Source organism: Streptomyces sp. CBMA291 (assembly GCF_014596525.1).
Lineage (GTDB): Bacteria > Actinomycetota > Actinomycetes > Streptomycetales > Streptomycetaceae > Streptomyces.
This window is the reverse complement of record NZ_MSJP01000089.1, coordinates 1-57,671: the sequence shown is the minus strand read 5'-3', so window position 1 is coordinate 57,671 and position 57,671 is coordinate 1. Positions and strand designations below refer to the sequence as shown.

The 57,671-nt window shown below is 73.2% G+C and carries 43 protein-coding genes, 1 pseudogene and 1 riboswitch (1 of these 45 running past the window's edge); of the genes and pseudogenes, 25 read left to right on the top strand and 19 right to left on the bottom strand.

What is annotated here, in order from left to right:
• The 9 genes from BU197_RS21540 to BU197_RS21500 all read left to right on the top strand — a co-directional run.
• Positions 1–1,080, top strand: the end of a protein-coding gene (locus tag BU197_RS21540; RefSeq protein WP_223184113.1) for a prenyltransferase/squalene oxidase repeat-containing protein. It extends 1,773 nt beyond the left edge of the window; only the last 1,080 of its 2,853 coding nucleotides appear in the window; the start codon falls outside the window, past its left edge; the stop codon is at positions 1,078–1,080.
• Positions 1,077–2,048: a hypothetical protein gene (locus tag BU197_RS21535; RefSeq protein WP_188269943.1), complete on the top strand. Its 972-nt coding sequence runs from the start codon at positions 1,077–1,079 to the stop codon at positions 2,046–2,048. Before BU197_RS21540 ends, BU197_RS21535 begins: the two co-directional genes overlap by 4 nt.
• 4 nt (positions 2,049–2,052) lie before the next feature.
• Positions 2,053–3,261, top strand: coding sequence for an energy-coupling factor transporter transmembrane component T (locus BU197_RS21530; RefSeq protein WP_411158515.1), 1,209 nt, complete (start codon positions 2,053–2,055; stop codon positions 3,259–3,261).
• Positions 3,258–4,991, top strand: a complete 1,734-nt coding sequence (locus tag BU197_RS21525; RefSeq protein WP_188269942.1) for an ABC transporter ATP-binding protein — start codon at positions 3,258–3,260, stop codon at positions 4,989–4,991. The genes BU197_RS21530 and BU197_RS21525 overlap by 4 nt, the downstream gene beginning before the upstream one ends.
• A gap of 125 nt (positions 4,992–5,116) precedes the next feature.
• Entirely contained in the window at positions 5,117–5,863 is a 747-nt protein-coding gene (locus BU197_RS21520) for an ECF transporter S component (protein ID WP_223182692.1), read from the top strand.
• Between the two features lie 31 nt (positions 5,864–5,894).
• Positions 5,895–6,386 carry a DUF4430 domain-containing protein gene (locus BU197_RS21515; RefSeq protein WP_188269941.1) on the top strand — a complete coding sequence of 164 codons (492 nt, stop codon included), beginning with the start codon at positions 5,895–5,897 and terminating at the stop codon, positions 6,384–6,386.
• 91 nt (positions 6,387–6,477) lie between these two features.
• Positions 6,478–6,602, top strand: a riboswitch (cobalamin riboswitch).
• A 90-nt stretch (positions 6,603–6,692) separates the two neighbouring features.
• Positions 6,693–7,739 carry an ABC transporter substrate-binding protein gene (locus tag BU197_RS21510; protein WP_188269940.1) on the top strand — a complete coding sequence of 349 codons (1,047 nt, stop codon included), beginning with the start codon at positions 6,693–6,695 and terminating at the stop codon, positions 7,737–7,739.
• Between the two features lie 281 nt (positions 7,740–8,020).
• Positions 8,021–8,998 carry a FecCD family ABC transporter permease gene (locus tag BU197_RS21505; protein ID WP_317452063.1) on the top strand — a complete coding sequence of 326 codons (978 nt, stop codon included), beginning with the start codon at positions 8,021–8,023 and terminating at the stop codon, positions 8,996–8,998.
• The gene (locus BU197_RS21500) at positions 8,995–9,786 is read left to right on the top strand and encodes an ABC transporter ATP-binding protein (RefSeq protein ID WP_188269938.1); all 792 of its coding nucleotides are present in this window, start codon (positions 8,995–8,997) and stop codon (positions 9,784–9,786) included. The genes BU197_RS21505 and BU197_RS21500 overlap by 4 nt, the downstream gene beginning before the upstream one ends.
• Positions 9,787–9,865: 79 nt before the next feature.
• Here BU197_RS21500 and BU197_RS21495 read toward each other — a convergent pair whose 3' ends face one another.
• Complete coding sequence (locus BU197_RS21495) at positions 9,866–10,690, bottom strand: SDR family oxidoreductase (protein ID WP_411158514.1); 825 nt, start codon at positions 10,688–10,690, stop codon at positions 9,866–9,868.
• A 757-nt stretch (positions 10,691–11,447) separates the two neighbouring features.
• Here BU197_RS21495 and BU197_RS21490 point away from each other — a divergent pair.
• Positions 11,448–12,848: an APC family permease gene (locus tag BU197_RS21490; protein ID WP_188269937.1), complete on the top strand. Its 1,401-nt coding sequence runs from the start codon at positions 11,448–11,450 to the stop codon at positions 12,846–12,848.
• 111 nt (positions 12,849–12,959) lie between these two features.
• Here BU197_RS21490 and BU197_RS21485 read toward each other — a convergent pair whose 3' ends face one another.
• A complete protein-coding gene (locus BU197_RS21485; RefSeq protein ID WP_188269936.1) occupies positions 12,960–14,480 on the bottom strand; it encodes a catalase in 1,521 nt (506 codons plus the stop codon).
• Between the two features lie 203 nt (positions 14,481–14,683).
• Here BU197_RS21485 and BU197_RS21480 point away from each other — a divergent pair, with 203 nt between their 5' ends.
• Both BU197_RS21480 and BU197_RS21475 read left to right on the top strand, forming a co-directional pair.
• A complete protein-coding gene (locus BU197_RS21480) occupies positions 14,684–15,811 on the top strand; it encodes a helix-turn-helix domain-containing protein (RefSeq protein WP_188269935.1) in 1,128 nt (375 codons plus the stop codon).
• 41 nt (positions 15,812–15,852) lie between these two features.
• On the top strand, positions 15,853–16,023 hold the full coding sequence (locus tag BU197_RS21475) for a hypothetical protein (RefSeq protein WP_188269934.1): 171 nt from the start codon (positions 15,853–15,855) through the stop codon (positions 16,021–16,023).
• 123 nt (positions 16,024–16,146) lie between these two features.
• On the opposite strand, the gene BU197_RS21470 is transcribed toward BU197_RS21475, so the two are convergent.
• The 7 genes from BU197_RS21470 to BU197_RS21440 all read right to left on the bottom strand — a co-directional run bounded on the left by BU197_RS21470 (position 16,147) and on the right by BU197_RS21440 (position 26,379).
• Positions 16,147–16,962, bottom strand: a complete 816-nt coding sequence (locus BU197_RS21470; protein ID WP_188269933.1) for an ABC transporter ATP-binding protein — start codon at positions 16,960–16,962, stop codon at positions 16,147–16,149.
• Complete coding sequence (locus BU197_RS21465) at positions 16,949–17,989, bottom strand: glycine betaine ABC transporter substrate-binding protein (RefSeq protein WP_188269932.1); 1,041 nt, start codon at positions 17,987–17,989, stop codon at positions 16,949–16,951. Before BU197_RS21465 ends, BU197_RS21470 begins: the two co-directional genes overlap by 14 nt.
• 115 nt (positions 17,990–18,104) lie before the next feature.
• Positions 18,105–18,986: an ABC transporter permease gene (locus BU197_RS21460; RefSeq protein WP_188269931.1), complete on the bottom strand. Its 882-nt coding sequence runs from the start codon at positions 18,984–18,986 to the stop codon at positions 18,105–18,107.
• Positions 18,983–20,161, bottom strand: a complete 1,179-nt coding sequence (locus BU197_RS21455) for an LLM class flavin-dependent oxidoreductase (protein WP_188269930.1) — start codon at positions 20,159–20,161, stop codon at positions 18,983–18,985. The genes BU197_RS21460 and BU197_RS21455 overlap by 4 nt, the downstream gene beginning before the upstream one ends.
• Positions 20,162–20,636: 475 nt before the next feature.
• Entirely contained in the window at positions 20,637–21,170 is a 534-nt protein-coding gene (locus tag BU197_RS31090) for a hypothetical protein (protein WP_188269929.1), read from the bottom strand.
• A 375-nt stretch (positions 21,171–21,545) separates the two neighbouring features.
• The gene (locus tag BU197_RS21445) at positions 21,546–24,743 is read right to left on the bottom strand and encodes a M20/M25/M40 family metallo-hydrolase (protein WP_188269928.1); all 3,198 of its coding nucleotides are present in this window, start codon (positions 24,741–24,743) and stop codon (positions 21,546–21,548) included.
• Positions 24,744–24,900: 157 nt separating this feature from the next.
• Positions 24,901–26,379 carry a helix-turn-helix domain-containing protein gene (locus BU197_RS21440; RefSeq protein ID WP_188269927.1) on the bottom strand — a complete coding sequence of 493 codons (1,479 nt, stop codon included), beginning with the start codon at positions 26,377–26,379 and terminating at the stop codon, positions 24,901–24,903.
• Positions 26,380–26,829: 450 nt separating this feature from the next.
• Here BU197_RS21440 and BU197_RS21435 point away from each other — a divergent pair, with 450 nt between their 5' ends.
• Together BU197_RS21435 and BU197_RS21430 are read left to right on the top strand one after the other, a co-directional pair.
• Complete coding sequence (locus tag BU197_RS21435; protein WP_188269926.1) at positions 26,830–27,714, top strand: lytic polysaccharide monooxygenase; 885 nt, start codon at positions 26,830–26,832, stop codon at positions 27,712–27,714.
• A gap of 181 nt (positions 27,715–27,895) precedes the next feature.
• A complete protein-coding gene (locus BU197_RS21430) occupies positions 27,896–28,225 on the top strand; it encodes a hypothetical protein (protein WP_188269925.1) in 330 nt (109 codons plus the stop codon).
• 139 nt (positions 28,226–28,364) lie between these two features.
• Here BU197_RS21430 and BU197_RS21425 read toward each other — a convergent pair whose 3' ends face one another.
• The 7 genes from BU197_RS21425 to BU197_RS21395 all read right to left on the bottom strand — a co-directional run bounded on the left by BU197_RS21425 (position 28,365) and on the right by BU197_RS21395 (position 37,453).
• Complete coding sequence (locus BU197_RS21425) at positions 28,365–28,949, bottom strand: GTP-binding protein (protein WP_188269924.1); 585 nt, start codon at positions 28,947–28,949, stop codon at positions 28,365–28,367.
• Entirely contained in the window at positions 28,930–29,301 is a 372-nt protein-coding gene (locus BU197_RS21420) for a DUF742 domain-containing protein (protein ID WP_188269923.1), read from the bottom strand. The genes BU197_RS21425 and BU197_RS21420 overlap by 20 nt, the downstream gene beginning before the upstream one ends.
• On the bottom strand, positions 29,294–29,722 hold the full coding sequence (locus BU197_RS21415) for a roadblock/LC7 domain-containing protein (RefSeq protein ID WP_188269922.1): 429 nt from the start codon (positions 29,720–29,722) through the stop codon (positions 29,294–29,296). Before BU197_RS21415 ends, BU197_RS21420 begins: the two co-directional genes overlap by 8 nt.
• A gap of 37 nt (positions 29,723–29,759) precedes the next feature.
• A complete protein-coding gene (locus tag BU197_RS31085; protein WP_188269921.1) occupies positions 29,760–32,474 on the bottom strand; it encodes a nitrate- and nitrite sensing domain-containing protein in 2,715 nt (904 codons plus the stop codon).
• A gap of 223 nt (positions 32,475–32,697) precedes the next feature.
• On the bottom strand, positions 32,698–33,882 hold the full coding sequence (locus tag BU197_RS21405; protein WP_188269920.1) for an FAD-dependent oxidoreductase: 1,185 nt from the start codon (positions 33,880–33,882) through the stop codon (positions 32,698–32,700).
• Positions 33,883–33,974: 92 nt separating this feature from the next.
• Positions 33,975–35,492, bottom strand: coding sequence for an amino acid adenylation domain-containing protein (locus BU197_RS21400; RefSeq protein WP_188269919.1), 1,518 nt, complete (start codon positions 35,490–35,492; stop codon positions 33,975–33,977).
• Positions 35,489–37,453 (bottom strand): type I polyketide synthase, encoded by a 1,965-nt coding sequence (locus BU197_RS21395; protein WP_188269918.1) that lies wholly within the window; start codon positions 37,451–37,453, stop codon positions 35,489–35,491. The genes BU197_RS21400 and BU197_RS21395 overlap by 4 nt, the downstream gene beginning before the upstream one ends.
• 511 nt (positions 37,454–37,964) lie before the next feature.
• Here BU197_RS21395 and BU197_RS21390 point away from each other — a divergent pair.
• Positions 37,965–38,954: a GAF domain-containing protein gene (locus BU197_RS21390; protein ID WP_188269917.1), complete on the top strand. Its 990-nt coding sequence runs from the start codon at positions 37,965–37,967 to the stop codon at positions 38,952–38,954.
• Between the two features lie 114 nt (positions 38,955–39,068).
• Here BU197_RS21390 and BU197_RS21385 read toward each other — a convergent pair whose 3' ends face one another.
• Positions 39,069–39,455 carry a VOC family virulence protein gene (locus BU197_RS21385; RefSeq protein ID WP_188269916.1) on the bottom strand — a complete coding sequence of 129 codons (387 nt, stop codon included), beginning with the start codon at positions 39,453–39,455 and terminating at the stop codon, positions 39,069–39,071.
• A 109-nt stretch (positions 39,456–39,564) separates the two neighbouring features.
• Between BU197_RS21385 and BU197_RS21380 the strand changes: the two genes are divergently transcribed.
• Positions 39,565–40,101, top strand: a complete 537-nt coding sequence (locus tag BU197_RS21380; protein WP_188269915.1) for an NUDIX hydrolase family protein — start codon at positions 39,565–39,567, stop codon at positions 40,099–40,101.
• A gap of 100 nt (positions 40,102–40,201) precedes the next feature.
• Here BU197_RS21380 and BU197_RS21375 read toward each other — a convergent pair whose 3' ends face one another.
• Together BU197_RS21375 and BU197_RS31080 are read right to left on the bottom strand one after the other, a co-directional pair.
• On the bottom strand, positions 40,202–40,855 hold the full coding sequence (locus BU197_RS21375; RefSeq protein WP_188269979.1) for a DNA alkylation repair protein: 654 nt from the start codon (positions 40,853–40,855) through the stop codon (positions 40,202–40,204).
• A 184-nt stretch (positions 40,856–41,039) separates the two neighbouring features.
• Positions 41,040–42,209 (bottom strand): acyl-CoA dehydrogenase family protein, encoded by a 1,170-nt coding sequence (locus tag BU197_RS31080; RefSeq protein ID WP_188269914.1) that lies wholly within the window; start codon positions 42,207–42,209, stop codon positions 41,040–41,042.
• A gap of 262 nt (positions 42,210–42,471) precedes the next feature.
• Here BU197_RS31080 and BU197_RS21365 point away from each other — a divergent pair, with 262 nt between their 5' ends.
• The 9 genes and pseudogenes from BU197_RS21365 to BU197_RS30635 form a co-directional block, all read left to right on the top strand.
• A complete protein-coding gene (locus BU197_RS21365) occupies positions 42,472–43,842 on the top strand; it encodes a lamin tail domain-containing protein (RefSeq protein ID WP_223183893.1) in 1,371 nt (456 codons plus the stop codon).
• A gap of 179 nt (positions 43,843–44,021) precedes the next feature.
• The gene (locus BU197_RS21360) at positions 44,022–44,909 is read left to right on the top strand and encodes an endonuclease/exonuclease/phosphatase family protein (protein WP_188269912.1); all 888 of its coding nucleotides are present in this window, start codon (positions 44,022–44,024) and stop codon (positions 44,907–44,909) included.
• A gap of 111 nt (positions 44,910–45,020) precedes the next feature.
• Entirely contained in the window at positions 45,021–45,773 is a 753-nt protein-coding gene (locus BU197_RS21355) for a D-Ala-D-Ala carboxypeptidase family metallohydrolase (RefSeq protein WP_188269911.1), read from the top strand.
• Positions 45,774–45,905: 132 nt separating this feature from the next.
• Positions 45,906–46,763 (top strand): DUF4132 domain-containing protein, encoded by an 858-nt coding sequence (locus BU197_RS21350; protein ID WP_188269910.1) that lies wholly within the window; start codon positions 45,906–45,908, stop codon positions 46,761–46,763.
• Positions 46,760–51,703, top strand: coding sequence for a DNA-binding protein (locus tag BU197_RS21345; protein WP_317452312.1), 4,944 nt, complete (start codon positions 46,760–46,762; stop codon positions 51,701–51,703). The genes BU197_RS21350 and BU197_RS21345 overlap by 4 nt, the downstream gene beginning before the upstream one ends.
• A gap of 345 nt (positions 51,704–52,048) precedes the next feature.
• The gene (locus tag BU197_RS21340) at positions 52,049–53,203 is read left to right on the top strand and encodes an ATP-binding protein (RefSeq protein ID WP_188269909.1); all 1,155 of its coding nucleotides are present in this window, start codon (positions 52,049–52,051) and stop codon (positions 53,201–53,203) included.
• A complete protein-coding gene (locus tag BU197_RS21335) occupies positions 53,200–56,415 on the top strand; it encodes a DUF5682 family protein (RefSeq protein WP_411158513.1) in 3,216 nt (1,071 codons plus the stop codon). Before BU197_RS21340 ends, BU197_RS21335 begins: the two co-directional genes overlap by 4 nt.
• Positions 56,364–57,206, top strand: a complete 843-nt coding sequence (locus BU197_RS31525; protein WP_411158512.1) for a VWA domain-containing protein — start codon at positions 56,364–56,366, stop codon at positions 57,204–57,206. Before BU197_RS21335 ends, BU197_RS31525 begins: the two co-directional genes overlap by 52 nt.
• Positions 57,203–57,671: pseudogene (locus BU197_RS30635) on the top strand (SWIM zinc finger family protein); the annotation flags it as partial. The gene BU197_RS31525 and the pseudogene BU197_RS30635, both read left to right, overlap by 4 nt.

The following is a 57,671-nucleotide window of genomic DNA, read 5'->3' as shown; positions in this document are numbered from 1 at the left end:
GTCGTCGACTTCCTGGACGGCCGGGGCGAGGACGCCGCCGGGCGGACGATCGGCGACTACACCGGGGCGGGCACCACGCACCCGGTGGGCGGCGCCCTCGGCAAGACGGCGCTGGCCGCGCAGTCCGTCGGACGCGACGCCCGCGACTTCGGCGGCCAGGACCTGATCCGGGCCCTCGCCGAGGAGACCTGCGCCGCCAGGACCCCGGAGTCGGGCCGCCCCTGCGCCGCCAAGGGCGCCTACACCAACGCGAGTTCCGTCTTCGACCAGTCCCTGGGCGTCATCGCCCAGCTCCGGGCGGGCGAGACGGACGCCGCGAGCGTTCCCACCGCCTATCTGAAGAGCCTCCAGCGCCCCTCGGGAGCCTGGGGAAGCCTGCTCGCCGTCCGGAGCGGCGACGAGGTGGACTCCACCGCGATGGCCGCGATGGCCGTCGACCTGCTGCCGGACGCCGCCTCCCAGGCGGCCGTGGACAAGGCACTCGTCTGGCTGGCCGGACGGCAGTACGCGGACGGCGGCTTCCCCGGCGCCTCCGGCAACTCGGTGAACTCCACCGCCCTCGCCCTCCAGGGGCTGGCCCTGGACGCCCCCCGGTACCAGGCGCAGATCGCGAAGGCCCGTGCCTTCCTGCGCGCGCGGCAGAACGCCGACGGCGGCTTCGACACCGTCGCGGGCGACACCCAGGGCTCGGACGTCCGGGCGTCCGTGCAGGCGCTGGGCGGCACCGACGGAGTCTCCTTCGCCGTCCTCGACCGCGACCTCGACGGCGCCGCCCCCCGGCCCACGCCGACCGGCACCCCGCACCCGTCCTCCTCCGCGACCGCCCCGGTGATCATCACCCCGGGCGAGGACGGCGGCACGGGCGGCGGGACCGGCGGCACGGCGGCCGGTGGGACCGGCACCGTCGACGGCACGGCCACCGGCCGGTCCGGCGGCGGCCAGGGCGAGGGCGGACACCTCGCCGCGACCGGTCTGCGCACCCTGTGGCTCGGCGCGGCGGCGGCGCTGCTCGCCCTCGGCGGCTACGCCGTGACCCGTGCCTCCCGGCGCCACCGGACCGCGCCCGGGGGCACCCGATGACCCTCTCCCGTACGGTGGCCGCGCTCGTGCGGACCGCGGCCGCCCTCGGGCTCGTGGTGGCGGCGGGCGCCGCCACCACGAGCCCGGCCTCGGCCGCCCCCCAGCCCATGGGCCGGTGCACGACCGGTTCCGGCGTGGTCCTGGCCGTGGACTTCAGTCACTGGGGCGGCCCCGTCTACCGCTCCTGCGGGACCACCCCCACCACCGGCTACGAACTCCTCAACCAGGGCGGCTGGCGCACCACCGGGACCGGCCACGACGGTCCGGCCTTCATCTGCCGCATCGGCTACAGCGGCCACCAGGGCGGGAAGCAGTACCCCACCCCGGCCCAGGAGGACTGCGTCCTCACTCCCCCGGCGTCCGCCTACTGGTCGTACTGGCACGCCGACCCGGGCGCGAACGACTGGGAGTACAGCCGGCTCGGCGCGATGCTCTACAAGCCGAAGCCCGGCAGCGTCGACCTGTGGATCTTCGGCGGCACCGACATCGGGGGCACTCAGGGCCGTCCGGCGCTCACCCCGGACCAGCTCCGCGCGCACAACTCCACGCCCACCGGGGGCGGTTCGCCCGCACCGAAGGACACCCGGACCGCCGCTCCGCCGCCGGGCACGGACACCGGCCCGGCACCCGACCGGCCCGCGCCGACCACGCCCCGGACCGCCCCGCCGGTACCGACCACCGCCCCGCCGCCCGCGAGCCCGACGCCCACCCCGGCCACCCCGACACCGACCACGCCGACGCCGACCCCGCCGCCGAGTGCCACGTCGTCCGCGCCCGTCCCGACCGCCCCTACCGCCCCTACCGTCACGGCGACGGATTCCGGGGCGCCCCGGGTCGTCGACGCGGCGCCCGCCGCCGACGCCCCGCACGACGCGGGCTCGTTCACGCCGGTCGTCGCGACCGGCGGTCTCGTCCTGCTGATCGGCGGCGGGGCCTGGTACGCGGCCAAGCGCCGCCGCACGGAGTAGCCGGGTGGCCAGGACCGACACCGGCACGCCGCCCGCGGGCCCGTCCCCGTCCCCCGTCCGGGCGGACGCGGGCGGCCGGAGGCTGCCCCGCACCCTGCACCCGGTCGCCTGGTGGATCTGGGCCCTCGCCCTGGCCACCGCGGTCAGCAGGACCGACAACCCGCTGCTGCTCTTCCTGGTCCTCGCGGTCCTCGGATACGTCATCACCATGCGCCGCACCGAGGCCCCCTGGGCCCGGGGCTTCGCGTACTACCTGTATCTGGCGCTGACGGTGGTGGCGATCCGCGTGGTCTTCCGGGCGGTCTTCGCCACCGGCATCACCCCGCACGACCACTTCCTCTTCGCCCTGCCCACCCTCCCCACCCCCGACTGGTACGCGGGCATCCGGATCGGCGGCCCCGTCTCCCTGGAAGCCCTGCTCTCCGCCGCGACGGACGGGCTCCGCCTCGCCTGCATGCTCTGCTGCGTCGGCGCCGCCAACACGCTCGCCAACCCCAAGCGGGCCCTTCGGGTACTCCCCGGCGCCCTGTACGAACTCGGCGTCGCCGTCACCGTGTCGATCAGCGTCGCGCCCCAACTGGTCCAGAGCGTCCAGCGGGTGCACCGCGCGCGGAAGCTGCGCTCGGGCCGCGCCAAGGGCCTGCGCGCGCTGCGGGGCATCGTCGTCCCCGTACTGGAGGACGCCCTGGAGCGTTCCCTGCGGCTCGCCGCCGCCATGGACTCGCGCGGTTACGGCCGGGCCGGGACGGCCACCCGTGCCTCGCGCCGCGCCACCGGCGCCCTGATGCTGCTCGGCATGTGCGGTCTGTGCACGGGGGCGTACGGCCTGCTCGACGCGACCGCGCCGAAGGCGCTCGGGCTGCCCGCCATGGGAGTGGGCGCGCTGTTGTGCGGGGCTGGGCTGCGGCTGGGCGGCAGGCGGGTGACCCGTACCGCCTACCGGCCCGATCCCTGGCGGTTCGCGGAGTGGGCGGTCGCGGGGTGCGGGGTGCTGTCGGCCGTGCTGCTGTTCGCGAACGCGGGCTTCGACGCGGCCGAACTCAACCCGTCGATCCATCCGCTGAGCTGGCCGACGCTGCCGCTCGTCCCGGCCGCGGCGATCCTCCTGGCGGGGGCCGCCGGGTTCCTCGCCCCGCCGCCGGGGCAGCCGCCGCGCGCGACCGCCGCCCCGGCGTCCCGTACTCCCGCACCACGCCCCGAGGAAGCCCCGTGATCACCTTCGAGCAGGTCTCCGTCCGGTACGAGGACGCCGCCGCACCCGTGCTGAGGGACGTCGACCTCACCGTCGAGGAGGGGGAACTGTGCCTGGTCGTCGGCCATACGGGCGTGGGGAAGTCCACGCTGCTCGGCGCGGTCAACGGCCTGGTGCCGCACTTCACCGGCGGCACGCTCCACGGCCGGGTCGTGGTCGACGGGCGGGACACCGCCACGCATCCGCCGCGTGAACTCGCGGACGTCGTCGGCGTCGTGGGGCAGGACCCGATCGACGGGTTCGTCACCGACACCGTCGAGGAGGAACTGGCCTACGGCATGGAGCAGTTGGCCGTTCCCCCGGCCACCATGCGCAAGCGGGTGGAGGAGACCCTCGATCTGCTCGGTCTGGCCGACTTGCGTCACCGGGCCCTGCACGAGCTGTCCGGCGGGCAGCAGCAGCGCGTCGCGATCGGCTCGGTGCTGACCGCCCACCCCCGGGTCCTCGTCCTCGACGAGCCCACCTCCGCGCTGGATCCGACCGCCGCAGAGGAGGTCCTGTCGGCGGTGACCCGGCTCGTCCACGATCTCGGGGTCACCGTGCTCCTCGCCGAGCACCGCCTTGAGCGGGTGGTGCAGTACGCGGACCGGGTGCTGTATCTGCCCGGGGACGGGCGCGTGGTGGACGGCCCGCCCGCCGAGGTGTTCCGTACGACGTCGGTCGCCCCGCCGATCGTCGAACTCGGCCGGGCGGCCGGATGGGCGCCGCTGCCCCTGTCCGTACGGGACGCGCGCCGGGCCGCCGCGCCGCTGCGGTCCCGGCTGGCCGGGACGACACCCGTACCGGCCCGGCCCGTACCGCCCGCCGAACGCCCCGAGCTGCTCACGGCGCGCGGGGTCACCGTCTCCTACCGGGGCGTGCCCGCCGTGCGCGAGGTCGATCTGCGGCTGGCCGGGGACGAGATCACGGCCCTGATGGGGCGCAACGGTTCCGGCAAGTCGTCCTTGCTGTGGGCGCTCCAGGGGGCGGGGGCGCGCTCGGCGGGCTCGGTGCGGGTCCTGCGGCCGGGGGCGGCGGGCGCGGCCGATCCGCGTGACCTGTCCGCGTCGGAGGCCCGGGGGCTGGTGGGTCTGGTGCCGCAGACGCCCACCGATCTGCTCTATCTGGAGTCGGTGCGGCAGGAACTGGACCAGGCGGACAGCGAGTCCGGTACGGCGGCGACGGGGACGACCGCGCGGACCCTGCTGGACCGGCTCGCGCCGGGGATCGCCGACGACCTGCATCCCCGTGATCTGTCGGAAGGGCAGAAGCTCGCCCTCGTGCTGGCCATCCAGCTGGCCGCCGCGCCGGTGGTGATGTTCCTCGACGAGCCGACCCGGGGGCTCGACTACCGGGCCAAGGAGCAGCTCGAACGGATCGTGGGCGAACTGGCGGCCGAGGGGCGGTCCGTGGTGATCGCCACCCACGACGTCGAGTTCGTGGCCCGAGCCGCCGACCGGGTCGTCGTCATGGCGGAGGGGGACATCGTCGCGGACGGGCCGACGGCGGAGGTCATCGTCGCCTCGCCGGTGTTCGCCCCGCAGACGGCCAAGATCCTCGCGCCGCTTCCGTATCTCACCGTCGCCCAGGCGACGGCGGGTCTCACGGCCGCCTCCGGAGCGACCACCGCCGGTACGCCCACTACCGGGACGCGCACTACCGGTACGTCCGCCGCCGGTACGTCCGCCGCCGGGCGGGAAGGGACGGCATGAGCGGGCACGCCTCGGACGACGGCGTCCTGCCCGTGACGCCCTCCAAGAGGAAGGGCTCTTCCGGGGAGGGACGCCGAAGCGATCCGGCCATCCGGATCGGTCCCCGGGCGCGGATCGTGATCGCGATGGCCGCCCTCCTCGGCCTCGTCGCGTTCTTCTGGCCGTTCGTGGTGGCGCCGGGGACCTTCGGTTCGAACTACGCGCCGCCGCTGATCTTCGGCGTCCTGCTCGCGGTCGTGCTGTGCGTGGTGATCTCCGAGATCGCCGAGGGCGGGATCGACTCCAAGGCGCTCGCGATGCTCGGGGTCCTGTCGGCGGTCAACGCCGCGATCCGTCCGCTGGGCGCGGGCACGGCGGGCATCGAGTCGGTCTTCTTCCTGCTGGTGCTCGCCGGGCGGGTGTACGGGCCAGGGTTCGGCTTCAGTCTCGGCTGCACCTCCCTCTTCGCCTCCGCACTGATCACGGGCGGGGTCGGGCCGTGGATGCCGTACCAGATGTTCGGCTGCGCATTCGTCGGCATGCTCGCGGGGTTCCTGCCGAAGGCGACCGGGCGCCGCGAGGTCCTGCTGCTCGCGGTCTACGGTTCCCTCTCCGGCTATCTCTTCGGCTTCCTGCTGAACCTCTCCTTCTGGCCCTTCTCCCTCGATCCGAACAGCTCGATCGCGTATCTGCCGGGGCTGCCGTTCACCGAGCAGTTCCAGCGCTATCTCGCCTTCGACCTGGCGACCTCGCTCGGCTGGGACACCGGCCGCGCCGTCACCAATCTCGTCGCCCTCACCCTGGCCGGCCCCGCCGTGCTCACCGTCTTCCGCCGCGCCGCCCGCCGGGCCCGTTTCCAGGCTCCGGTCCGCTTCACGCGCCGCGACGGCTGAACCCCACCACCCGCACCCGAGAGGAACGCCCATGTCCCGCGCCCTGCTGCGCCGTGCCACCGTCTCCGCCGCCGTCCTCGGCACGCTCTTCGCCACCGCCGCCCCGGTCACGGCCCAGAGCGACGCCGTCGCGTTCACCAACGCCCCGGTCCGGGTCACCGTCACCGTCCAGGGTCCCGACGGGCTGCTGTTCCGGAAGAAGATCCTCACCTGGGGCCATGACGTGACCGCCGCCACGGGCGGCACCCACAAGTGCGACGGCACCAACGGCGGCGCCCACGCCTCCAAGGTCCCGACCCCGACCGCCGCCCTCGACCACGCGGCCAAGCGCAACGGCTTCACGTGGGACGGCGCCTGGTACGCCTCCTTCGACGACTACTTCGTGAACACGGTCAAGGGGGTCGACGGCGGTGCCTCGGCCTACTGGAACATCGCGGTGAACGGTACGTCGACCCCGGTCGGCGGCTGCCAGTTCGCGATAGGGAACGGCGACGAGGTGGCTTTCACCTGGACTTCCTTCTGACGGGCGGCCACCCGGGCACGGAATCCGCCTGTGGTAGCTTGCCCAGGCCAGTCGCACCTGTGTACGTATCGACACGGTATGTGCACGGGTCAGGGAATCCGGTGGGAATCCGGAGCTGACGCGCAGCGGTGAGGGTGACGGGCGGAGCATCGGCCACTGGGCCCCGAGGGGGCCTGGGAAGGCGCTCCGTCCGAACGACCCCGAGTCCGAAGACCTTGCTGGCGGCCCGGGTGACGTACGCCGTCGCCCGGGGAGCACCGTACGACAGGCTCCGCGCATGGGCCATGACGCCAGAGGACTTCTTCCGTGCCGTTCGTCCGTTCCCTCCGTTCCGCCGTACTGCTCGTGGCCGGTGCCGTACTCGTGGCCGGCTGCGGCTCCGGCAGCACGCCCGCCGCGCCCGAGGCGAAGGGGACGGCCTCCGCCGGTTTCCCCGTCCGGCTCGACGCCAACTGCGGACAGCGGGTCGAGGTCGCGCACCCGCCCCGGCGTGCCGTCGCCCTCGACCAGGGATCGGCCGAGATCCTGCTCTCGCTCGGTCTCGCCGACCGCATGGTGGGCACCGGCACCTGGACCGACCCGGTCCTCAAGGGCCTTGAGAAGGCGAACGCCGCGGTCCCCCGGCTCTCCGACCAGTACCCGTCGTTCGAGACGGTCCTGGACACCGAACCCGACTTCGTCAGCGCCACCTTCCTCTACACCCTGGGCAAGGGCGGTGTGGCGCCCCGGGACCGGTTCGCCAAGCTCGGCGTGCCCACGTACCTCTCCCCCACCGACTGCGTCGGCAAGGACAACAGCGGCGACGGCGACGGCATCCGGAACCGGCCGCTGACCATGGACGTCGTGTACGGCGAGATCCGCGACCTCTCCCGGATCTTCGACGTGCCCGAGCGCGGCGAGAAGCTCGTCGGCGAACTCCGCGCCCGGGTGGCGAAGGCCAAGGCGGGCGCCGACTTCGCCGACGCGTCCGTCCTCTACTGGTACTCCGACTCCCAGGGCCCCTACATGGCCGGATGCTGTGGCGCGCCCGGCATCGTCAGCGGGGCGCTCGGGGTGCGGAACGTCTTCGACGACACCAAGGAGGAGTGGCCGCAGATCAACTGGGAGACCGTCGTCGACCGCGACCCCGACGTCCTGGTGATCGGCGACCTGACCCGCGAGACCCAGTCGGCCGAGAGCGCCGCGAAGAAGATCGAGTTCCTGGAGTCCCACCCCGTCACCCGGAACATGACGGCGGTGCGGAAGAAGCGGTACGTGATCCTCAGCGGCCAGGCCCTGAACCCCACGATCCGCACCGTCGAGGGCATCGAGAAGGTGGCCGCCGCACTGCGGACGTACGGGCTCGCGAAGTGACCCGCCCCGGCCGGGGGACGCCGGGCACGGACGAAGCACCCGCAAACGGTTCGGGCGGTTCGGGCGGTTCGGGCGGCGACGACCTCACGAAGGTCGCGGGCCGTACGGGCGACGCCCCGGCTCGTGTGGAGGACGCCGTGGACCGTGCAGGGGATGCCGCGGGTCGCGCGGGGGCGGTGGGTGGCGCGGGGGCGGTGGGTCTCTCCCTCCGGAGCGGGGCCGCGAGCCGTTCCGGACGGCGTGTCTCCCGGGCGCTTCCACCCTTCGCCGTCGCGACCGGAATCGTCCTGCTGTGCGCATCCGTCGCCCTCGCCCTCACCATCGGGCCCGCCGACATCCGGGTCGCGGACGTCTGGTCCGCCGTCGCCTCGCATCTCGGCGGCGAACCCTCCGGGCTGAGCGCGATCCGGGACGGCATCGTCTGGGACCTGCGGCTGCCCCGGACCCTCCTCGCGGCGGTCTGCGGGGCCGGACTCGCGGTCTGCGGGGTGGTGATGCAGTCCCTGCTGCGCAATCCGCTCGCCGATCCCTTCGTCCTGGGCGTCTCCTCCGGCGCCTCGACCGGGGCGGTCGCGGTGATCGTGCTCGGGGTGGGCGGCGGGGCGGTGTCCGTCACCGGGGGCGCCTTCCTCGGCGCGCTCTGCTCCTTCGCGCTCGTCCTGCTGCTGAGCCACACGCTGGGCGGTTCGACCGACCGGGTCGTCCTCGCGGGGGTGGCGGCGATGCAGCTCTTCTCCGCCCTCACCTCGTTCGTGGTGATGACCGGTGCCGACGCCGAGACCACCCGGGGCGTGCTCTTCTGGCTGCTCGGCTCGCTCTCGGGGGCGGGGTGGCCGGAGGTCGGGGTGTGCGCCGCCGTCCTGGCGGTGGTGCTCCTCGTCTGCGGTGGGCACGCCCGTACGCTCGACGCCTTCGCCTTCGGCGAGGACGCGGCGGCGGCGCTCGGCGTCTCCGTGGCCCGGACCCGGCTCGTACTCCTCTCGGTCACCGCGCTGCTCACGGCCGTCCTGGTGTCCTCCGCGGGGGCGATCGGCTTCGTCGGTCTGGTCCTGCCGCACGCGGTCCGCGCCCTCACGGGGCCCGGTCACGCCCGGCTGCTGCCGCTGTCCGCGCTGGCCGGGGCGGTCTTCCTGGTGTGGGCCGACACCCTCGCCCGTACGGTCCTCGATCCCCGGGAAGTCCCGGTCGGCGTGGTGACCTCGCTCATCGGCGTCCCCGCGTTCGTCCTCGTGCTCTACCGCACCAGGACCGGCCGGTGACCGGCGGTCAGGGGCTGCGGGCCGACCGCGTCTCCCGTACGGCGGGGGGCGCGCTCGTCCTGGACGGGGTGACGATCGCGCCCCGCCCCGGCACGCTCACCGGGCTGCTCGGCCCGAACGGTTCGGGGAAGTCGACCCTGCTGCGCGTCCTGGCCGGTGTCCTCGCGCCGGACGGCGGGGTGGTGACGCTGGACGGGGACCCGCTGGGCTCCGTTCCGCGACGGGCGCTCGCCCGGCGGGTCGCCGTCGTGGAGCAGCACGCCGACACGCAGGTCGAGCTGACCGTGGCCGACGCGGTACGTCTCGGCCGTATCCCGCACCGGCGGGCGTGGTCGCCCGCGACGGGCGCCGACGAGGAGGCCGTCCGGTCCGCGCTGGCCCGTACGGGTCTCGCCGACCGGGCCGACCGTGGCTGGCGCACGCTCTCGGGAGGGGAGCGGCAGCGGGTGCAGATCGCCCGCGCGCTGGCCCAGGAGCCGCGCGAGCTGCTGCTCGACGAGCCGACGAACCATCTCGACATCCAGCATCAGCTGGACCTCATGGCCCTGGTCTCGGGGCTGCGTCTCACCTGTGTCATGGCCCTGCACGATCTCAATCTCGCGGCGATGCACTGCGACCATCTGGTGGTGCTGCGCGAGGGGCGGGTGGTGGCGGCGGGCCCGGTGACCGACGTCCTCACGGAGCGGCTGGTGGCGGAGGTGTACGGCGTCCGCGCCTCGGTGACCCATCCCGGCCCGGACGGGCGCCCCCACATCCGCTTCCTCGGCGGCTCGCACCGGAGCGGGTGAGCGCGCCTGCCGCCGGGGGCCGGACACGGGCCGCCGCCCGCGCGCCCTCCGGCGGGGCGGGATCGGCCCGGTGGGGCGGTCACGCGCTTCCCGACGAGGAGAATCCGCCGTCGCTCGTCAGCAGTTGTCCGTTGACCCACTGTCCTTGCGGAGAGCAGAGGAATTCCACGAGGTTTCCGGCGTCCTGCGGAGTTCCCGGGCGGTTGAGCGGTGTCCGCCGGAGAATGTGTTCCCGTACTTCCTCGGTCATCCAGCCGGTGTCCACCGGACCCGGGTTGACGACATTGGCGGTGACGCCGAGCGGGGCGAGTTCGTGGGCGGCGGCCAGGGTGATGCGGTCGAGTGCTCCCTTGCTCGCGCCATAGGGGAGATTGCCCACGGTGTGGTCGCTGGTGAGGCTGACGATCCGTCCGTTCCCGGGAATTCCGGTGAAGCGCCGGCCGAACTCGCGGATCAGCAGCCAGGTGGCGCGCGCGTTGACGGCGAAATGCCGGTCGAAGCTCTCGACCGTGGTGTCGAGCAGACCGGAATCCACCGATTCACAGTGACACATCACCAGGGCGGTGACCCCGCCGAGTCGGCGTTCGACCTCGTCGAAGACGCGGGCGGGCGCCTGCGGGTCCATCAGATCGGCCTCGACGGGCAGGGATTTCGCGCCGTGCTCCGCGAGTTCCCGGCCGATCGTCTCTGCCGCCCCTTCCTCGATTCCCCACTCCATGCGCCGGTCATAGGGGGTCCAATAGGTGAAGGCGATGTCCCAGCCCGCCGCCGCGAGTCGACGGGCGATGGCGGCGCCGATGCCGACCGTGCGCCCGACACCGGTCACCAGCGCCAACGGCCGGGGCCCGGCGGGGCTCTGTTCCTCGTTCGTATTCCGGCTCGTATGCGTATGCGTATGCGTCACGGCTGGCGATCGTCCGCGACGGGTGCGGTGGGGGCAAGCGGTTTTCCGCCGCCGGACAGGCCGCCCTCCGATGGGTGTGAACTTGGCGTTCGCGGCGGCGCCGCGACCGGCGGGCGGCCGAATCGGACTCGTTGTCAGAGGCGTCCGGCGGTCGGCCCGGGGTGTTCGGGTCTCTCGGGACGGTGTCGGAGGGCGGCGCCCGCGTCTGTCTCCTGGAGTACGAGGAGACGAACGGGAAGCCGGGCCGCCCGGGACGGGACCGGCCCCGGCGAGGCGTACCACGTCGCGCTCGGGGTCGGGGTCGGGGTCGGGGAGGAGTTCTTCGGGATCTCGCTCCCCCGGGAGCCGATCGTCGACGGGGTCCTGCCGGCCGTACTCCTCGAAGAGGGGTAGCCGCCCCGCCCGCCCACGCTTCCTGCGCCCCGGAGGCCAGGAGGCTCAAGGGGCCCGGGAGGCGTGGGGCCCGGGAAGCGAGGGGTGCGGCAGGGGCGGGAAGGTAAAGCGCAGGAAAAGTCCTCAAGGGGGTGCTGCGGTTCCCACACGGAGCGTTCGCGCCGTCTTATCGCGTTCTTAACCCCCGAAAGAGCCGTCGCCTCGCTCCTCGACGACGGATTTCGCAGTCTGCCGACCATTGACCTGCGGTTCCGTGCGGGCTTCCATTCAGCCGGGAGCAACGGACCCCCTCACATCACCGGCCGCCTCGGAGGCGATACCGCTCCCGCGCAGAATCACCGCACGCATCGATCGGAACCGTCTGATGACCGACACCCTCAGCGCACCACACGCCCTGGCCCCTCAGACCGGGCCCACGCCGCAGAAGCTCAAGCGTTCCATCGGTGTCGTCGGCGGCACCCTCCTGACGCTCTCGTGCGTCACCCCCGCCTCGACCCTCTTCGTGGTCGTCCCCGACCTCTTCGGCAGCGTCGGCACCTTCACCACCCTCACCATCGCCATCGGCTCCCTGCTCTGCATCGGCGTGGCCTTCGTCTACTCCGAGCTGGGCACCCTCATCCCCAGCGCGGGCGGCGAGTACGCGATCGTCTCCACCCTCGCGGGCCGTCTCGCCGGCTGGCTGGTCTTCGTACTCTCCCTGCTCGTCGTGATGATCGTGCCACCGGTGATCTCCATGGGCACCGCCGACTACCTGGAACCGATCGTGCACATCCCGGCTCCGCTCGCGGGCGCCGGGGTCATGCTCCTGGCGACCCTCGCCGGTCTGCTCGACCTGCGCGCCAACGCCTGGATCACCGGCATCTTCCTCGTCCTTGAGGTCGTCGCCGCCGGCATCGTCGCGATCCTGGGCTTCGCCCACACCCAGCGCGGCGCCGGGGCCCTGGTGCACGGACAGGTCGCGGGCGAGGGCGGCACCCACTCGCTCGTCACCGGCGCGCTCGTCGTCTCCGGCCTCGCCATCGCCCTCTTCGTCACCCAGGGCTTCTCGACGGCCGTCTACCTCTCCGAGGAGCTGGAGAACCCGCGCCGCAACGTCGCCCGGACCGTGCTGGCCACGCTCGGCATCTCCAGCGCCGTCATCCTCGTGCCCGTCGTCGCCATCACCCTCGGCGCCGACGACCTGGAAGCCCTCACCGCCGGTGACATCAGCGGCATGATCACCGCCTGGTCCAACTCGGCCGTCGGCACCTTCATCAGTCTCTGCGTCGCGCTCGCCATCATCAACGCCGGCATCGTGATGGTCATCCAGAACTCCCGCGTGCTGTTCGCCTCCGCCCGTGACAAGGCCTGGCCCGAGCCGGTCAACAACGCCCTGTCCCGCCTCGGCCGCTTCGGCTCGCCGTGGGTCGCCACCCTCCTCGTGGGCGTGCCCGGCGCGGCCCTCTGCTTCGTCAACCTGGACACCCTGTACGGCGTCACCGGAGTCTCGGTCACCGGAATGTACCTGCTGGTCGCGATCGCCGCCCTGTTCAGCCGTCGCGGGGTGCACGGCCAGGGCCAGGCCTGGCGCATGCCGCTGTGGCCGGCCGTCCCGGTCCTGCTCATCGGCGTCCTCGCGTACGTCCTGTACATGCAGGAGACCGAGTACCTCCTGTGGACCGGTGGCATCACCGCCGTCGCCACCCTCTACTGGGCGCTCTACCTGCGGCCCCGTCAGGAGACCCGCTGGCTCGTCAGCATCCCGGAGGACGACGAGCAGGACTGACCCGGACGCGACCGAACGGACCCGGACGGACCCGGACGGACCTGCGGCGGAGGCCGGGGCGGCACGATCGCCCCGGCCTCCGCCGTTTGCTCCGTCACGGGCAGGGCAGGTTCACGCCTTGCGCCGCATGGACTCGCGTGCGGGGTTGTCCTGCCGGGCCGCCTTGGGGTCGGTCTCCTCGGCCTTGGTCCGGACTCCCCGGGCGATGCGGTCGCCGAGGGCCTTGTCGATGTTCTTCCAGTACGTGAACGCGCGCTCCAGGACAGGCTCGCCGACCCCGTTGAGGAGATGACCGACCACGTTGTCGACGAGCCGGTCGCGGGCCGCGTCGTCCAGGACCTCGCGCACGAGGGTCCCGGGCTGGCCCCAGTCGTCGTCCTCCGCGTGCGAGACATAGGCCGCCCGGGTGATCTCGCCGTCCGCCGTCCAGCTGGGCGGCTTGCCGTGGTGCTCGGTGTCGGCGGCGGGACCGCCCTTGGAGTTGGGGGCGTAGACCGGGTCGGTCGTCTTCCGGTAGGCCATCGCCCCGTCCTTGGAGTACGTGTGGACGTCGACGACGGGGGCGTTCACGGGGAGCTGCTGGTAGTTGCCGCCGATGCGGTGGCGGTGGGCGTCCGCGTAGGAGAACAGGCGGCCGAGGAGCATGCGGTCCGGGCTCGGGCCGATGCCGGGGACCAGGTTGTTCGGCTGGAAGGCCGCCTGCTCGATCTCGGCGTGGTTGTCGGTGGGGTTGCGGTCGAGGGTCATCCGGCCGACCGGGATCAGCGGGTAGTCGCCGTGCGGCCACACCTTGGTGAGGTCGAACGGGTTGAACCGGTACGTCGCCGCCTCCGCGTACGGCATGACCTGGACGTGCAGGGTCCACGAGGGGAAGTCGCCGTCCCTGATGTGCTCGAAGAGGTCCCGGGTGTGGTAGTCCGTGTCGACGGCCGCCATCTGGTCGGCCTCGTGCTGGGTGAAGAAATCGATGCCCTGGTCCGTCTTGAAGTGGTACTTCACCCAGAACCGTTCACCGGAGGCGTTGATCCACATATACGTGTGGGACGTGTAGCCGTTCATGTGGCGCCAGGTGCGCGGGATGCCCCGGTCCCCCATCAGCCAGGCGACCTGGTGGGCGGATTCCGGCGAGAGGGTCCAGAAGTCCCACTGCATGTCGTGGTCGCGCAGGTTGTTGTCGGCACGGCGCTTCTGGGAGCGGATGAAGTGCTGGAACTTCATCGGGTCCTTGATGAAGAAGACCGGCGTGTTGTTGCCGACCATGTCGTAGTTGCCCTCGCTGGTGTAGAACTTCACCGCGAAGCCGCGCGGGTCGCGCCAGGTGTCCGGGCTGCCGCGCTCCCCCGCGACGGTGGAGAAGCGGATGACCAGATCGGTGCGGGTGCCCGGCTGGAAGAGGGCCGCCTTGGTGAAGCGGCTGACGTCATGGGTGACCTCGAAGTGGCCGAACGCGCCGCTGCCCTTGGCGTGGGGCTGGCGCTCCGGAATCCGTTCACGGTTGAACTGCGCCATCTGTTCGATCAGATAGGAGTCCTGGAGCAGGATCGGTCCGCCGGGACCCACGGTGAGCGAGTGTTCGTCGCTCTCCACCGGAGCGCCGGAGTCGGACGTGGTGGCGGGACGGCTCTCGGTCATCGGTACGTCTGCCTTTCGTCGTGCCCTGCGGTGGCCCCGGCCCCTCGGACGCGCGCCGGAACGGAGCGGCGGTCGGCCCGCCGCACACGCACCTCCCAGCCTGGGCGCACTCGTCCGAAGCCACCACCCGAGAGCCGTTCCGCCTTGGCCGGAAAGAGACTGCCGGTATCCCGGTGCGGTCCCCACGATGGGGCGTGTCCCCCGTGAATCCCGAGGAGCCCGCCGACCCGCGCCCCGCCCCGGGGGGTGCCCGTCGCCACGACGCGCTGCTGACCACCTTGTCGAGCGAGTCCGTGCGGGCCGAGGACCGCTTCGAGTGGTACGCCGATCAGGTCCGCCGGCACATCTTTCCGCTCGCGCTCTCGACCCCGTACACCGAGGACTTCCCGTCCCGGGTCTCCGCGCTCCGCCTGGGGACGGCGCAGCTCGCGCACTTCTCCTTCCCGCCGCTGCACGCGGCGCGGACGGCCCGGCACATCCGGCGTGACGATCCGGAGACCTACCAGCTGGGATGGATACGGCGCAGTTCGATGCGGGTCGGTCAGCTGCGCGGCCACGCCCTGGCCGGTCCGGACGACATGGTGCTCTTCGACACCTCGCATCCCCTGGAAGCCGGGGTGCCGGAGGAGGGGGGCAGGGCCGAGGTGGTGGTGCTGCGGATCGCGAGGAGCGCGCTGCCCCTGCCCGCCACGCACACCGACCGTCTCCTCTCGCTGCGGCTCGCTCCCGGCGGGGTGAGCGGGATGCTGCTGCGGCGGCATCTGGGCGCCCTGCTCGACCACGCGGCCGAGGTGGGGCCCGCCGAGGCCCACCGTCTGGGTACCGTCACCGGCGATCTCGTCGCCTCGTTCCTGGCCGACCGGCTCGACGCGTCGGGGCTGCTGCCCTGGGAGTCGCGCACCACCGTGCTGCGCGCCGAGATCAACGCCTTCATCAACGAGCATCTCGGCGACCCCGCTCTCGGCCCCGCGGCCATCGCCGCCCACCATCACCTGTCCCTGCGCTCCCTCCACTCCTTGTTCCGCCTCGAACCGGCCACCGTGGCGGCGACCATCCGGCGGCGGCGGCTGGAGCGCTGCCGCCTCGATCTCGCGGACCCCCGGCTGCGTCACCGGTCGATCGCCGCGCTCGCGGCCCGCTGGGGGCTGCTCGTCCCCGCCGAGTTCAGCCGCTCCTTCCGTGCCGCGTACGGGATGTCTCCGGGCGAGTACCGCGCCGAGACGGGCGGCTCCCGGACCTCCGCACGGGAGCACAAGCGACCACGCGCCCGTCCACATCCCGGTGCGTCCGCCCGACGGCACGATGCAAGCCCCGGCTTCGAGCGTTCCTGAGCGGCCGGGGTGTGACGCCTGTTCATGCGGTGATACGGGGGATGGCCGTGTACTACGACGACTGGGAGAAGCGACAAGCGTACGAGCGGGGGCGCGAGGAGGAACGGGACCGGATACGGCGCGCGGTCGACGGCGACGAGGGCAGCGGGTGCTTCGGCCTGATCGTCCTCTGCGTCATCGTCTACTTCGTCGTCCAGGCCTGTACGCGCTGACGCGGGACCGGCCGCTCGCGCCCCGTGGCGCCCCCGGAGGAAGCACGGGGGCGCCACGGGCACCGGCCGGGAAACCCAGAAGGCCAGCAGGCCAGGAGGTCGGGAGACCTGGAGGCCGGAAGGTCAGGAGGTCAGGGCCGCCTCGCGGGTCGCGCGGGCCAGTTCCGCTCGCAGGCTCGCGACGGGGGCCGCTCCGCGCAGGGCGGCGACATCCGTGTCCGGGTCCCTGGGCAGGGGGACGGCGACCTCTTCGACGATGCGGCCCGGGGCGGCCGCCATCACCAGGACCCGGGAACCGAGCAGCACCGCTTCTTCCGCCGAATGGGTGACGAAGACGACGGTCGTGCCGGTGGTGGCCGCCAGAGTCCGCACCTCTTCCTGGAGCCGTTCGCGGGTGAGGGCGTCGAGCGCGGCGAACGGCTCGTCCATGAGCAGGATCTGCGGTTCGGCGGCGAGCGCGCGGGCGATCGCCACGCGCTGCCGCTGCCCGCCCGACAGTTCCCAGGTGCGGCGACCGCCCATGCCGGGAAGCCCGACCAGGCGCAGAAGCTCCTCGATGCGTGTGGCCCGCCCCGTACGGGGGACGCCGTGCCGGGCGAGCGCGAAGGCGAGGTTTCCCGCGACGGTCCGCCAGGGGAAGAGCCGCGGCTGCTGGAAGACCACGCCCGTCTTGCGGTGGACGCCGACCGTGCCCGCCGCCGGGCGTTCGAAACCCGCCATCAGACGCAGCAGGGTGGTCTTGCCGCAGCCCGAGGGGCCGACGAGGACGACGAACTCGCCGGGCGCGACCGTGAGCGAGACGTCTCCCACCGCCGTGACGGGGTTCCGGGCGGGACCGTAACGGACGCTGACACCGTCGAGTGCGATGTCCGGCCCGGCAGGCGCGGGGCGGGGGCCGGAGGGTCCGGTGTCACCCGGGCGGCGGTCAGCGGGTGCCACGGGACAGCTCCTCCACCGCGAGGGCCTTCTCGAAGACCGCGCGTTCGGGGACGGTGTCGATCGCCTTCTGTCCGTGCAGGAAGACGGCGGCGTCCCGCAGGTGCCCCGCGAGCGCGCCGGGCTTGCCGGGCGTCCCCAGGTAGGCGGGGGCCCGCTGTTCCGCCGCGGTGAGCAGGACGAGTTCCGCGAGTTGGGCGCGGGCCTGGTCGGGGGTCAGGTTCAGCTCGGTCCCGATCGCGGCCGCCGCCTTCGCCGGGTCGCTCTTGGCGAGCTTGACGGCCTGGTCCTCGGCGGACAGCCAGGCGTCGACGATCTCGGGGTGTGCGGCGGCGAACGCGTCGGTGACGACGCCGAGGTCGGCGGTCGGCTTCCCGGCGGCCCCGATCTGCCGGCTGGTGACGAGGACCTTCCCGGTCTCGCGGAGTTCGGTGAGGCTCGGGGTCCAGACGTAGGCGGCGTCGATGTCGCCGCGCTGCCAGGCGGCGAGTGCGTCCTGCGGCTGGAGGTCGACGAGCGACACGTCGGAGGCGGTGAGCCCGGCCGACTCCAGGGCGGCGAGCAGCGAGTAGTGGGCGGTGGACCCGAACGGGGCGGCCACCTTGCGCCCCTTCAGGGCGGCCACGGAGGCGATCTCCTTCTTGGCGACGAGGGCCTCGTTGTCGCCGATGAGGTCATGGATCCACAGCACCTTGTACGGGATGTCCAGCGGCGCCGACAGTCCCTTGGTGACGGGGCTGGAGCCGATCAGGCCCAGGTCGACGGCTCCGGCGATCACGGCCGTGTTGACGTCGCCGCCCGAGTCGAACTTCACCCAGCGGACGTCGGCGTCGGGCAGGGCTTTCTCCAGGAGCCGCTGGTTCTTGACGACCAGATCGGCGTTGGGTATCGCCTGGTAGGCGATGCGCACCCGGGTCCTGCCCGATTCCTCTCCGTCGTTCGTGGCGGCTCCGCCGCAGGCGGTCGCGGCCAGGGCGAGCAGCGCGGCGGCGCCGGCGGTGAGGACGGTGCGGCGGGGGTACGGAGACATGGGGCTTCCTTGGCTGGGGGCCGCGCGCTGCGGGCCGGGGGGGTACGGGGCGAGGAGAAGGGGCGTACGGGAGACGGAAGCGCTGTACGGGGGGGGGACGGGAGCGGCGGCCCGGTCAGGCTCGGCCGCGCCAGGGCACGGCGGCCTTCTCCACTCCCCTGAACAGGGCGTCGAGGAGGATGCCGGAGAGGCCGATGGCCAGGAGTCCGGCGATGACGAGATCGGTCTGGTTGTAGCGCTGGGCGTCGCGGATCATGCCGCCGATGCCGGGGACCCCGTTGATGGTCTCGGCGGCGACGACCGAGGTGTAGGCGATGCCGACGGCGATCCGTACGCCGGTGAGGATCTCGGGCAGCGCGGCCGGAAGCCGTACCGACAGCAGGACGGAGAGGGGTCCGGCACCGAGCGCGCGGGCCGCCTCGACCAGATCGCCCGGGACGCCCCGGACCGCCGCCGCGGTGGCGGCGGTGATCGGCGGGAGGGCGGCGATGACGAGCAGCCAGATCTTGGGCGACTCGTCGATGCCGAACCAGATGACGAGCAGGGAGAGGTAGGCGAGCGGGGGCAGGGTGCGCAGGAAGGTGACGGCCGGTTCGAGGACGACGGCGAGCGGGCGGACCACCCCGATCAGCAGCCCGAGGGGGACTCCGACGAGCGTCGCGTACCCGGTGCCGAGGGCGATGCGGCGCAGGGAGACCGCGAGGTGTTCGACGAGCAGGTGCCCACTGACGCCTCGGGTTCCGTCGTGGACGGTGGAGGCGCGGACGAGGGCCCGCCAGACGTCGGCGGGGGCGGGGACGAGGACGCGGGGCCAGACGCCCGCCGCGACCACGGTCTGCCAGACGGCGACCAGGACCGCGAGGGCGAGGAGCCGTAGCGCGGTCCACTGGAGGAACCGCGCCCAGGGGCGGGCCCCTGCGGCGGTCCGCGCGGGCGCGCCGCCGGATCCGTGCCCGGCGGGGGCGGCCGTCCCGGGTGCGCCGTCGAGGAGCGTCACACCGTCACCCCCTCGGCGGCGGACGCGGTGGCGGTCTCGGGCGCGGCGGCGCTCTCGGTCGTGGGCCCTGCGGCGCTCTCGACGAGCGCCCGCAGCCGGGGTGCGACCTCCTCGCCGACCCGGTAGGCCTCCTCCAGGTGCGGGTAGCCGGAGAGGACGAACTCGTCGATGCCCAGCAGGTGGTACTCCCGGAGGCGGGCGGCGACCTCGTCGTGCGAGCCGACCAGGGCGGTCCCGGCTCCTTCGCGGACGAGTCCGATGCCGGCCCAGAGGTTGGGGGCGACGGTGAGGCGGGCGGCTGAGCCGCCGTGCAGGGCGGTCATGCGGGCCTGGCCGGTGGAGTCCATCCGGGAGAAGCGTTCCTGCGAGGCGCGTACGGCCTCGGGGTCGAGTCCGGCCAGAATGCGGTCGGCCTCGCGCCAGGCCTCGTCGGCGGTGTCGCGGCTGATGACGTGGAGGCGCAGTCCGAAGCGCGGGTCCCGGCCGTGCGCGGCGGCCTTGGCGCGCAGTCGGGCGACGCGTTCGGCGACGGCCGCCGGGGGCTCGCCCCAGAGCAGTTGGACGTCGGCGTGGCGGGCGGCGACGGTCTCGGCGGCGGGTGAGGCGCCGCCGAAGTAGAGGGGGACGGGCGCGGCGAGGGTCGGTTCGTGGAGGCGCGCGTCCTCGACCCGGATGTGCGGGCCCTCGGTGTCGACCCGGTGTCCGGCGAGCAGTTCCCGTACGACGTGCATGAGTTCGCCGCTGCGTGCGTAGCGCTCGTCCTTCGGGAGGTGGTCGCCGTAGGCGCGCTGTTCGGCGGGGTCGCCGCCGGTGACGACGTTGAGCGCGATCCGGTCGCCGAAGAGGCGCCGGAAGGTGTCGGCCTGCTGGGCGACGAGGGTGGGCTGGGCGAGTCCGGCGCGGAAGGCGACGAGGAAGCCGACGCGTTCGGTGCGGGCCGCCACGGCGGGGGTGAGGACCCAGGGGTCGACGCAGCCGAGTCCGACGGGGGTGAGCAGCTTGGCGAAGCCGGCCCGGTCGGCGGCCCGTGCGACCTGGACGAGGTAGTCGAGGTCGGCCGGGCGCCGGGTGGCGGCGGCGGTGCGGCCCTGGACGGCGGTGACGCCGCCCGGGTCGCGGCCGTCGCCGCCGGTGGGCAGGAACCAGTGCAGGACGGGAAGGTCGGTCGGTGACATGCGGAGGACACCTCGGGGGTACGGGGGCGCGGTGGGACACCGGCACGGCGGGCCACGGGGCCGGACGGGCGGGTCCGGGAACGGGGCGCCGGGAGGTCGGCGTACGGCCGCGACGGAGCGGCGGAGGGGAGGGCGGTGCCGGTGGCCGACGCGTCGGGAGGCGTCGGGGCCGCTCGTGGCAGAGCCGTCGGGGCCCCTTCCGCGCGGGCGGGTCAGGGTCCGGGACGGACGGGTTCAGTGACGGGCGGCGGCACGGGTGCGGGGCCGACACAGCATCCCGGCGACACGCATGAGGTCCACGTGTCGGCGGCGGATGAGGTCGGGGCGCATGCCCGCATCCTGGCGGCGATGTCCGCCCACCGACAACCATGTCCCATGATGTGGACAGGCGTGTCCCGGATGCCGGTCATCGGGGCACGACGGGGCCGCCCCCGGCCCCTGAGCGGGGGCGGGGGCGGCGCGGGGAAGGAGGCTCTCAACAGGGGCGGATGTGGTACACCGGCGTCCAGTTGGCGGTGCCGACGGCCTTGGCCACGCTCGACCAGCGCTCGCTGCCGTTCTGGTTGTAGAAGCGGGCGCGGGTGCCCGAGGTCTGGTTGTTGTTGAAGGTGCCGTCGCCGATGCCGTCGAAGTCGTAGTAGCCGCAGCGGTAGTAGTCGTACCTGACGTTGCGTCCGTCGAGGATGCACAGGTGACCGTCGGCGCAGGACGGGTAGGCCTCGGGGTCGGCCTGCGCGCGGGCCTCGGCGCTGCCGGGGAGGGCGACGGTGGCGGTTCCGCCGGGGATGTCGACGGTGTTCGCCGAGGTCTGGCGGGCCTGCGGAGACCGCGCGAGGACGGCGTCGACCTGGCGCTGGAGTTCACCGGCCTGCTGCTCGGAGAGTCCGGCGGCGCGCGCCTGCTCGGCGTAGGTCGCGGTCGGGGTGGTCGAGGCGTGGGCCGACAGGACGGGCCCCGCGATGAGGGCCGCTGCGGCGGTCAGGATCGCCAGGGTCTTACGCGCTGACATGGTGGTTCCCCTCTGTGTTGCTGCGACCGGAGGGCGGCCCGGTTCACGATGGGCGGTCCGGTTTCGGGCCTCACTCTTCCATCGCCGCAGAGCGCTCAAGAAGGGGTTAACTCGCCTCTGACCTGCTGTTTCTTCCTCTCCCTCGGGACCCGGGCGACGTGCGGGGCCCCGCTTGTCTCGCACGCCCGTGCGTGCACGTCCATGCATGGGGCAACGATTCTTCGGGCCGTGGCGTGCGCATTCCTCCGGCGTATGCCCTTGGCACCGGATGGTCCCGCCGTGTGGCGGAAAAGCGATGGGAACCGGACCGGCCGGCTCCCCGTCGTCACGGGGGCCGGCCGGAGGTGGGGTCGCGCGGGGCGACCGGTCAGTTGGTCAGAGGCGCTGCCAGAGGGCGGGGACGTTCGGGGGCTCCCAGCCCTGGTAGGCGGTGTGGCCCTGGAGGCAGCGGTAGCGGACGCCGCTGTAGGTCACGATGTCACCGGCGGCGTAGGTGGCGCCCAGCTGCCAGGTGGTCTCGCCGCCGCCACCGCCGGAGACGGTGAGGGTGTACGTGGTCTGGTGGCTGACCTCGCCCGCACCCGAGAGACCGAGGGTGTACGTACCCGCAGCGGTGCCCGCGGCGACCGACACCGTGGCCGTCGAGGACTGGCCCGAGGTGACCGAGGCGGGGCTGAACGACACGGTCACACCGGTCGGCAGGCCCGAGGCCGAGAGCTGCACGCTCTGGGCGTTGCCGCTGGTGGTGGCCGTCGTCACGGTGACCGAGGCGGACGAGCCGGGGGCGACCGTACCGGCGGCGGGCGAAGCACCGATCGAGAAGTCGTTGGCCGGGGTCGTGGACTCCCCGACGGCGGTCTTCCAGAGGGTGTACACGATGCCGTCGGCGCTGCGGTTCAGCGCGGTGGCGCTGATGTTGGCGGTGGTGTCGCAGGCGGAGTGGTAGCAGGGGTCGTAGCCCCGGCCGGCCGTGCCGCCCCACTTGGCCGCCTCGGTGGCGGACTTGATCGCCGACGCGCCGGTCGCGTAGCCGGAGGTCGGGATGCCGATCTGCTGGAAGGAGTAGTCGTCCGAGCGGCCCTGCCCCTCGATGTTCTCCTGGGGGGCGAGACCGAGCGAGTCCCAGTACGCCTTCATCGGCGCGGAGGCGGCCGAGTTCAGGTTGTTGATGAAGTAGCCGCCGTTGACCGAGGCGATCATGTCGAAGTTGTAGTACGCCTTGATCCGGCTCCGCTCGGTGGTGGCGAGCGTGCGGGCGTAGAAGGAGGAGCCGTTGAGGCCCTGCTCCTCGTCGGTCCACCAGGCGAAGCGGACCCGGTTCTTCATGGTCGGGTTGGACTTGGCCAGGGTGAGCGCGGCCTCCAGGAGGGCGGCGGAACCGGAGCCGTTGTCGTTGATGCCGGGCCCGGCGGACACGCCGTCGAGGTGGGCGCCGAACATGTAGACGCTGTTCGCGTCGCCCTTGGGCCACTCGGCGATCAGGTTGTTGCCCGCCCCCGCCGTGCAGCCGGAGGTGCAGGTCTGCTCGGTCACCGTGTATCCGGCGGTCTGGAGCAGGCCCTTGACGTAGGCGAGGGAAGAGCGGTAACCGGCGGTGGTGGAGCGGCGGTTGCCGCCGTTCTGCGAGGCGATGGTGGACAGCTGCGACAGGTGGGCCTGGACGGCCGCCACGTCGACGTCCGGCGGAGTGGTCGGGGTGCCTCCGCCGCCGACCTTCAGGGTGTACTGCGCGGTGTGGGTGTTGACACCGGCGCGACCCGTGACGGTGATCGGGTAGGTGCCCGCGGCGGTGCCCGAGGTGGTCGCGACGCTCATGGTCGCGGAGCCGCCGGAGGTGACCGTGGACGGGTTGAAGGTGACGGTCGCCCCGGCGGGCGCGCCGCTGGCGCTCAGGGACACCTGCTGGGCGCTGCCGACCGTGGTCGTGGTGGCGACCGTGGCGGTGGCGGTGGAGCCGGCCTGTACGTCACCGGAGCCGGGGGTGAGCGCCAGGGAGAAGTCCGCCTGCTGCGAGGTGCAGGTCGGGTCGCCGGTCTGCGCGGTCACGCTGATCGCGTCCCAGGCGGCCTTGGTGGTGTTGAACAGGCCACAGCTGGCGTCGAGGTTCTTCGCCGTGGTCAGCGTGGCGGTGCGGTAGCGCTTGTAGGTCATGCCGCTGGTCTTGAGCAGCATGGCGCCGTAGAAGATCCGTCCGGCGTCCTTGATGCCGACGCCGGTGACGGTGGAGCTGTTGCAGGTGGAGCTGGAGGGCTTGCCGCCGCCGGGGTTGGAGCCCTCGGCGAGCAGGTAGAACCAGTGGTTGAGCGGGCCCGCGGCGGCGTGCTCCTCGGTGTTGGGGATCGAGGCGGAGTAACACGCGGGGTCGCCGAGCGCGGCCGGGTTGTACATGTTGCGGATCGGGCCCCGGCCCTGGAGGTCGATCATCTCGCCGACGGTGTAGTCGGGGGTGTCGTACGGCGCCGGCTGGTTGGCGTACGCCTCGGTGAGGGCGCCCATGATGTCGCCGGTGGCCTCGCCGAGTCCGCTCTCGTGGTTGGCGCCGCCGGGGGTGTTGGAGTCCAGGCCGTGCCCGTACTCGTGGGCGACGACGTCCACGCCCGCGATCCACTTGTTGGCGCTGTTGTGGCCGATGGTGATGGTCGAGCCGTCCCAGTAGGCGTTCAGCTCGTTGAGGCCGACGCGGGCGGGCCAGCTGCCGCCGCTGCCGTTGTGCCCGTTGCGGCCGAGCCAGTCCCGGAGCATGTCCGACTGCTTCTGCGCCGCGTACATGACGTCGACACAGCCGGTCTCGCGGCTGGTGGCGCTGCCCGTGCCCCAGTCGTCGGTGGCCTTGGTGAACAGCCCGCCGTTGTAGTCGGAGCACTGGAGGCCGGGGCGGGTGGTGTCGCGCAGGACGTACGAGGTGCCCGAGCGCGAGGTGTCGATGGCGAGCGGGCTCGGCCCGTTCCACTCGCTGCGGCCGGTGCCGGCCCGGACGTCGTCGAAGGAGTCGACGACCCCGCCGGTCCGCGCGTCGACGAAGACGTGCAGCTTGCTGGGCTTGCCCTCGGCCGTACGGCCGGTCAGCACGGTCTCCCAGGCGAGGGTGGCGTGGTCGTCCTTGACGCGGACCACCAGACGCGCGGCGTCGGCCTTGTCGACCTCGGCCAGGCGTCCCCGGCTGGTCCGTTCGGCCTTCGCGGCGGACACCTTGGCGGTGGTGGACACGGAGACGGGGTTCTCCGCGGCGGACTGGACCGAGCGGACCTTGCCCTCGCCGTCGGCGAGGACCACCGCGTCGCCGCCCACGACGGGCAGACCGCGGTAGGTGCGCTCGTAGGCGACGGCGTACAGACCCTGGGTCCAGGGAATGACCTGGTGCCGGTCGTACTGCTCGTCGGCGCCCTTGGAGAGGGCGTCGAGGCCGCTGGCGGCCGCCAGGTCTGCGGCGGCGACGGCCCTGGCGGCGGAGGGGGGCTGGGGCTTGCTCGTGGGGGGTGCGGCGACCGGTGCGGCCGCGGCGACCGAGGTCGGCACCACCACTCCGAGTGTCACGACCAGGGATATCCCGGCCACCGCCAACTTTCTCAGCATCATGGCTCCTTGTGAGAGGTGATGAAGCCGCCCGGCTGATGTCGTGGCTCCGACCAACAGCGATGCGCGCACGGTTGGCTCCGTCGGGGAGTCACCGGTACGTCCGGCGCGTCGCGTCGCCGGGCTGGCCGAACCCTCACATCCGGCCGTGCTCCGGTCAACGCGTCCGGAGGCGCTGTGCGCGGCTGGCAAATTCCGGCAAGCCTCGCCCCGCTCCCCGCACCCCGAGATCGACCAACTGATCCTGGTAGTCGACGACTTGGGAGACAGCGCCCCAGTCCCGCCCGAGTCTGGCGTGCAGCCCGTCCAGCTCCGCGCGGACGAGGAGTTCGTCCGTGCCCGCCGCCTCGTCGAGCACGGGCGACGCGAGCGCCACGGCCGCCTCCGGGTCCCCCGCACAGGCCCAGCCGTCGGCGAGCCGGAGCGTGAGCAGGAGATGGGTGTCGCGCATGAGGGGCGAGAGCTGCGCCCGGGAGCGGGCGACGGCCTCGACCGCACGGCGGGCCGTCGCGCGGTCCCCGGTGGCCGCCGCGAGATCCCGCAGCGCCCCGCCGATCGCCGACTCCACCCGCATCTCGCCCTCGGCCCCGGTGAGCCAGGGGGCTTCCAGACCGTCGTCCCGGCCCAGCCTGGCGAAGGCGCGCCGGGCGGAGGAGATGTGGCGCCGGCACTCGACCCCGTCCCGGCGCAGCGCGTACCCCCGCGCCTGATAGAGGTGCGAGAGGGTGGCGATCCAGCGCCTGCGGGTGTCGACGGCGCCGATGGCCTCGGCGTATCCGAGGGTCGGTCCGGGGTCGTCGTCGAGCCGGACCAGGGCGCAGATGTCGCTGAGGAGGGTGGCGCGGGCGGGCAGGTCATGGACGGCGTCCGCCCAGCGCAGCCCGTGGCCGAACCAGGCCATGCCGACGGCGCTCTGGCCGCGCCGCATCCGCAGCCTGCCCGCCACCTGGGCGTACTGCGCGGCGATCCGCAGCTGGCCGTAGGGGGTGCGCCCGGTCGTGTGGACGGAGTCGGCCCAGCGGACCACCCCGCGCAGCAGGCGCTCGGTCGCGGCCGTGCCGTCCAGGGCGCTCAGGTGCAGCGCGCCCCGGATGACACAGGCGAGGAAGCCCGTGAGGGCGTGCAGCACCTCGGGTTCCATGGCGGTCAGTTCGTCGTGGCCGGGGGCGGCGGCCGTCAGTCGGGCGAGCAGCTCCGGTGCGGCGGCGCGGTCGGGCGTCGTACAACCCGCATTGTCGTGCAGGGGGCAGACGAGCCCTTCGGCGGGGAGCGCCGCGGGCCAGGGCAGGCCGTCCCAGACGGCGCGGGCGTCGTCTGCCTCGTCGCCCGGCGGAGTGGTGAACAGGCCCTGGTCGAGGGGGATGCGGCGAGGCTCGTGGGGGGCTCCCCCGCCGGGTCCGTGGGAGGCGGCGGCGAGCGAGGCCAGCTCGCCCCCGGCGCCGAGGACCGCGTCGAGCCGGTGGACGAGGCCGGGCGGGGGCTCGCGCAGCCCCGCCTCCAGGCGGCTTATCTGACTGTGGTGGTATCCCACGATCAGTCCCAACTGGCGTTGGGTCAGGCCGGATCGCCTGCGCCAGGACCGCAGGCCGCGTCCGAACTCCTCCCAGGGTGCCCCGGACCGCGCCGAATCGCTCATGACCCCTCCCGACGGAGGCTTCCGCCTCCAGCAGTGTGACGCCCGGACTTCGCCCCAGACTGTCCGTCAGGACAGGGCAGGGTCGCCATGCTGTCAATTCGCATGGCTGAAAAAAATCCAAAATGGTCTGAACCACGGAGTGTTGCCTGGTGGATTCGCGGCAATCGGCCGTAGACGGAGGGTTCGGTTACGGATCCAGGCGCTCAACCCCTTGACCGAAACGGGTGCGTGGATAAGGTCTAGACCTAAGAGGGTGTGGCGCTCGGCCGGAACATCGGCCGAGTGCTGAGGCGCATGGGCAACGGTGCCCGTTCGCGACGTCGGGATCCCTGCCGCGCAAGCGGTCCGACGCCGTTTCGGCGCCGTTTCCCATTCTCGTCATCGTGGCCGCCGGGGCCGACCGTATACCCCGGCGAGCCGACTGGACGACATCACAGAGAGCGAAATGTCATGGGCATGAAAAGGCGAACGTCCCTGCTCGTCGGAGCAATGATCGCCCCCGCGCTGGCCCTCACGCTTCCGGCCACCTCGGCCAGCGCGCACGGCTGGGTCACCTCTCCCAGCAGCCGACAGGACCAGTGCTCCACGGGCACCGTCTCCTGCGGTGAGATCAAGTACGAGCCCCAGAGCGTCGAGGGACCGAAGGGGCTGCGCAGTTGCAGCGGCGGCAACGCGCCGTACGCGGAGCTCGACGACGACAGCAAGCCCTGGAAGGTGACGCCGGTCGGCTCCACGTACACCTTCAACTGGCACCACACCGCGCGGCACTCCACCGCCTCGTGGCAGTACTTCATCGGCGACCGCATGATCGCCACCTTCGACGGCAAGGGCCAGCAGCCGGCCGCCGACGTCAGCCACTCGGTGAACTTCGGCGGCATCACCGGCCGCCAGAAGGTCCTCGCCGTCTGGAACGTCTCCGACACGGGCAACGCCTTCTACTCCTGCATCGACGTCAACATCGGCGGTACGGGCGGCACCACGGGTGGGACGACCGGTGGGACCACGGGCGGCACCACTGGTGGGACCACGGGCGGGACGACCGGTGGGACGACCGGCGGCACCACGGGCGGTACCACTGGTGGGACGACCGGCGGAACGACCGGCGGCACCACGGGCGGAACCACTGGTGGGACGACCGGCGGGACCACGGGCGGAACGGGCGGCACCGGCTCCTGCGCCGTCGCCGCGTGGAGCTCCAGCCGTGTCTACAACGGCAGCGACACGGTCTCCTTCAACGGGCACACCTGGCGCGCCAAGTGGTGGGTGACGGGCGACCAGCCCGGCACCACCGGCGAGTGGGGCGTCTGGGAGGACCTCGGCGTCTGCGCGAGCTGACGCACCCCCGCGGGGCGGACTCCGCCCCGGACCGAGCGCCCCGACCCGACACCGGGTCGGGGCGTCTCCGTGTGGCGCCTACTCGCCAACTTCCCCGGGTCCGCTAGTGGGCCGAACTCCCGTGACATAGGTTCCTTACGGTGACAGGTGCCGTCACCTCGTCAGATACCGGGAGGTTTCCATGCGTATCCGTCAATGCGTGGTGAGGACCGTCCTCGCGCTCGGCCTCGCGGCAGGGGGAATGCTGACCACCACGTCCCCGGCCTCCGCGTCCGCCGCGGCCCCGTCCGCCCTCAACTGCTCGGCGCAGCTGATCACCGGCAGCGGCGGCCACCGGGGCGCCAACATCACCTGTACCGGATCCTCGTTCACCGGGGTCATCGACTGCCGTCGGACCGACAACGGCTACACGTACCGGCACTTCGGCAACCGGGTGCCGTCCGGCGGCACCTCCACGGTCTGGTGCGATCTCGGCGCGACCGTCGTCCAGGCCTACGGCACGCCCAGCTGACCCGCCGCCCCCGCGCCCGACCGCACCCCCGCGAGTGGCCGCACCAAACCGAGAGCCTGTGCAGGACAGCCGCCCTGCACAGGCTCTTCCCTCATGTCCGGCCCCACCCCCCACGACGGGGACCGGGCCGCGAGACGCGTCACGCGCACTGGCGGGACACCTTGCGGTGGGCCGCTTCCAGGACGGCGAGGAGCAGTTCCTTGCTGGACTCGCGGGCGCGGACGTCGCACAGCACCACCGGGACGGCGGAGTCCAGGTCGAGCGCGGCACGGACCTGGTCCGTGGTCCAGGCGCGCTCCCCGTTGAAGCAGTTGACGCCGATGGCGAAGGGGATGCCCCGTTCCTCGAAGAAGTCGATGGAGCCGAAGGAGGCTTCCAGTCGGCGGGTGTCCGCCAGGACCAGCGCCCCCAGGGTGCCGTGGGCGATCTCGTCCCACATGAACCAGAAGCGCTCCTGCCCCGGGGTGCCGAACAGGTACAGCACGAGTTCCGGGCTGATGGTGATGCGGCCGAAGTCCATGGCGACCGTGGTGGACGTCTTGCCCTCGACCCCGGCGAGACTGTCGATGTTCTGGCCTGCCTGGGTGAGGCGCTCCTCCGTCTCCAGCGGAGGGATCTCGCTCACCGAGCCGACCATGGTGGTCTTGCCGACGCCGAAGCCTCCCGCGACGAGGATCTTCACCGCCGTGGGGAGCGCGATCGGTTCAGAGCTGGCGGATGCCATCGATAACCCTTTCGATGAGGTCCACGCTCGGTTTGTCGGACTGTGGAGGTGGAGCCTGCACGATGATCTTCTCGTCGACCAGCAGATCGCCGCAGAGGACCTTGACGACGCTCACGGGCAGATCGAGGTGAGCGGCGATCTCCGCGATCGCCACGGCCCGGTGCCGGCACAGTTCGAGGATCTGCGCGGCCTCCGGGGTCTCGTGCGCGGGCCCGGCGTCGGGCGAGCGCGTCACCACCAGAGTGATCAGCGTGAAGTGGTAGTGATTATGGCGGGTCCGGCCACCGGTGATGGTGTAGGGCCGGAGATGGCGTCCGGTGGCCGGTCCGTCGAGCCCGTGTGCCTCAGGCATCCTGGCGGTGTGCTGCGTGGCCGTCGGTAATCCGAGGTGCGGCACTGAGGTACGTTCCAACCTGCTTCACCAACGTCCCCATCTCGAAGGCCATCATCCCGGCGTCCACGTCCTGCGAGGCGAGCGCGGCCAGCCGGGCGCCGGATCCGGCGGCGGTGATGAACAGGAACGCGTGTTCCATCTGGATGACGGTCTGCTGGACCGCCCCGCCTCTGAAGTACTGCGCGGTACCCCGGGCCAGGCTGTGCATCCCGGACGCCACCGCCGAGAGCCGCTCCGCGTCGTCGCGGACCAGGCCCTGCGACTTGCCGATCAGAAGACCGTCCCCTGAGAGCACGATGGCGCAACGGATCTCGGGGATGCGGCCCACGAGATCGTCCAAAACCCAGTCCAGCTGCCTGCTGGTAGGCACGTCAGTCATTGTGTTCCTTCACGGTTCGTCGGATCCCCTGTCGTGTTCATTCTGACGGCCGGCCGTCTGTGCCCGGCGTGACATGGGTTCCGGTGGCCTGGTCCATCCCCCGCCGGATCGCGGCGACTATCCGGGCCGAGGCCTCGGGAGACCGCGACCCTCCCCCGTCGGTGCCGAATTCGCTGCTCGCCTCCGCGCGCTCCCTGCGCAGCTGTACGGCGAGGCTGGATCCGCGGGTGCGCTGCGGCAGCGATGCGGGCTGCCGCAGCGACGGGGTGTCGCCCTCGGGGCCCGCGTAGCCGTTGCGGACGGGAGCGACGGGCGGCTCGAACCCCTGCCGGGACGCGGCGGGCGCCGGGGCGGAGGGCTCGGGCGTGCGCGGGGGCTCCGGCGTACGCGTGGGCATGCGCGGAGGCGTGCGCGGGGGTTCGGGGGCGGCGTGCGGGGGTTCGGGGACCGTCGGCCGGTGGGGCGGCACGTCGACGGGTTGGGGCGGTACGTCGACGGGTTCGGGCGTCTCCGGGTGGTCGGGCGACACGAGTCCGGCACCTCCGTACGTGGGGAATCCGCTGTAGTCGGGGACCCTGCTGTGGGTCTCCCAGGGGTCGGCCGCCTCGCTCTCGCCGACGACCTGGCCGCTGACGACGGCCCCCTGGCCGCTTCCGGAGACCTCGGCGGTGACGGGCCGCGCGTCCACCGGGCGGGGGCGCGGTGCCGGGTCGGAGAGGTCGGAGGTCAGGGACTCGTAGGGGGCCGCGACCTGGTGCTGGTGGGTCGGGTCGGCGTCGAGCGCGGCGCCGGTGGCCTGGGCGGCGGCGGCCCTGAGCTGGTCCATGACCGGGGAGTCGAGTTCCTCCAGCATCCGGGCCGGAAGGAACACGATGGCGAGGGTGCCGCCGTAGACGGAGGGGCGCAGTTCGACCCGGATCCGGTGGCGCTGGGCCAGGCGGGCGACGACGAAGTGGCCGAGTCGCGGGTCCGCGCCGAGGGCCGCCATGTCGGGCTTCTGCGGGTGGGCGAGGAGGTGGTTGGCCTGGGCGAGGTGCTCGGCGGGCATGCCGAGGCCGTGGTCCTCGACGTGCAGGACGACCCCTTCGGCGACCTGGAGGGCGCTGACGATGACCTGGGTGTAGGGCGGGGAGAAGTTGGTGGCGTTCTCGACGAGTTCGGCGAGCAGGTGGGTGACGTCCGCGACGGCGCGGCCCGCGAGGGCGAGGCGCTTGCTCGGGGGCAGGTTCTCGACCTTGACGCGGGTGTAGTGCTCGGTCTCGGCCACGGCGCTGCGCATGACGTCCGTGATGGTGACGGGCTCGGTCATACGGCGGCTGGGGGGCGTGTCGCCGAGGATGACGAGGTTCTCGGCGTGCCGTCGGACGCGGGTGGCGAGGTGGTCGACCTTGAAGATGTCCTTGAGCAGGTCGGAGTCGCCGTGCTTGCGTTCCAGGTCGTCGAGGAGCGCGATGAGACGGTGGATCAGGGTCTGGGTGCGGCGGGTGAGCTGGCCGAGGACCTTCTCGACACCGGCGTGTCCCCGGGACTGGCTGACCAGGGTGTCGGCGGCCGTGTACCGGAGGCGGTCGATGGCGGCGCCGAGGAGTTCGAGTTCGCCGGCCGTCCTGAGGTGCGGCGACTCGGGGAAGGGCGTGAGTGCTTCGCCGCGCTCGGCCTGGGCGAGGGCCTGCGGCCACTGGCGGGCCATCTCCTCGGTGCGGCGCTGGAGCTCGGCGAGTCCCTTGAGGGTGGAGCGGCGGGTGCGGAAGCCGAGGACGGCGCCCGCGGCGAGGAGGGCGCCGGTGAGCGTGGTGCCGGCGAGGAGGCCGACGAGGAGGTTGGCGGCCCGGTCGGAGGCGGTGCCGGACAGTTCGCCGAGCGAACCGGCGGCGAGTCCCTGGAGGTCGGCGAGGAGGGCCGCGGCGTCGTCGTTCCAGTTCTTGGCCGACGAGGGCAGGCGGGAACCGGAGGCCACGACGACGGCGTCCTCGGTGGTGGCGACGGAGGCGGCCTGTGGGGTGCCGGTGATCCGGGCGTAGCGGGCGCGTGCTTCGGACGGCAGGTCGTCGGCGGAAAGGGAGGAACGAAGGTCGCGCTGGACGCTCAGGTACTGGACGAAGCGGTGGTGGGCCGCGGCGGAGAGGCCGCCCTCGGGGACGGCGGCGGACAGCAGGGCGTCCTCGCGGGAGAGCATCTCGACGAGTCTGACCAGGGCGGCGGTGGAGCTGCCGCCGCGTGCCAGCGGTCCGTCCTCGCTGCGTACGGCCGAGCCGATCAGATGGGTGCCGGTCTCGATGATGCCGGTGAGGTCGCCGAAGGCCTCGTCGGGGGTGGCGGTCCGGGTGTCGATGGCCTGGCGGCGGGTGTCGAGGGTGTCGAGGGACGCCTCGAAGGTGTGGGCCGCCCCGCCGAGGGCGGGGTCGACGCCGGTCAGTGCGGCCCGGAACTCGTCGACGGCCCTGTCGGTGCCGGTGCGCGCCTGGTCCAGGGCGCCGCGCGCGGCCTCCGACCGGCTGCCCTGCCACAGGGCCGTCAGTCGTCTCTCCTGCTGGAGCCGGGAGACGACGCTCAGGGCTCTGCCGCCGGTGGTTCCGATGTTCTCGGCGTCGTTTCTCAGCTGGGCCTGTTCGCCGGCCAGGCCGACGGCGGTGTAGCCCCACAGACCGGTGAGGGCGATGACGGGGGCGACGATCGGCGTGATCAGCTGCGTGCGGAGAGACCTGCGCGGGGCGAGCCTGTGGCGCGGCTTCGGGTCGCTGGTGCCTGACATCTGAATGGAATCCTCGTGGCGAGCTGACGACGGTGAAGTTGATGCTCAGAGGCCCGGACCGGCCTGTGACGTGGCGTTTGTCGGTGGGGGGTGTCGCCACGCCGGTGATCAAGCCGCACCGTATCAGGAGTCCGCCTGGGGGGGCGGCCCTGAAGAGCGCCTCGCGGGCCCGTCAACAGGTTCGGGTGGTACGTGAGTTGATGACCGTTTGCGTCGAATTCGGTCATAGGAGAGCGAGAAGTTTCGGGGTGTAGAGATCTCCGATGGTCGCGGCGCCTGCGACCATGTCGAAATAGATCGAGGTGAGCTCGGGGTCCTTGCGGATCGCCCGGAGCAGGGCCAGGCGCTGGGGGTGCTGTTCGTCGAGGCGGCCGACGGCGAGGGTCGCCTCGTAGCCGGGCAGCAGGGCGGCGTCCCGTTCCTCCCCGTAGCCGGTGAGGGCCTGGTCGAGGAGGGCGGGGTCCGCGTCGAGCCGTCCCTGGACGTGCCGGACGAGCAGTTCCGCCTGGAGGTAGGCGTCGCTGATGCCGCGCGCGGTGATGGAGTCCTTGTGGTGGCCCGCGTCGCCGACGAGCGCCCAGCCCGGTCCCGAGGCCTGCCGGAAGTAGTTCTGCTGGTCGCCCGTGCCGCGCAGTCGCTCGACGCGCGTAGCGCTTTGGAGTCTCTCGTACAGCTCGGGGGCGGTCTCCCTTACCTGTCGGAGGTGGTGGCGTTCCGCGTCGGCCCTGACCTCGTCGAACCGGGATTGGGGGAAGTAGGTGAGCACCAGGGTGGCGTCGTGGGTGGCGACGGCGGCGACCCAGCGGGCGGGGGCCTCGTGCAGTTCGAGGCTCGCGGGCAGGTCCTGCCAGTACGAGTAGTAGGCGCAGGTCAGGCGGGGGTGCTGGGCGGTGAAGGGGGCACGGACGAGTTCGGCGACGGTCGAGCGCATGCCGTCCGCGCCGATGACCAGGCGGGAGGCGGCCCGGAAGGCTTTTCCGGCGTGGGTGCCTTCCACGCCGTTGACGCGTCCGGTGTCGTCGTACGTCAGCGCCGTCACGCGGCAGCCCTGGCGTATCTCGGCTCCGGCCCTCGCGGCGGCTTCGAGCATCAGGTGGTCGAGGACGTGGCGGCGGGGCGCGTAGGCGGCCCGCTGGCCCTCGACTCCTCGGCCGCATCCCTCGACGCGGATGCCGGCGACCTCGTAGACCACGTGGTCGAGGGGCGGGCAGCCGGTGCGGCGCAGCTCGTCCAGGAGGCCCCAGCGGGCGAGGGCGGCGACCCCCGGCTGGTGGATGAGGTGGGTGGAGAGGGTGTCGGAGGGGAAGGTCGCGCGGTCGAGGACCAGGACCCGGTGACCCGTCCGGGCCAGCATCAGGGCTGTGGCGGAGCCGGCGACACGGGCGCCGACCACGATGGCATCGAACATGGGTGTTGCCTCGTCAGGAGTGCGGTGATGGGTGAGCCACATCTGTGCGGAATCCGTCCCGGTACGGTCGGGTTCGCGCGGTTTCGTTCGGGTCAGGGGGACAGTTCCGCCAGCAGTGCTCCATGGTCGATCTTTCCGTTGGCGTTCAACGGCAAACTGTCGAGGACTGATATCCGTCGGGGCCTCATATAAAGGGGAAGGCGGTCGGTGAGCTGTGCGGAGAGTCGCCGGGGGTCGCAGTCGCTGCCGCTGACCACCGCGTGGAGTTCGGGCGAGCCGTGGGCGTCGGGCACCGCGAGCACATAGGCCTCGCGCACTCCCGCGAGGTCCCGCAGGACGGCGGTCACCTCGCCGAGTTCGATGCGGTGGCCGCGCACCTTGACCTGGTGGTCGGTGCGGCCAAGGTGCAGCAGGACGCCGTCCTGCCGGGCGACGCGGTCCCCGGTGCGGTACCAGTGCTCCTCGGTCACGCCCGCTCCGCCGTCCTCAAGGGGCGGGTGGAAGCGGCCCGCGTCGTGCGCCGGGTCGAGGTAGCCGGGGAAGCGCTGGGGGCCTCGCACCAGGAGTTCGCCCTGGTCGCAGGGGTGTCCGTCCTCGTCGAGGATCAGGTGTTCCGCGCCCGGGTGGCACGCGCCGATGGGCACGATGCCGTTCGGTGTGGCGGGCCACGCTTCGGGGGCGTCGGGGAGGCGGTGTCCCGTGCAGGAGATGGTCAGCTCGGTCGGCCCGTAGAGGACCTCGATCGCGCTGTGCGGCGCGGCGGTCTTCCAGGCGCGGGCGGCGGCGAGCGGAAGGGCCTCGCCGCCGAAGACGCTCCACCGCAGGGTGGGCATGCTCCCCGGCTTGAGGGTGCCGAGCCGCTGCGCGAAGGAGATGAGCGAGGGCACCGAGAACCAGTGGGTGAGGCGCAGGTTGTTGACGGTGGCCACCGGGGAGAGGAGCTGCGCGCCGCTGGGGACGACCAGGGTCGCGCCTTCGGCCCAGGCGACGAAGAGGTCGTGCACGGAACCGTCGAACGTCAGGTCGAAGGCGGAGGACATACGGCTGTCCGCGTCGATCCCGTACCGGCCGGCCATCGTGGTCAGGTACGCGCCCAGGTTCCGGTGCAGGACCGGGACGCCCTTGGGGCTGCCGGTGGATCCGGAGGTGAAGACGATGTAGGCGATGTCGTCCGGGGCGGCCTCCCGGGCCTCCGGGGGTGCGTCCGCTCCGTTCCCGTCGCGGAGTGCGGCGTCGAGCGCGAGTTCCGGGACGCCCGGCGGGACGGGGGCGCCGGGGACGTCGGTCACCAGGAGGTCGAGACCGGCGGCTTCGACGATGGCCGCGGTGCGGGCGGCGGGGTGTTCGGGGTTGAGGGGGACCACGGTGGCGCCGGTCCGCAGGACGGCCAGATAGCCGGCGTAGGCGGCGGCCGAGCGTCCCGCGAAGAGACCGACGCGACCGGGCTTGGGGCCGGTGCGCTCCAGGATCCGGCCCGCGATCCGTCCGGCCAGGGCGTCGAGTTCCCGGTAGGTCAGGGTCTCCCCGCCGATTTCGAGGGCGGTCCGCTCGTCGCCGTAGCGGGCGGCGGAGCGGGCGAACCAGCCGTACACATCGCGCGGTTCGCTCATCGCGCACCCGCCTCCAGGGCGCCGGTCCAGACCCTCAGTTCGCGTACGGTGCCGAGCCGGCCGACCTCCTCGGGGTCGATCTGCCGTCCGGTCTGCTGGCTCAGTTCCACGACGAGCTGGAGCCTGGCCAGCGAGTCGATCCCTATGTCGGAGAGCCTGGACTCGTCGTCGAAGGTGGTGCGGGCGTGCTCGCGCAGCAGCCAGTCCGCCGCGCTCTCCGCGCCGCTCCCCCGCTCTTCTCCGGGCCAGTACCTGCGCGTCTGCCAGGGGTAGCGGGGCAGCGACACCATCGTCCCCTCCGCGCCGAGCAGCGCCTCCCAGTCCACGTCCTCCCCCGCGCGGTAGCGCCGGACGGCCTCGGCGAGCGGCGCGGGCACCTCCGTACCGGCACCTTCCGGAGCGGGGGCGCCCGCGAGGGCGCGGGCGAGTTCCGCCCGGCCGGTTCCGGTGACGACCATGCGGTGGAGGTGGTGGGTGCGGCGGGTGGTCGCGCTGTGGCAGATGTCCCAGAGGTCGTACGCGGCGCCCGCGCCGTCCTCGCCGAGGTAGGCGGTGTAGGCGGCGGCGAGGTCGAGCAGGGCCTGGGGGCTGCGCGCGGACAGGGTCAGGACGTAGGGGGCGTCCGGCGAGGTTGCGCGGGCGGGCCGGGGCTCCGCGGGCGCCGCCTGGCGCAGCACCACGTGCGCGTTGAGCGCGGACACGCCCTGTCCGGAGACTCCGGCGACGGCCGGCCGGTGCTCGGAGCGGATGTCCTGGAGCGTGCCGGGGATCCGTACCGGCAGCCGGTCCCAGTCCACCAGGGGGGTCGGTTCCTCGACGTGGAGGCTCGCGGGGACCTGGCCGTTGCGCAGGCACAGGACCGTCTTGATCAGTCCGGCCATGCCGCCAGCGGCCTCCGCGTGCCCGATGTTGGACTTGACCGAGCCGACCAGGAGGGGCCGGTCGGCCGGTCGGCCCTCGCCCAGGATCTCGCCGAGCGCGCGCAGTTCCAGCGGGTCGAGCAGTGGGCTTCCGGTGCCGTGGGCTTCCACGTAGTCGACTTCGGCGGGGTCGACGCCGGCGTCCTCGTAGGCCCAGCGGAGCACGTCGAGCTGGCCGGTGAGGGAGGGGTTCAGGAGCTGGTCCGTCGTGCGGCCGTCCGTTCCGACGGCGCTGCCCGCGACGACGGCGAGGACGCGGTCGCCGTCGGCGACGGCTTCGGCCAGGCGCTTGAGGACGACGACGCCGACGCCGTCGCTGGGGGCGTGGCCGTCGGCCCGCGCGTCGCCGAACCGGCTGCGTCCGTCCGCCGACATGGTCCCGGCGTGCGTCATCATGATGCCCTCGTCGGGGCGCAGCACCAGGTTCACGCCCGCCGCGAGTGCCAGGGAACTCTCGCCCGCGCGCAGGCTCTGCACCGCGCTGTGCACGGCGTGCAGCGAGGACGCGCAGGCCGTGTCTATGAGCATGCTCGGGCCCCGGAAGTCGAAGGCGTACGAGACCTGGGCGGGGATGACCGAGCGGAAGTTGAGGTACTGCGCGGCGGTCATGGCGTGGGGGCCGTTGCGGAAGGCGCGCTCGACGAAGTCCGCCCGGGTCGCCCCGACGAAGACGCCGGTCCGGGTGCCCGCGAGCCGGTCGGGACGCAGCCCGGCCTCTTCCAGGGCTTCCCACGAGGCCATGAGCAGCAGTCGCTGCTGGGGGTCGAGTTCGGCGGCCTCACTGCTGGACATGCCGAAGAAATCGGCGTCGAAGTCCGCCATTCCCTCGACGTATCCGGCGCGGCGGCTGCCCAGGGTGCCGGGTTCGGCCTTCGGGGAGTACAGGGAGTCGGCGTCGTAGCGTTCCGGCGGGGAATCCCCGGTGGCGTCCGCCTGGTCGCAGAGCAATTTCCAGAATGCGTCCACGTCCCCGGCTCCCGGGAAACGGCAGGCCATTCCCACCACGGCCACCGAGCGCGCGTCAACGTTCGTCTGGTTCATTCGAAAACTCCCTCAATGCCGCGCCTCAGCACGTACGATTTCGAGCAGCACCCACCACTGGGTCGCGGCCGGGTGGCACGGCGGGCCTGGACCCGCGCTGCTCGGGAAAGGGCCTGTTCAGGGACCGACCGAGCTTCACCGCGGCGACGTTCACGTGCGCCGGGTGGAACGTGGCCGGACATGTGTCCCGATCCCGTCGTGGCAATGCCCGACATCTCTTCCCCACCCCACCCCGATCATCCCCGCCTTCTAGATCAACCCCCGCACGATTGTCATATGCCTTGCCACTTTCCCTCGCCCCTCGTCAACCAGTTGGCGTGAACTAGTCGGGGGTGGTTGAAACATATGTTTTTTTACGATAAAATTTGCCACTTTATCGTCACTCAGGCGAGGTAGGGCGGGCCTGTCCCCCACGGTCCCGGAGGTCCGAGCCCCCGGGCCGTCAACCACGGCGAGGGGGCGCAAAGGTGACGGCCCACCAGGGGCGGCGAATCTGCTTTCATGTGATCTCATGGACCCCCAGACAAGCGGCGAGGCCCGACGCCGGCGATTGCAGGCCCTTGGCCTGAACTCGGCCGAGGCCGAGGCCACCTTCGACCGAGTGGCCAAGGTGGCGGCGACCGTGACCGGATCACCCCTGGCCATGGTCAACTTCATCAACGACCAGACCCAGATGTTCCGGGGCATGTACGTCCCCCGGGCCCCCGACGCCTCGTCCGACGAGCGTGCGGGCGTGGGCGACGGCATCACCTTCGACCTGAGCAACACCGTGGCGCGGGACGCCCCCGGCGACTACGGCTTCTGCCCCCACGTCGTGGCGCAGGGAGCGCAGCTGGCGCTCGACGACGTCCTCGACTATCCGCGCTTCGCGGGCAACCCTCTCGTCAATGACATGGGTGTGCGTTCCTACCTGGGCACCCCGCTGCGCGACAACAACGGCATGATCCTGGGCACCCTCTGCGTGGCCGACACGTCTCCCCGCACGTGGGACGCGCAGACCAAGGAACTGATGCAGGACCTCGCGCAGACCCTGGTCTCCGAGTTCAGGCTCCGGGACAGCCTCCTCGCCCAGCAGCAGGAGCTCTTCGCGGTCTTCGACGGGGCACCGTTCCCGATCATGCTCACCGAGGGCCCGACCCATGTGATGCGCTACGCCAACGGGCGCCAGGCGGAGGTGTTCGGCAGGGCCCGCCAGTATCAGCCGGGCGCCGCGGAGCTGCCCGGACTGCACGCGGCCGGGGTCTTCGGGGCGATGGACATGGCCTTCCGCGACGGCCAGCCGATCACCCATCGGGCTTCGCTGCCCACCACCGACCACGGCGGCTTCCAGGAGTTCGACTTCCTGTGCACTCCGGTCCGGACCTCTCCGGGAGCGCCGATCAGCGGCATCCTCACCGTCGCCATGAACGCCGCCACAGTGGCCGATCCTCGTGCATTTTCAGCCAACATGCAGCAGCGGTTCGAGCGGCTGGGCGCCGGAGGAGGACCGTCTCCCTTCTGAATCGGATCCCCGCAAGCACCCGCGTCCCAAGCGGCACACGCACATCACGGCTCCCAGGCCCGGGGGCGGGGGCCTCCCGCACCCGGGCCGGACTCATGACGCGGACGGCTGGAACTACACCCTCGCGTCCTGGGGGTACCAGCGCGGTTCGACCTCGTCGTCGTCCGGATCCCGGGCATGGACGGACCGGGCCGAGCCCCGGGCACCCCAGCGCGGGACGGGGTCCTCGACGCTTCCGGACACGCCGGAGTCGACGACTTCCTGCCAGTCGAGAGGGTCTACGACCAGACAGATGTGGTCGACGTTGGACTCCCCCCGCTCACGCGGGAACAGGTCGATGACCGTGTTCTCGTCGATCCGCACGGAAGGCAAAGGCACCTCTCCGGCCCGCCACTCCTCGGCCCTTTCGAGGGAGAGTCCCAGGGCTCCGATATAGAACTCAAGTGCCTTTTCGACATGGGTCACATGGGGCACCAGATGGTCAAAAGCTTTCACGCGCATGGGGATATCCGTCTCTCCGGGAAGTTTCTCGATCGTCAAGTCGATCACTTTTCCCACCGGACGACGCGTCACCCAGGCCGACTCTCACCCCGGAAAGTATGATGAGGCGATGTCTGATATGACCGAGACCACACCCGGCTGGCTGACCGTAGACGAGTTGGACGTCGCCAGAGCCCGGATGCCGATCCTGTACGTCGAGGCCGTGCCCGTGCGCGTGGACGACAGCGGCGAAGTCACCAGCATCGGAGTGCTCCTGCGGATCGGCGCGGACGGGACCATGAGCAGGACCTTGGTCTCCGGCCGCGTCATGCACCACGAGCGGGTCCGCGACGCGCTCCTGCGCCACCTGGAGAAGGACCTCGGCCCGATGGCCCTCCCTCGGGTCCCCGCCTCCATGCAGCCCTTCACCGTCGCCGAGTACTTCCCCACGGCGGGCATCACCCCGTATCACGACCCGCGTCAGCACGCGGTCTCCCTCGCCTACATCGTGCCGGTGACCGGTGACTGCCGTCCTCGTCAGGACGCTCTGGACCTGGTGTGGTTCAGTCCTCAGGAGGCGGCCTCCCCCTCGGTGCAGGGCGAGATGCCGGGGGGCCACGCCATGCTCCTGAAGCAGGCACTCGCCCACGTGGGCCACACCTTCTGAGTCCGTCCGCGCGCGGGGCCGCCCCGGAAGGGGGAGCGGGACCGCGCGCGGACGGCCGGGGCCCTTGTCCCACTGTGGCCCGGCGTGGGTACGGCCGGGGTCAGCTCTTCGCGCTCTCCTCTTGTCTGCGGACCATCTCGGTGATCCAGAGGGGGGCGAACGGCGAGGTGCAGCCGGGGGACGTCGGATGGTCCTTGAGCACTTCGAGGCGTTCGCCGATGGCGAGGGCGCGGGCACGGTGCCCGGGATGGTCGATGCCGATCCGGGCCAGACAGTGGTTCATGGCCCACTGGAGGCGGTCGGGCGCCTCCTTCATCCCGGCCTCGATGACGTCGAGCAGACCCGTGAGGTCGAGGTCCCCGGCACTCTTCGTCACGCGTTCGGCGGTCAGTGTCCACCCCGCCGCCGCGACGTCCGGCTCGGGGTCGGCGAACCAGGCCACCCGGAGTTCCTCGGCGTGCGGGCTCTTCTTCACCACGTAGGCAAGGAGCCAGTCCCGCTCCTTGGGCGTGCGCGCCTCGCGGACCATGGTGTCCAGCTCGTCGCGCGTGAAGGCCTTCGGGCGGCAGATCAGCAGGGCGACCAGACGGGCGGCGGAGTCGCCCGTGCGCCAGAGGGCGACGGCGAGGTCCTGATCGGTTCCCCGCCTCTTCGCGAGGGCGCGCAGCTTGCCGAGGTTCACGCCGTGGTCGTCGCCGTGGCGCTCGTTGACCGCGCGTGTCCTCGGGTCTTCGAGCCCGGCCAGCTCGGCCATCACCTCGGCCCTCGCCGCGGCCACCGTCGTCCCGGCCACTTCGGCCTCCTGTCCGTGCCGCGCCGTCCGTGCGCCCTGATGGCCCCGTACATCCCTCGCGGGAGTCCGAAGCCTACGTCCGGGAACCGCGGGACCTGCTGCGGCGCCCCGGCGGGCCTTCCCGCGATGGTGCTCCGGCGAGGTCTCAGGTGGTGCTCCGGTGGCCGATGTCTCTTCCCCCAGGGGTTCTCCCGGGCCGGACGCCCCTGAGCGTGACGTCGGCGGTGGCCTCGCGGAGGCCGGGGGTCTGGGCCTGGACCAGGTGGAACAGGGCCTCCCGGGCGAGTCGGCCCGCCGTGTCGCCGTACCGGACGGCCCGGCCCCCGGTCGCGGCGACGCAGGCGGTGGCGGCCCGGACCCCGAGGTCGAGGGCGGCGGCCCGGATCCCGGTCCGGGCCGCCACCTCCTTCTCCGGCGGCTGCTCGTCGCGCAGGGCGTAGGCCTCGGTGCGCAGCCGGGCGGCCTGTTCGGCCAGCCGGAGGGCGAGCGTCTCGTAGGCGGCTCCGGCGCGCGGGGCGGTGGCGAGCAGCAGGTCGACGGCGGCCCGCAGATGGCCGAAGACGGCCGGCTGGGCGTTGGCGTTCTCCAGGTCGTAGCCGTGGGCCCATTCCGTCCGGGGCTCCAGGGAGATCACGTCCTCGTGGGGGACGAAGAGGTCGCGGATCTCCACGGCCGAGGTGTGGGTGCCGTCCATCGCCCAGAGCGGCGCGGAGTCCACCGCGACGAGGCCGTCACGGGCCCGGGGGCCGCAGTCGGCCCGGACGAAGAGGGCCCGGTCGCCGGGGGCGACGGCGCCGAGGACGGCCATGTCGGCGAGGCCCCACCCGGTCATCCAGGGCACCCGGCCGTCCAGCCGCCAGCCGCCGTCGGTCTCCCGGGCGGAGACCGGCGGTTCGGGCTGCCGGAGGTAGGCGAAGCCGGCGGTGGACCGTTTCCGACCGGTGGCCAGCTCGGGCAGCCAGCGGTCGCGCAGGGCGGTATGGGGGCTCTTGACGAGTGCCTTCACGAGCGCGAAGTGCTGGACGTGGACGAACCAGGTGGAGGGGTCGGCGGCCGAGAGCAGTTCGTGGACCTCGCGCACCACCTCGCCATGGGTGAGCCCGCTCCCCTCGGGCGGCTCGTACCCGACGAGGCCGTACGCCCCGCACCCCGCGAGTGCTTCCAAGTGGGTGACGGGGACGCCGGTCACGGCGGTCCGTTCCGCGACCGGCCCGAGCACGGTGGCGGCCACCTCGGCGACCGCGGCGACCAGCGGTTCCCCGGCCAGCCGGGGAACCGTCTCCAGGGCCGTCCCCTGTCCCGGCGTCCTACGCACCAGTGATCACCTCGTTCTCGGTCCGTGAGGTCTTCCCGACCGGGGAACACTCCCCCGTGAAGGCAGGAGGCACGCGGACCGATGCGGACTCCTTCGACCGAGGGGACCGGCGGCGGGCGGTTCGTCCACCGTTCACGGAACGCTCAGCCGTCGGAGGCCGCTCGTTCGGTCCGGGCCGGGAGCCTCGTGCCGCCCTGTCGGAACGCTTCCCTGGACGGACATCGTGACCGTACGCACACGAGGCCGGGGCCTTCGCCTCGCCTTGACCGCTCCTCTCCTGGCCGCCGGTTTGTTCCAGGCGGCACCCGCGCACGCGGCTCCGGCCGACGACATCCGTATCAACGAAGTCCTGACGACCGGGTCCGTCGAGGACTCCGTCGAGCTGTACAACAAGGGCGCGGCGAGCGTCGACGTCTCCGGCTGGATCCTCAAGGACGACAACGACGGCTCGAAGTACAAGATCCCGGCCGGGACGACGCTGGCTCCCGGTGCGTTCCGGGCCTTCGACGTGCACGGGTCGTTCGGCCTCGGCTCCGCCGACAAGGCGCGGCTGTATCTGCCGGACGGCAGCACGCTGGTGGACAGTTTCACGTGGAACCAGCATGCGGCGCCTTCCTGGTCGCGGTGTCCGGACGGCACGGGCGCGTTCACGTCGGCGGCCGTCACCCTGGGCGCGCCCAACGCCTGTGGCGGTTCCGGCGGCGGTGCGACCGATCCGGTGGCCTGGCCCGGCGGGAGCACGGTGGCCACCGCCGACGCGTCCAACGTCTTCGGGGAGGACCTGAGCGGTCTGAGCCAGGAGGGCGGCGTCCTGTGGGCCGCCCAGAACTCCGGCAAGCTGTGGCGGCTGGTCGCCGACGGCTCGGGCGGCTGGAAGCCGGACACGGCGAACGGCTGGTCCGGCGGCAAGGCCCTGCGCTTTCCCACCGGTTCCGGCAGCCCCGACAGCGAGGGCGTGACGCTCACCGGGGCGGGCTCGGCGGGCGGGGTGTTCGTGGCGAGCGAGCGGAACGGCGACGCCTCCGGCACCAGTCGGCTGTCCGTGCTCCGGTACGCCCCCGCGGGCACGACGAGCACGCTGATCGCGGCCAAGGAGTGGAACCTGACCTCCGATCTGCCGCCCGTGGGGTCCAATCTGGGCTTCGAGGGGATCGCCTGGGTGCCCGACGCGGCGCTGACCGGGGCCGGGTTCAAGGACGCGTCGACCGGCGCCGCCTACGACCCGGCGCGCTACGGCGCCCACACCGGCGGGGTCTTCTTCCTCGGCGTCGAGGGCACCGGCACGGTCTACGGCTACGTCCTCGCCGATTCCGGGTCCTTCACCCGGGTCGCCACGGTGAGCAGCGGGATGAGCGGGGTCATGGAGGTGCAGTGGGAGCCGGGCGCCGAGCGGCTCTGGGTGGTCTGCGACGACACATGCGGTGGGCAGCACCGGACCCTGCGGGTGGACGCGTCCGGGTCCTTCGCGGTGAGCGGCGTCTACAAGCGCCCCTCCGGCATGGCCGACCTCAACAACGAGGGCTTCGCCGTGAGCGGTGCCGCGGAGTGCGTCGGGGGCGTCAAGCCCGTCTACTGGTCCGACGACGGCAACACCGGCGGCCACGCCCTGCGCAGGGGCACCCTCGCCTGCTGACCAGGTCCGGGAACCCGGCCCTTCCCCCCGCTCGTCCTGATCCTCGAATCCGATCTTCGACGCCGAGGGAAGGAGCCGGGGTGGGAACGGCGGACGGTGCACGGGCGGGGGCAGGGGAAGGGGCGGGAGCACGGGGGCGCCGGCCTCGGTCCGGCCTTGTCGTCGCCGGGCTCGGCGGTGTGACGGCGTTGCTGCTCGCCTTCCCCTCGGTGGTCCCCGGCACGCCGGGCAGACTGGGCAGTCTGCTGGAGTCCTTCCTGCCGTGGCTGGGTCTGCCCGTGCCGCTCCTCGCCGTCGTCGCCCTGCTTCGGCGCTCGGCCCCGGCGCTGGTGGCGCTGCTCGTTCCCGCCGTCGTCTGGGGGTTCTCGTACGGCGGGCTGTTGCTGCCCTCGGCTCCGCCGGGCGGGCGTGAACTCGTCGTCGTACAGCACAACGTGAGCGACGAGAACCCCGATCCGGCGGGGACCGCGCGGGCCTTGGCCGCCGCCGGGGCCGATCTGATCGCGCTCCAGGAGCTGGTGCCCCCGGCGTCGGCGGTGTACGAGGCGGAGCTTGCCGCGCGGTTCCCGTACCGCGCGACGCACGGCACGGTCGGGCTGTGGTCCCGTCATCCGCTCACCGGGGTCCGGCCGCTGGACATCAGGCCCCGGGACGTCACGGAGCCCTGGAACCGTGCGCTGCGGACCGTGGCGCGCACGCCGTACGGGGACGTCGCCGTGTACGTCGCCCATCTGCCGTCCGTACGGGTGGGGTCCGGCGGTCTCGCCTCCGCCCGGCGCGACGAGAGCGCCGTCCTGCTCGGGCGGGTGCTCGCGGGCGAGCCGGCGGGGAGGGTGATCCTCGCGGGCGATCTCAACGGCACCGTCGACGACCGCGGTCTGTCGCCCCTGACCTCGGTGCTCGGTGCTCCCCTGCGGGGTTTCGCGTTCAGTTTCCCGGCGGGACTTCCGGTGGCCCGTATCGACCAGGTCCTGGCGCGGGGCGCGGTGGTGCCGTCGATCCTGACGCTGCCCGCCACCGGCAGCGATCATCTTCCCGTCGTCGCACGGGTCTCGTTCGCCCCCTGAGGGGCGCGGCGGTGGGCAGGGGCGGATGGTTGACGCGCGTCGACCGGGCCGTCAGTCTCGGGGGAACCCACATCCGTGGGCCGTCCGGACTCGTGACGTCTTGGAGGACCGATGCTCCGACGCTCCCCGCAGTCGCCGCCCTTGCGCCTGCTGCTCTCGCTTGTCATGCTCATGACTGCATTCTCCGGCGGGGTGGTGGCCACCGCGGGCACCGCCCAGGCCGACGGCTGCACCACCTGGTCCCGCACCCTCTCCCAGGGCGCCTCCGGCGCCGATGTGACCGCGCTACAGATCCGGGTCGCCGGATATCCGGGCTACGGCGCGGTGCTCGCCGTCGACGGCTCCTACGGCCCCGCCACAGCCGCCGCCGTCAAACGCTTCCAGAGCGCCTACGGACTGGCCGCCGACGGTGTCGCGGGTCCCGCGACCTTCGCCAAGATCTACGCGCTCCAGGACGACGACTGCACGCCCGCCCACTTTTCGTACGCCGAACTCAACACCTGCAACTCCACCTGGGCCGGAGGCGCGGTGAGCGCGGCGACCGCCAAGTCGAACGCCCTGCGCACCATGTGGAAACTGGAGGCCCTGCGACACGCCCTCGGCGACCAGAGCATCCGCGTGACCAGCGGTTTCCGCAGCACGGCCTGCAACAACGCCGTCGGCGGCGCCGCGTCGAGCCGCCATCTGTACGGGGACGCCGCCGACCTCGGCGCGGGCCCCCACACGCTCTGCCTCCTCGCCCAGCAGGCCCGCAACCACGGCTTCAACGGCATCCTCGGCCCGGGATACCCCGACCACGGCGACCACGCCCACGTCGACCACCGTCCCGCACGGTTCTGGTCCGCCTCCGGCTGCGGCATCTGACGCTCCCTCCACCACCCGGGAGGCCGTTGTCAGTGGGCCTGGATAGTCTCCCCGCATACCGCAGTTCGGGGGCTTCGTCCCCCTTGTTCGGGCTGCGTGGATTCCGACGGCACAGGCGGAGGGGCACGGCTCATGGCGTGGCTTGCAGTGGGTGAGGGGTACGAGATCACCCTCGATGACGGGCGGGTGGTCGCACGACGCTCCGAGGGGCGGCAGTTGAAGACACTGCCGAAGGCGTTGCGCGACCATCCGGAGACCGACCGGCTCCGGCGGCTCTCCGAATGGCTCGACCGGCACCTGGCCGCGTGCGTGGCCCAGGTGGACACCTGGATGGTGTCCTCGCTCCCGGTGCCCACCGCACTGATCGCACGGGTGTGGCCGGACGAGGCCTGGCAGTCCGCCCTCCGTGACATGGCCGTCGTCGGCGACGACCCGGACGAGGTCGGCTTCCTGCGCGACGTCACCGAGGACGGCGAACTGAAGGTGGTCGACCTCGACGGCGAGACCGTACGGCTCTCCCCGCGCACCGTGACCCTCCCCCACCCCGTGCTCCTGCCCGACCTGGAGGACGTACGGGACTTCGCGGCCGAACTCGGCATCACCCAGCGGGTGGAGCAGATCCACCGGCCCACCTGGACCAGGCCGGCCACCGGTCTCGCCGCGTCGGCCACGGAGATACGGGACTACGCGGGCGGGAAGTTCCCCTCCCGCTTCGGGATCGCCGGACGGGCCACCGCCCTCGGCTACCGCGTCTCCGGCGGCTACGCCACGTGCAAGGTCCGCGACGGCGGCCTGAGCACGGAGGCGTCCGTGTGGATCGGAGAGCCCTACTGGGACGGCGAGTCGGAGACCGGCGGTCTCGGCTGGCGTGACGAGGACGGCCGCGCGGTGCGGCTGAGCGAGGTCGGGCCGGTGGCCTGGTCCGAGGGAATGCGCATGGCCGCCGCGCTCTACGCCGGCCGCACGATCGAAAAGGGTGGGGACGCGTGACCGGCACGACCGCTTCCGACAGCATGGACCTGCTCAAGGCCGGAGCGGTGCTCCCGGCCGGCACCGAGGGGGCGGGCGCCGCTGCGGCCGACCTGACGGCACGGGCCTACCGCCACCCGGCGCTCGGCGAGGACCGGGTCGTCATCCGGCTGGCCACCGCCGAACTCGGCCCCGCCGAAGACCTCGCCGCCGGATTCCTCGGACTCGAACCGCAGGGCGCCCCGGTCGTCGTGGGCCTCGGCCAGCGCCAGGAGCTGGGCTTCCCCGAATGGGTCCTCGTCCACCACCCCGAGGACGGACACCACGCCCTCGCGGTCGTCCCCGAGCTGGACCGGCTGGCCCGGCAGGCGAAGACCAAGCCCGGCGCAGCCCTCGACGCCTGCCTCGAACTGGCCGGACGGCTCTCCTCCGCCGTCCCCCACTTCCTGCCCGTCTTCTACGAGCAGGCCGCACGGATCTTCCTCGACGTCGAGAACACCGCCTACGCGGGCCGGCTGTTCGGCCGCGCCCGCACGGCCGAGGCCCAGCACGGCCTGACCGTCGACGCGGACCGGATCGACGCCGTCTTCCTGGAATTCGCGCTGGCCGGAGCGCTGCCCGTCAAGGTACTCACCGGCTACGGCAAGGAGCTTTCGGCCCGTCTGACGCCCGCCGAGGCCTACCAGCGCTTCCGGAGCCTGTGCGTCCGCCGGACCTCCGGCGGGCTCGCCCCGTCCGCGCAGGCCGCCACCGAGCTGCGGCGGCTCGCCCGCGCGGCGGGCCTCTCCGGCCCCGCCGAGGAGCAGTCCTACCTCGCCGAGCTGCTGCCCCTCCCGGCCACCGTCCGGGCCCCCGCGGGCTGGTGGAAGTCGCACCGGACCGCGATCGTCGCCCTGGCCCGCCGCGAACCCGCCACACGCGGCACGCTCCTCGCGATGACCCCGCCGGTGGACGACGGCGCCCTGAGCGACCTGTGGCTCGACCTCCTGGTGGAGTCCGGCGCGGACGCCGGGCTCGTCGACCCGGACACCCCGCCGCAGGAGCGCTGTCCCGACGGCACGGCAGGCTGGCTGGAGCGCTTCCACGCCGCACGGCACCGGGGCTGGGGCCCCCGGCCCACCCCGGCACGGCTGCTCGCCCTCGTCGAGCGGGCGGCCGGACCGCTGCGCGCCGAAGTGGCCGCCCGCCCCGAGGGCGAGGGCTTCCTGAACATCGGCGTCGAAGACCTCGACCTCCTCGACCTGCTCCTCTCCCACGGCATCCCCGTCGCCGACCCCACCCCGGACGAACGACGCAGGAGCCATGTGGCCCTGAACCTGTCGGACTGGGCACGCGGGGACGATCCCCGGGAGCTGGTCGCGCTCGCCGCCGATCCCCGCTTCCGCACCGCCTTCCGCAACGGAGCCGACGGCTACCACGACGGCGGCTCCGGCACGGACGTGATGCGCCGCCTCGCCGCGGCGGCCGGTGGCCGCCCGATGCTCGCCGAGTGGGTCGCCGAAGTCGCCCGGAACTCGGGCGCGGCCGGACTGCCCGCCGTCCCCGAGGCGATCGCCCGTCTGTCCTGGCTGCCCGCCGAGGCGCTCGCGCTGGCGCCCGAGGAGGTCGCCGAGGCGGTCGCCGCCGACCTCGGCGAGACCCTGGCCCGCACCCTGCGGGGCGGTCTCTTCGAGGAACTGCGCTGGCCCGCCTGGGAGGAGGCGCTCGCCGAGCTGGCGCCCTCGCGCGGCCAACTCGACGACCTGACCATCGTCGAGGCCTGGCCGTATCTGATCGTGGCGAACGCCGCCCAGGTGCGGGTCGTCGACGCCGACTCGACCGTGCTCGTCCACGACCTGCGCGTGCCCACGGGGCACTCGGTCCGGAGGAGCTTCCACTACGTCGACGGCGAACTGCTGGTCTTCTGGAACACCTTCGACCGGGGCAGGGTGTCCCAGGGTTACTGGCACACCTCCCCCGACCGGGTCTTCGACGTGGAGGGCGAGTTCAGCTACTGGGCCATGCGCTCCTCCCACCCCACACTGCCCCTGCCCGGCGGCGGCCGTGCCACCGGCACCGGGGTGCTGCACCGGGGCGACACCAAGCTGCCCGCCGAGCGCCAGATCCTCTCCGACGGCACCTCGTACTGGGTGTGGCAGTCGAGCGACCGGCACGGCGACGAAGGCGGCTGGACCGAGTACGACCCGGCGACCGGCACGCACGGACGCCGTTCCCAGCCCGGCTTCCTCTCCGACGCGACGCGCGCCCATGGCACCGGGGCCGAACTGGCCGCGCTCTCCTCGTGGGTGCGCCCCGCGCCGACGGTGCCCGGTTCGGCGCTCGGCACCCCGGCGGGCGGGCTGCTCGGCTGGCGCGTCGTGCGCCTGCCGGACAACGGCTGGCACGCCGAGGACACGGCGGGGCGCCGGGTCACCCTGCCCGAGGGCTCCGACAAGCCGGTCGCGGCCCTGACGTTCCCCGGCGACGACCGGCCGAGGGCCGTGACCCAGCGGTGGCGGACGCTGTCGCTCAGCGACCCGGACGGCATCGTCACCACGACCTCCGACAGCGACCGGCGCGAGGTCTTCGGCACGGCCGCCGGGGCACTGCCGCCGCTCTCCCATCTGTACGCGCTGCGCTCCCGGGACGCTCGGGCCTCGGCGGTGCTGCGCGCCGTGGACGGCGCCACGGCCGGCACCCTGCTGAAGGCGGCGACCGCCGCCGAGCGCGCGTCGGACCTGCCGGAGCTGGTGGGCACCGTACTGCCGGAGGTCACCTCGCCCGAGATCGTCGCGGGCGTGGTGAAGGTGCTGGGCTTCGCGGTCCGGCAGCAGAAGGCCCTGGACGAGGTCGCCACCCGGATCGACCCGTCCGCCGAGCGTCCGCAGACCCGTGTCCCGGGACCGAGCGACCGGCAGATCAGCGAGGCCCTGGGCGGACTCGTCGAGTCCGGCTACTACACCCGGGGCTCCGACCAGGACGTCCTCCATCTCTTCCTGGAGGGGCTCGCGGCGGCCCGGAGCGACACCGACGCCACCGTGCGACCGGGTCTGACCCACTTCGACCTGCCCTCGCTGCCGCCCTCGGGCCTTCCCTTCACCCCGCTCCTCGACACCCCCGCGACGCTCGCCTACCGCGCGGTGGCGCCCGGCGGCGAGGAGCACCGGGAGGTACTGCTCGGGGTCCTCGACCGGATCGAGACGCTGGGGCTGGCCTCCACCGCCGCCTCGGCCGCGCACTGGCGGCGGGTGCTGCTGCACCTCGGCCCCGCGCACCTGCACGCCCCCGACGGCTCCGAGTACGCGTCGTGGCACCGGGCCGTCCTGCCGCTCGGCGGCGGAGCCGTGCTCGGGATCACCGAGCACCACGAGAACGTGAGTGACGGACAACTGTTCGGGGCCCTGCTGTACGACCCGGAGGGGCGCTTCGCGGTGCCCGGCCCGTACACCGCGCGCGGCAGCGAGCGGGTCGGCGGCCCGGCGCACGACAGCGAGCGGGTCGGCGATCCGGCGCGCGGTGCGGAGTGGCTGGCCGGTTTCCTGCGGGAGGCGCGGGAGCGTGGCGAGGTCCCGTTCCGGCCCGAGGCGGCGGAGGAGTTCGGACGGCTGACCGGTGCCCCCGGTCCGGTGGCCCGGCTCGTGATCGCCGGCGTCCCCGGCGTGGACAGCTGGGAGAACAACTACCTGCCCGGGGAACTGCGCAAGACCCTCGGTCTGAAGGTGGCCGAGGCTGCGCAGGGCCGTGACGAACTGCGGGCGCTCTCGGAGGAGGTGCGGCGGGCCGTGGTGGCGGCGCTGCTGCCCTCGGATCCGGCGCTGCTGTGGACCGAGGGGCCCGACGTGGCCTCGGCGGCGGCCGTGTGGAACCAGCTGGTCGGACGTCGGGCGCAGGTGCCCGACTGGCTGTCGGCCGAGGCGGCGCGGGGGGCGCGCAGCGAGTGGCCCGCGCTCCGGGCGCTGCCCTCGCTGCTCGATCCGGCCTCTTCGCCCGAGTTGAGCGTCGATGTCGAGTGGCACATCCAGAACGACCGGGCGGTGCCCGTGGTCGCGACCGACGCGCCGTTCACCTCGGCGGTGCTGACCGGTTCGCTGAGCCTGATGGCCTGGCTCGCCCACCGGCTGCCTTCCGGCGACCCGCTCCGGGCGGCGCTGCCCGGCGCGCTCGACGCCGTCCGGCAGCGGCTCGCCTCGCCTTCGCTGCTGCTGGCCGACAAGCGCTTCACGTACCTCGGGGACTTCCGGTCCGTGGCGGGCGCGCCGACCGAGACGGCGCCGGACCACGAGCGGTACGGGGCGGTGCTCATGGCCACGCACGACCTCCAGCCGCAGCCCGCGCTGCGGCCGTCACTGCTCGACTCCACCGGCTCCGACCCGTATCTGGCGGCGCTGCGGGGGCAGAACCAGCATCCGACGGAGCTGGAGGCGGCGCTACGGCGCGCGTACGACCCGGTGTTCGCCCGGCTGCTGACCGATCCGGGCGCTCCCGCCGGGGGCGAGACGGACGCGGAGGGCCTGTGGTGGCCGCAGGATCCGTCGCGTTCGGTGCCCGCGCTCGTGGCCGAGGTCGCCTCGGCCCACGGTCTCGGCGAGGACGCGGCCGTGCTGTACCTGATGCTGCTCGCGATGCCCGATCCGACCGACCGGAACACGGCCCGGTGGACCGGCTGGAAGCCCGCGCGGCTCAAGGCGGCCCGCGCCGGACTGGCGGCGGGCGACCTGGTCGTCGAGGCGGTACGGGCGAGGGCCGGGCGCTCCCTGTTCCTGCCGGGCGCCTGGGTGGAGCAGTCGTCCCCCGTGCTGCCGGTCGAGCAGTGGAAACTGCCGATGTACGGCCCGGTGGCGGACACCCGACCGGTCCTCGGCTCACTGCTGCCGGTCGAACCCGTCGCGGAGCTGTACGCGCGTGCGTGGCAGCGGATCCTCGACGGCGACCTGCCGCGCTTCGAGGAGCTGAAGGTCCGGAAGACCAGACGCCGCCGCTGACCGGCCCACCGCCGGTCACGGGCCGGGGTTCGCCCCGCCCCGTGACCGGCCGGGACCGGGCCTGACCGAGACCGGGCCTGACCGAGACCGGCCTTGGCCACGGTTGGGCCTGACCACGGCTGGGCCCTCACTGCGACCGGGCCTGGTCGAGGCCGGTCCCGGTCAAGGCCGGTGACGTTCGGTCGGCGGGCCCGTGGTCGGCGGTGGTTTCGCGCCGTCGGTCTCGGGTCCGCCGGGCCGGGGGTCGCCGTCCCCGGTCGGCCCGGTACCTTCCCCGTACCCCTTCGTCCCCTGCCCGTCCGCCCCGGGCCCCCGCTCGTATCCGTACCTCCGAAGGAACTCCGTATGACCGTCACCGCATCGTCCGCCCCCGCGCGGCAGGTCCAGCCCGCCGAGGAGCGGTACGCCGCCGAACTCGCCTTTCTCGCCGCCCAGGACCCGGGGCCGCGTCCGCCCGGCTGGGTGCTGACCCCGCGTGCGGTGGTCACGTTCGTCTGCGGCAGCGAAGGGGTGGAGCTCGCGCTGCCCGCACGGCGCGCCGGGCTGCCGTCGAAGCTGGAGATCATGCCCAAGTTCGTCGGCGAGCGCGCGCTGGTGGAGCGCTGTGTGGTCACCCTCGCCGGGGAGCGCGGGCTGCTGCTCACCGGCGAGCCCGGTACGGCCAAGTCGATGCTGTCGGAGCTGCTCGCGGCCGCCGTCAGCGGAACCAGCGCCCTGACCGTGCAGGGTACGGCGGGCACGACGGAAGACGCGTTCCGCTACGGCTGGAACTACGCCCTCCTGCTCGCCCAGGGTCCCACCCCGCAGGCACTCGTCGACTCCCCCGTGCTCGCCGCCATGCGCACCGGGCGCGCGGTGCGCGTGGAGGAGATCACCCGCTGTCTGCCCGAGGTGCAGGACGCCCTGGTGTCCCTGCTGTCGGACCGCCGGATCACCGTGCCCGAACTCACCGCCACCGAGGACGCGGTGGTCTCCGCCGCCCCCGGGTTCACCGTCATCGCGACCGCCAACCTGCGGGACCGGGGCGTCTCCGAGATGTCCGCCGCGCTCAAGCGCCGGTTCAACTTCGAGACCGTGGGCCCCATCGCCGACGCCGACGCCGAGGCTGTCCTGATCCGCCGACAGGCCGTCGCGGCGGTACAGCGGGCGGGCGCGTCCTTCGGCGTCGACGACGCCGTCCTGGACGCCCTCGTCACCGTCTTCCGGGACCTGCGCTCCGGGCGCTCCACCGAGGGCTGGGACGTGGAGCGGCCGGGCACGGTGATGTCGACCGCCGAAGCCGTGCAGGTGGCGGCCTCGCTGGGGGTCGCGGCCGCCTATCTGCCGGGCGGGGACGTCCTCGACCTGCTGCCGGGTCATCTGCTCGGAGTCGTACGCAAGGACGACCCGGCCGACCACGCGCGGCTCCTGGGGTACTGGGACGGCCCGGTCCGCAGGCGCGCCGAGGGCGGCTCCGCGATGTGGCGCCGGCTCTGGGACCTGCGCGGGAGCCTGCGGTGACGCCCCTCGATCCCCGGGCTGCCGTGGACGCGCTCGCCGCGTCGCGCGCGCCCTATCTGCTGGGGGTGCGCCACCACAGTCCGGCGCTGGCCACGGTGGTGCCCGCCCTCCTGGACGAGATGGGCGCCGAGGTCGTCTGCGTGGAGCTTCCGGCCGATTTCCAGCCGTGGCTTGAGCATCTGGCCGACCCCGAGACCGTCGCCCCGGTGGCGCTGGCCGGGGCGGGCGAGGGCGGACGGCTCTCGTTCTACCCGTTCGCGGACTTCTCGCCGGAGCTGGCGGCCGTCCGGTGGGCCAGGGAGCGGGGGGCCGAGGTGCTCTGCTGCGACCTGCCGTTGTCCGACCCCGGCTGGGGACGGGAGGACGACCCCGGGGGTACGGGCTCCGCCGACGGCGGGGACGCCGACTCCGGTGCGGGTGCGGGCGGGGAGGTGCGCCGTTCCTACGCCGCCGCGCTCTCGGCCGCCGGGACGGGCCGGGACGGCGAGGACATGTGGGACCGCGCGGTGGAGGTGCTGGCTCCCGGATGCGCCCCGGAGGCCGTGCGCCGCGCCGCCCTGGGCGTGGGCTGGGCCCTGCGCTCCGATGCCGCCGTGCCCGCCACCGACCTGGCCCGTGAGGCCCGGATGCGGCAGGTGATCGCGGCTGCCTCGGAGGGGGGCCGTCGGGTCGCGGCCGTGGTCGGCGCGTTCCACGCCCCCGCCCTTGTGGCCTCGCCCTGCTCTCAACCGGGTGAGGCACGCGGGACGGTTGAGGGTGTCGGTGGGGGCGGAGGTGGGGGTATCGGTGCGGCTGGTGCTGCCGGGAGCGTTGGTGCGGCCGGGGACGCTAGTACGGCTAGGGACGCTGATGCCGCCGGGGACGCCGGTACGGCCGGGGACGCTGGTGCCGCTGATTCGGCCGGGAACACCGTTGCCGCCGGGGACTCTGGTACGGCCGAGGATGCCGGTGCCGCTGGTGCGGCCGGGGTCGCGCGGGCCCCGGGTGCCGGGCAGGGCGCGGGTCCTGGTGCCCGTACCGACGCCGGTAGCCGTACCGACGCCGGAGCGCGTACCGGCACCGGAGCACGTACCGGCGTGGGAGCGGGCAAGGGCACCGGCATCGCCGTGACCTCGCTGGTGCCCTATTCGTTCGATCTGCTCGACTCCCGGTCCGGTTATCCCGCCGGGATCCGCGACCCGCTCTGGCAGCAGGCCGTGCTCGACGCGGCCGGTGACGCGGACCGGCTGCGGGTCGCGGCGTCCACCGCCCTGACCGGTGTGTGCCGGGAGCTGCGCCGCGCGGGGCACACCGCGGGTACCGGCGAGGCCGTCGAGACGTTGCGCCTCGCCTGCGACCTGGCGACTCTGCGCGGGCTGCCCGCGCCCGGACGCGGTGAACTCCTGGAGGCCATCACCACCGTGCTCGGGCAGGGTGAACCCCTCGGGCGTGGTCTGGCGCTCGCCCGTGCCCTGGAGGCCGTGTTCGTGGGGACCGCGCGGGGCAGGGTCGGCCCGCGTGCCCCCCGCTCCGGTCTGGGGCCTGCCGTCGAGGACGAACTCGCCCGGCTGCGGCTGCCCGGCGCGGGCGACCCCGACCCCCGTGAGGTGCGGCTCGATCCGCTCCGGTCCCCGCTCGACGGGCGCCGTGAGGTGCTGCTGCGGCGGCTGCTCGTCATCGGTGCCTCCTACGGTGAACCCCTGTCGGTGGCCGCCACGGGCGACGGCACCGCGCTCGGTACGAAGTGGCGCCTGCGGTGGACGCCTTCGGTGGCCGCGCGTCTCGACCTCGCCGGGGTACGCGGGGTCACCCCGGCCCAGGCGGCGGCCGGGGCGCTCGGCGAGACCGCGCGCCGCGAGGCGGCCGAGGGCGGCCCCACCCCGGCGCAGATCGTGGCAGGGCTGACCGCCGCCGTCCGCTGCGACCTGCCCGAACTCGTGGACGTACGGCTCCGCGAGGCACGCGAGGAGCTGCCCGAAGGGGCCGAGCTGCCCGAACTCCTCGAAGCCCTGGATCTCCTGGAGGGGATGCGACGCGGGCACCATCCCGGCACCACGCCGGAGGCCCGTGCCACGGCCGACGCCCTCTCGGGCGAGCTGCTGGACGCCGCCGTCCGGTCGCTGCCCGGTCTCGCCGGAAGCGACGACCCCGCCGACGCCAAGTCCCTGGTGGCCCTGGCCGACCGGTCGGCCTCCCGGCACTTGGGACTCCGGCTGGAGCGGGCGCTGGCCGAACTCGCCTCGGACGGGGCCCCGTTGATGCAAGGTGCGGCGCTGGCCGTACGGGTGGCCCTGGATCTGGAACCGGCGGCCGGGCTCGGCGAGCGGGTCGCCGACTGGGTCGACGGCGCGACCGTTCCCTCGGCGCGGCGGGCCCTGACGAAGCGGCTCACCGGACTGCTCGCGGCTGCCGGGCCGCTGCTCCAGGCATCCCCGGATGCGCTGGCCCCGCTGCTCGACCGGGTGGAGTCGCTGCCCGACCAGGAGTTCCTCGACCGGCTCCCCGCCCTGCGGGGCGGCTTCGACGTGCTGGCGCCCGCCGCCCGCGAGCGGCTGCTCCACGCCGTGACCGAGCGGCTCGGCGACCGGCTCGACCTCTCCCTCGACGCACCGCCCGCACTGCTCGCCCTGTGGGCGGCGGCCGACGCGGCCGGACTCGCCGCGCTGAAGGCTCCGGGACTGCTGCCGGGGACGGACGCGCCGGATTCTGCGGTGGCCCCGGACCGGGCGTCCGCCCCGGATGCGGACCAGGTCTCCGTCCTGAAGCCTGACCAGACGCCTGCCCTGGGCACGGAACAGGTCTCCGCCCCGGATGCGGACCGGGCCCCTGCCCCGCCTTCGTCGCGGAGCACGGCTCCGGGCCCGCCGACGGGTCAAGCCCCCGTCCGGAGCCCGGCTCCGGGAGGTCACTCGCGTCCGCCGACCGGTGGCGGCTTCTGCTGGGGCGGCATCACGATCGGCTGGCCGCCGGGGCGCGGCGGTACGCCCACGCGCTCGACGAGTTGTACGGCCGGGGGCGCGGTGAGGGGTCCGAAGATCTGGACGTCGGTTCCGGGCAGGGCGGTGGGCAGGAGGCTTCCTTCCCCACCGCCCGGGAGTGGTCGGCCGAGCTGGAGGCGCTGTTCGGGGCGGATGTGCGTGAGGAGGTCCTCGCGGAGGCCGCGGAGTCCGGGCGCTCCGATGTGCTCACCCAGCTGGACCCGGCGGCGGTGCGGCCTTCGGTCGAGCTGCTGAGTTCGGTGCTGGCGCTGGCCGGTGGCATGCCGGAGGCGCAACTCGCCAGGTTGCGTCCCCTGGTGAAGCGGCTCGTCGACGAGCTGGCCCGGGAGCTGGCCACCCGGCTTCGGCCCGCGCTGTCGGGGCTTTCCACGCCCCGGCCGACCCGCAGGCCCGGCGGTCGCCTCGATCTCGCCCGTACGCTGCACGCCAATCTCGCGCACACCCGGCGCACGGACGACGGGCGGATCGTGGTCGTGCCCGAGCGGCCGGTGTTCCGGACGCGGGCGGGCAAGGAGGCGGACTGGCGGCTGATCCTGGTCGTCGACGTCTCCGGCTCGATGGAGGCATCGGTGATCTGGTCGGCGCTGACCGCCGCCGTGCTGGGCGGCGTACCGACGCTCTCCACCCACTTCCTCGCCTTCTCGACGCAGGTCGTGGACCTGACCGACCGGGTGGAGGACCCCTTGTCGCTTCTCCTCCAGGTGCGGGTCGGCGGCGGGACGCACATCGCGGCGGGGCTCGCGCACGCCCGTACGCTCATCACCGTGCCCAGCCGCACCCTCGTCGTCGTGGTCAGCGACTTCGAGGAGGGCGCGCCGCCGGCCGGGCTGCTGGGCGAGGTCCGCGCGCTCGCGGCGTCCGGCGCCCATCTGCTGGGGTGCGCGGCGCTCGACGACACCGGGACGCCCCGCTACTCGGTGCCGACCGCGCGTCGGCTCGTCGCCGCCGGCATGCCGGTGGCCGCCCTCAGTCCGCTCGCCCTCGCCCGCTGGGTGGGCGACCGCCTCCGTGGAGAAGCCCGTTGAGCACCGTCGTCCTGCCGCCCGTCGCTCCCGAGGTCCTCGCCGAGGCCGTGGAGCACTTGAGCGCCCGTCTGCGCAAGAAGCTCGACGCCGCGATCGAGGGGTGTCCGGCCGCTGTCGGCCCCGCCGCCGGCGGAGCCTTCGAGGTGTCCTTCGGCGAGGACGCGGTGGTCTCCCTGCGTCCAGGCCCTTCGGGGGCGGTCGCCGCCCCCGGGCAGGCGGTCTGTACGTGTCTGCTGGCGCCGCGTTGTCTGCACCGGGCGGCGGTGCTGGGCGCGGCGCCGATCGCGGACGCGGAAGCGCTCGGCGCGGTGGACGGGCCGGGTGGTCCCGACGCACCGGGCGGTGCCGAAGGATCAGACGGTCCCGACGGGTCGGAGGCTCGGGACCCGGCGGACCCGGCGGACCCGGACGGCGGGCCAGGGCCAGGGCCGGGAGCGGACGCGCGCGGGCCGCCGTCGCGCCCGA

What these genes read in the sequence shown, in the direction of transcription:
- BU197_RS21535 (WP_188269943.1), top strand. Translation starts at nt 1,077, where the DNA reads ATGACCCTCTCCCGTACGGTGGCCGCGCTCGTGCGGACCGCGGCCGCC.
- BU197_RS21520 (WP_223182692.1), top strand. Translation starts at nt 5,117, where the DNA reads ATGGCCGCCCTCCTCGGCCTCGTCGCGTTCTTCTGGCCGTTCGTGGTG.
- BU197_RS21515 (WP_188269941.1), top strand. Translation starts at nt 5,895, where the DNA reads ATGTCCCGCGCCCTGCTGCGCCGTGCCACCGTCTCCGCCGCCGTCCTC.
- BU197_RS21490 (WP_188269937.1), top strand. Translation starts at nt 11,448, where the DNA reads ATGACCGACACCCTCAGCGCACCACACGCCCTGGCCCCTCAGACCGGG.
- BU197_RS21485 (WP_188269936.1), bottom strand. Translation starts at nt 14,480, where the DNA reads ATGACCGAGAGCCGTCCCGCCACCACGTCCGACTCCGGCGCTCCGGTG.
- BU197_RS21475 (WP_188269934.1), top strand. Translation starts at nt 15,853, where the DNA reads ATGGCCGTGTACTACGACGACTGGGAGAAGCGACAAGCGTACGAGCGG.
- BU197_RS21465 (WP_188269932.1), bottom strand. Translation starts at nt 17,989, where the DNA reads ATGTCTCCGTACCCCCGCCGCACCGTCCTCACCGCCGGCGCCGCCGCG.
- BU197_RS21455 (WP_188269930.1), bottom strand. Translation starts at nt 20,161, where the DNA reads ATGTCACCGACCGACCTTCCCGTCCTGCACTGGTTCCTGCCCACCGGC.
- BU197_RS31090 (WP_188269929.1), bottom strand. Translation starts at nt 21,170, where the DNA reads ATGTCAGCGCGTAAGACCCTGGCGATCCTGACCGCCGCAGCGGCCCTC.
- BU197_RS21445 (WP_188269928.1), bottom strand. Translation starts at nt 24,743, where the DNA reads ATGCTGAGAAAGTTGGCGGTGGCCGGGATATCCCTGGTCGTGACACTC.
- BU197_RS21440 (WP_188269927.1), bottom strand. Translation starts at nt 26,379, where the DNA reads ATGAGCGATTCGGCGCGGTCCGGGGCACCCTGGGAGGAGTTCGGACGC.
- BU197_RS21435 (WP_188269926.1), top strand. Translation starts at nt 26,830, where the DNA reads ATGGGCATGAAAAGGCGAACGTCCCTGCTCGTCGGAGCAATGATCGCC.
- BU197_RS21430 (WP_188269925.1), top strand. Translation starts at nt 27,896, where the DNA reads ATGCGTATCCGTCAATGCGTGGTGAGGACCGTCCTCGCGCTCGGCCTC.
- BU197_RS21425 (WP_188269924.1), bottom strand. Translation starts at nt 28,949, where the DNA reads ATGGCATCCGCCAGCTCTGAACCGATCGCGCTCCCCACGGCGGTGAAG.
- BU197_RS21420 (WP_188269923.1), bottom strand. Translation starts at nt 29,301, where the DNA reads ATGCCTGAGGCACACGGGCTCGACGGACCGGCCACCGGACGCCATCTC.
- BU197_RS21415 (WP_188269922.1), bottom strand. Translation starts at nt 29,722, where the DNA reads ATGACTGACGTGCCTACCAGCAGGCAGCTGGACTGGGTTTTGGACGAT.
- BU197_RS31085 (WP_188269921.1), bottom strand. Translation starts at nt 32,474, where the DNA reads ATGTCAGGCACCAGCGACCCGAAGCCGCGCCACAGGCTCGCCCCGCGC.
- BU197_RS21405 (WP_188269920.1), bottom strand. Translation starts at nt 33,882, where the DNA reads ATGTTCGATGCCATCGTGGTCGGCGCCCGTGTCGCCGGCTCCGCCACA.
- BU197_RS21400 (WP_188269919.1), bottom strand. Translation starts at nt 35,492, where the DNA reads ATGAGCGAACCGCGCGATGTGTACGGCTGGTTCGCCCGCTCCGCCGCC.
- BU197_RS21395 (WP_188269918.1), bottom strand. Translation starts at nt 37,453, where the DNA reads ATGAACCAGACGAACGTTGACGCGCGCTCGGTGGCCGTGGTGGGAATG.
- BU197_RS21390 (WP_188269917.1), top strand. Translation starts at nt 37,965, where the DNA reads ATGGACCCCCAGACAAGCGGCGAGGCCCGACGCCGGCGATTGCAGGCC.
- BU197_RS21385 (WP_188269916.1), bottom strand. Translation starts at nt 39,455, where the DNA reads ATGCGCGTGAAAGCTTTTGACCATCTGGTGCCCCATGTGACCCATGTC.
- BU197_RS21380 (WP_188269915.1), top strand. Translation starts at nt 39,565, where the DNA reads ATGTCTGATATGACCGAGACCACACCCGGCTGGCTGACCGTAGACGAG.
- BU197_RS21375 (WP_188269979.1), bottom strand. Translation starts at nt 40,855, where the DNA reads ATGGCCGAGCTGGCCGGGCTCGAAGACCCGAGGACACGCGCGGTCAAC.
- BU197_RS21355 (WP_188269911.1), top strand. Translation starts at nt 45,021, where the DNA reads ATGCTCCGACGCTCCCCGCAGTCGCCGCCCTTGCGCCTGCTGCTCTCG.
- BU197_RS21350 (WP_188269910.1), top strand. Translation starts at nt 45,906, where the DNA reads ATGGCGTGGCTTGCAGTGGGTGAGGGGTACGAGATCACCCTCGATGAC.
- BU197_RS21340 (WP_188269909.1), top strand. Translation starts at nt 52,049, where the DNA reads ATGACCGTCACCGCATCGTCCGCCCCCGCGCGGCAGGTCCAGCCCGCC.